The organism is Dickeya sp. MK7 (assembly GCF_000406305.1).
Lineage (GTDB): Bacteria > Pseudomonadota > Gammaproteobacteria > Enterobacterales > Enterobacteriaceae > Dickeya > Dickeya fangzhongdai.
Genome location: NZ_CM001984.1, coordinates 4,502,705 through 4,560,375, shown reverse-complemented (window position 1 = coordinate 4,560,375; position 57,671 = coordinate 4,502,705). Strand labels below are relative to the sequence as shown.

The following is a 57,671-nucleotide window of genomic DNA, read 5'->3' as shown; positions in this document are numbered from 1 at the left end:
ACGCCATGAGCTGGCGTGCGGAGTGGATCGCGTTGCCGGAAATCAACATCTATCTGTCGGCGCAGTTGCAGAACGCGCTTGGCATCCTGCGCGGTATGTCGGTGAACGAAAAGCAGATGCGCGCCAATCTTGATTTGCAAAACGGCCTGTTGCTGTCGGAAAAGGTGATGTTTGAAATCGGCAAGCTGCTCGGCAAGCAGACGGCCCATCACCTGGTGTACGAGTGCTCAATGGCGGCATTTGAGCAGAACCGCGAGTTCAAAGCGCTGCTGCTGGAGCATCCGGTTCTGTCGCAGCACCTGACGGCGGATGCGCTGGATGCCTGGCTGGATCCGGCGAACTATGTCGGCAGCGCGCCGCAGAAAGTCGATGAGGTTATCCGGTACGCGGATGGCACCGGCCTGCTGGCCGAGTGACGGGAGACGCCATGAGTACCGTATTTCGTCAGGCTACGTCTGCGGACGATGAAGCGTTTCTGGCGCTGGCGCTGGCCGCTTATGCGCCGGTGCGCGAGCTGGGCATCAAGTTTGACGCCGCCTACGCCGACATCGACATGGTGCGCCGTCATCTGCGCAGCAACGGCGTGTATGTGATGGAGAAAGACGGGCGTCTGGCCGCGTCGGTCACCATTCGTTATCCGTGGGGGCCGAATCCCGGTCCGTACGGGTTGCCGCACATCGGCTGGTTCGCCACTCATCCGGACTTCAAACAGCAGGGACTGGGCAAACAGATGCTGGACTGGCTGGAGCAGGCGGTGCTGCAAGAGCAGTTAAAAGTGCCCGCCGTGACGCTGGGCACCGCCAAACAGCATCCCTGGTTGCTGGATATGTACCGAAAATATGGCTTTCAGGAAGTCGGCCAGGCGGATTTAGGGAAAGGACACCTCACGATTTACATGCGAAAAGTCCTGGATCAGGACCTTTATCATCACTGGGAAAAGAAACACCCCTAAGAGGCGTTATTCGATGACTATGAAAAAAATTATCCTCCCTGTATTAGCTTTGTCTGCGGTCATTCTGGCGGCAGGTTGCGATTCTCAGAACAGCGGTGAGAAGGTGCTGCGCATCGGCGCCACCGGGCAGAGCTACCCGAGTTCGTTCAAACAGGACAACAAGCTGGTCGGGTTTGATGTGGAAGTAGCGGAAACCATCGCCAAGGATCTGAATTATAAGGTTGAATGGGTGACGGCGGATTTCAGCGGCCTGATGGGGCAACTGGAAGCCAGCAAGCTGGACACCATCGCCAACGTGGTGGCGATTACCCCGGCGCGCCAGGAGAAGTACAGCTTCTCCCAGCCATACAGCTACTACGGCAGCCAGATCGTCACGCATAAAGACAACGCCAACATCAATACGCTGGATGACCTGAAAGGCAAAACCGTGGCGGGCGTGTTGGGTTCCAACCACGTCAACAACCTGAAAAAAGCCTTTGCCGACGGCAGCGTCAACATTCGTACCTATGAAACCCGCGATGGCGCCATGAGCGATGCGCTGGCCAAACGCGTTGAAGGCTACATCAACTCCCGCCCGATCCTGCTGGCGGAAATCAACAAGCGCAACCTGCCGTTCAAGCTGGTGGGTGAGCCGCTGGTGGTGGAGCAGGTTGGGTTCCCGTTCCATAAAGATCAGAAAGGCGACGAACTGCGTAAGAAGTTTGATGACGAACTGAACAAAATGCGCAGTGATGGCCGACTGAAAGCCCTGTCCGTCAAATATTTCGGCGAGGACATTACGGCGGGTAAATAACCCTGCCTGCTCGCTCAACTCCTGTGACGCCAGCCTGATTTGCGGCTGGCGTCAGTGTTAATGGTATGGCCCATGAATATCGATCTTTCCTACCTGCTGAAAGTTTTTCCCCAGGTGTTGATGTACTTGCCCACCACGCTGTTGCTGGCGGTGGTGTCGATGCTGTTTGCCATCGTGCTGGGACTGGTGCTGGCGCTGGTTCGCGAGAGCCGGTTCGTTGTGGTGACGAAACTGGTGGAACTGTATATCTCGCTGTTTCGCGGTATTCCATCGCTGGTTCAGTTGTTCATCATCTATTTCGGGTTGCCGCAGCTGTTTCCATCGCTTAACGGCCTGTCCGCCATGACGGCGGCGATTATCGGCTTTAGCCTGAAAAACTCGGCTTATATGGCGGAGATCTTCCGGGCGGCGCTGGCGTCGGTGGATTTCGGGCAAACGGAAGCCGGCCTGTCGGTAGGGATGAACAAGGCACAGATTTACCGCCGCATCGTGTTGCCGCAGGCGATGCTCAATGCGCTGCCTGCTACCGGCAACACCTTTATTTCGCTGATCAAAGACACCTCGGTGGCCTTTGCGCTCGGTGTCTCGGAACTGTTTGCCGAAGGCAAGATGATCGCCGCCGAATCGCTGCGCTTCTTCGAAACCTTCCTGGTGGTGGGGCTGATTTACTGGCTGCTCATCATGGTTTACTCCTGGTTGCAGTCGCAACTGGAGAAGAAACTGAGCCATTCACGGCAGCGTTAAGGAGCCGACATGATTAGCGTAAAAAATCTGACTAAACGTTTTGGCGACCAGGTGGTGCTGAACAACATCAGTCTGGATATCGCCCAGGGCGAGGTGGTGGCAATCATCGGGCCGTCCGGCTCAGGCAAGTCCACCCTGCTGCGTTGCCTGAATCTGCTGGAAAAGCCAGAGTCCGGCACCATTACCATCGGCGATCAGTCGCTGGATACCAGCCGTTATACCGGCAAGGAAGAGTATGCGCTTAGACGTCAGACGGCGATGGTGTTCCAGAATTACAACCTGTTCAAGAACAAGACCGCGCTGGAAAACATCACCGAAGCCCTGATTGTGGTGAAGAAGATGCCGAAAAAGCAGGCGGACGAGATTGGGCTGTCGCTGCTGGAGCTGGTGGGGCTGCTGCCGCAGGCGCATCAGTACCCGGTGACGCTGTCCGGCGGCCAACAGCAGCGCGTTAGCATCGCCCGTGCGCTGGCGGTGGATCCGAAGGCGATTCTGTTTGATGAGCCGACCTCGGCGCTTGATCCGGAACGCGTGCATGAAGTGCTGCAGGTTATCCAGAAACTGGCGGGGCAGAACACCACCATGGTGATCGTGACCCATGAGATGCAGTTCGCCAAAGAGGTGGCGGACCGGGTGATCTTCATGGCCGACGGGCACATCGTGGAACAAGGGCCGGCGGAGAAAGTGATCAGTTTCTCCGACAACCCGCAGACCCGCCGCTTCCTGCGACAGCTGACTAACATTCAGGAACCATCAGAGTTCGATATCTGATCGATAACGTATTCACCTGCAGGCTCGACTCGTCGGGCCGCCCTGTCAGACAGGGCTGAAAAAAAGAGGAGTGACCTTACATGAAAGTGCATGCCCAGCATGAGCCGTTGGCACAGTTTATTCAGGCGTTCCGGCACGATCTGCATCAGCATCCGGAGCTGTCTAATCAGGAGTTTGAAACCACGCGGAAAATTCGCGCCGTGCTGGAAAAAGAGGGGATTCGCATCCTTGACCTGCCGTTGAAAACCGGTCTGGTGGCGGAAGTCGGCGGTCTACAGGACGGCCCGCTGGTGGTGGTGCGATCCGACATCGACGCCCTGCCGATTGAAGAAGAGTCCGGCGTCGAATTCAGTTCGAAAAATACCGGTGTGATGCACGCCTGCGGGCATGATTTCCATTCTTCGGCGGCGCTGGGTGCGGCGATTCTGCTCAAACGTATCGAGCCGGAGCTGAAAGGCACCGTGCGTATTCTGTTTCAGGCGGCCGAAGAAACCGGGCTGGGTGCGCCGGAAGTGATCGCAGTCGGCGCGCTGGACGGCGCGACCGCTATTTTTGGCATTCATAACGACCCAACGCTGCCGGTCGGCGTAATTGGCGGTAAAGACGGCGCGCTGACCGCCGGGGTGGACCGTTTTGAAATCAAGATTGCCGCTAAAGGCTGTCACGCCGCCAAACCGCACGAAGGTAATGATCCGATCATTATTCTGGGGCAGCTGATTTCCGCGGTGCAGACCATTATTAGCCGCACCGTGCCGTCCGATAATAATGCGGTGGTGTCGATCACTCAGGTACATAGCGGCAGCACCTGGAACGTCATTCCGGATACCGCCTACGTAGAAGGAACGGTGCGTACCTTCAGTCAGGCGGTACGCGACCTGATTGAACAGCGTTTCCGCCAGATTGTGGCCGGTATCGCCAGCACCTTTGGCGCGGAAATCGAGTTTATCTGGCACGCCGGGCCGCCATCGGTGGTAAACACGCCGCGCTGGGTGGATTTCGCGCTGCAGGTCGCTGATGACGAAGGGTTTGAGGCGCGTCGCGTCGAAGCCAGCCCCATCGGCGAAGATTTTGCGTTCTACCAGCAGAAGCTGCCGGGCACCTTTATGATGGTGGGCTCCGGCGGCCCTTACGCGCTGCATCACCCCAAATTCCGGGTGGATGATAGTGCGCTGTTCCCCACCGCGCACTATCTGTATCAGCTGGCGAAGCAGAGCCTGGAACAGCTGTCGCAGACCGCCTGATTACCCGTCAGCATCCTATCCATGACAACGGCCACGGTTATCCGTGGCCGTTTGGTTTGAGTCGTCAGCGAAAGGCGACTTGTGGCTTTTCGGCGACAGTTCGGGTGTATTCGTGTCGTCAAAGAGAGACATATAAATAATTGAATTTTAAGGAATATAAACGACGGTGTTGGTAGCGTCTCTGATTAGCGACAGTATTGGTGAGGAATGCCTGATTTTTCAGCAGGTTAGTTATGCGGGAATTAAACAGTGATTTGTATTTAATTACTTATTTATCAATGAGTAGTATTTTGTTTTCTGGTTTTCTATGAAGTTGGCATCATTCATGCTTAATTAGGGATGTAGATGCTCATTCCACCTTCTATGCTTGCTTCGGCTTCATAAACCTGGGAATGACGCAGAGCCATTTACGGTGCCTAACGTCCGATTATTGATGAAGTGCTGCTTCATCGCTGTTGGACGTAACGTTGAGTGGGGCACCTTAAAGTTGTCTTTCAGACCTGATTTTTATTGCACGCTTGTCGCTGGTCGGCAAGCGTTTTTTTTCGCCATTATTCTGCTAAATCATAGCGTTATCAGATCGTGTTATCAGGGAGAGAAGACCGGCGCTGGAGCGCGCCGGTTCGGGCCGGTCAGGCGTCGTGGGGCGATTGTAGCGTCAATAACAAACCGTCACGCCGCATGCGGGCCGCGTCTTCAGGGCGCTTCAGGCGATCAAACGCGTCGGCGCACCAGGCGTAGTCATAGGCGTCCGGTCGCAGCGCCAGTGCGGCGGAGAAGGCATCACTGGCCTGTTGCCATTCACCATGCTTCGCCAGTAACTGCCCCAGCGTACTGTGCAGCAGCGCGTCATCGCTGTGCTGTTTCAGACGCTGACGCAACAGTTTTTCCAGCGGTTCCGGCTGGCCGGCATTGAGCCGGGGGATCAACTGCACCAGCCGGTAGTCAAACTGCTGCTTCAGCCCGTCGACAATGATGTCCTGTGCGGTGACGTGGTCATCGCACACAATCAGCCGTTCGGCCATTGCCACCTGCATTGGCAGCGCCTGACGCACTTTACGCGGCTGATTTTTCCACCATTGTTTCAACCCTTCGCTGCCGCCTTCCGCCATGGCCTGATCCATCAGGCCGATGGTGGCGCGCTGTTGCAATTCATCCAGATGGGATTCGTCATGCAGGCGGGTTTTACGCATGGCGGGCAGGATATCCAGCAACGCATTGTAGGCGTGGGTACGCAGGAATGCCTGTTCCGCCAGGCGCAGGACTTCCGGGTGGCGCGGCGCCACTTCCAGCAAACGGTCTACGCCGTGGCGGGCGGCGTGGTCTTCGTTACGGGCCAGTTGAATGCGCACGCGGGTGATATCCACCGGTAGCTGATGAGTGTCGGCGATTTCCGCCGCCCGCTCCAGATATTGCCGGGTACGGAACTCGTCGCCGCGCTGCTGGGCTGCTTCCGCCGCCAGCAGGTAGTTCACCACCGGCTGCTCCGCGTGGTCGGCATTGCGGGTCAGCAGTTTTTCCACCTGCAGATAGTCGCCTTCGGTCAGTTTCAACAGCGCGGCTTTGGTCTGCTGACGCGCCCGGGTGCGTTTACGGCCGATGAACCAGCCGCGGGTACGGGCGCCGGTGCGGAATACTCGCCGCAGCAGCCATTCCACCGCCAAAAACGCCAGCAGAAACAACACCAGCATGATCACCAGCCCGGTGACGCTGGTTTCAATGTTGTAATTGTCGGTCTGAATCAGCACGTAACCCTGATGGCCGGCCAGCATCGGCCCCACCACAATGCCGGCGATCAGCACCACAAACAGCAGAAATACCTTCAGCATGTTCAGCCCTCCTGTGGTTTGGCGGATGGCTGCGCCAGCAGGTTACGGACTCGGGTTTGCATCAGTTTGTCCAGCAGCGGCTGGCTTTGCAGTTCATTCGGCACATCCATTGCTACCGACTGCTGACTCAGTGCGTCCAACTGGTCCAGAAACGCTTTGGTGGTCGGATCGCTTTCGTCAAAGTAGGCGCGTATCCAGGTCGCCGCCGTTTCCAGCGACTGCCGGTAGGTTTCGTTCTGGTGACGCGGCACCGCCTGTGCGGCGACCAGCAGGCGCGAGCGGATGTTTTCGCGCAGATACACATCCTGATTCGGCGCCAACAGCGGCTCGGCGCTGTCGTCGCGGCGACGAATGGTGATGAAGTCCGACAGGAAGTTGTGCCAGCTCTTGCTCAGGTTCTGCCGCCATTCGCTCAGTGAGGCCGACAACGTCGAGTCGCTTTCTTCCATCGGCGCTTCGTCGGTGTCGGTATCGGCCAACCGCAGGTTGTCCACCTGATCCGCCAACTGGTTCACTTTAAGGATGATGCCGTCGAAATCGATCTGACTGACGCCGGCCAGCATGCCGATATCGTGAGTGATGGCCCGGCGCACGTCGATCAGGCTGGGGTCGTTCATGTCCGCCAGACTGGCGTCGGCGCTTTTGAGCAAGGCGCCGGCGGTGGTGACGTCTTTATCGCTCCACAGCTTGCGCCCGGCCTGTTTTACCAGAAAATCAGCCTGCGCCAGCAGCCAGGTTTTGGAGTCGCTGTTGGCGAGCGTAGCCAGTTTTTCCTGCATTTCGCCAGCCTGCCGGGTCAGGGTCGTCAGCCGTTGCTCATCGGCGCTCAGGGCTTTGGCCTGTTGGTCCAGCGTCTGTTGCCACTGCTGCTGCGCCTGTGATTGCTGTTTTTGCAGCGCAGCGAGTTGCTCCTGCAATTGGGTCAGGGCGGTACTCTGACGCGTCATCTGCTGGTGGGCGTAATAATAGACGCCGCCGCTCAGCGCCAGCGAAACCACGATGGCGATGGCGCCCAGCACAAGACCGTGGCGCGACGCACCGGAGGAGGGCGGCGATTTTTGCGGAGATGTGGGTTCAGCCCGTTCGACCACCTCTTCGGAGGGCGTTGAGGAGGTAATGTGTTCCGTCATATGAGTACATCCTATGATCAGGGTAATGGTAATTGTCCGGGTTACTATCTGGTTAGTTTACTATCTGGTTAGTTGTGTAACGGTATCAGTTGCATAACGACATCCGCTGCGTTATTGCAGCGCCCGCATCAGCGCATCGTTATCCGCGTTATCGGCGATCCGAATGTCACGCCAGCCCAGTTCGCGGGCCATTACGGCCAGACGCTCGCTGACGACGACGACCCGGCAACCCGGTAGCCAGGTAGTTCGATAATAATCAGGCACTAAAGTATAGAACTGTTGCAGCATTTCTCCGCTGGTGATCACCAGCGTATCGATACCGAGATGTTGCCAGCGCTGGCATTGTTCCGCGCCGTCGTAAACCACCGGATTGCGTTGATAGCACTCGCAGTAACGCACCTGCGCGCCGCGCTGCTGCAAGGTATCGCCCAGCAGTTCCCGGCCGCCGTTGCCGCGCAGCAGCAACGCCTGTTTGCCCGCTACCTGCTGTAGCGCCGGCGACTGCAATAATGTTTCGCTGGTCGCGCGCTCCGGCGGGTAGAGCACTGGCAAACCGCTGACGGTATGCAGCGCCAGCCCGGTGGAGCGCCCCACCGCAAAATAGGTGAGCGTTTTGGGCCAGCCGGTTCCGGCGCGTGATAGCGCCGGGTCAGCGTATTCCACAACCTGCTGCGACAGGGCGAAGACCAGATCGCCGGGGCGTAGCGCTTGCAGCATGGCGGGCAGTTGCGGCAATTCGCTGCCCGGAGAAAATTCGATTAATGGACTGTGGTAGGCCTGCAGGCCTGCCATTCTGAGACGGGCTACCAACTGCTCACCCGCAGGAGAGGGACGGGTAACCAGAATCGTCATGACGAGGCTTCTCCATAAACGGATTGCAGGATGTCGCGTGCGCCGCGTTCAAGCAGTTCGTCCGCCAGGGCGATGCCAAGCTGTTCGGCATCCTGACGCAGCCCACGACGTTCCGCGTAAATAATGCGACTGCCGTCCGGCGCGCCCACCAGCGCACGCAGCCACAGCGTGTCGCCGTCCTGCAGTTCGGCGTAGCTGCCGATCGGAACCTGACAACCGCCTTCCAGCCGGGTATTCATGGCGCGCTCGGCCAGTACGCGCGTTGCGGTATCGTCGTGGTTCAGCGGCGCCAGCAGCGCGCGGGTTCGGGCATCGTCCAGCCGGCACTCCACGCCGACCGCGCCCTGACCGACCGCCGGCAGCGATTGCTCCGGACTAAGCGCGGTACGGATACGATCTTCCAGACCAAGGCGTTTTAGCCCCGCGACCGCCAGAATGATGGCGTCGTAGTCGCCGTTATCCAGTTTGGACAGGCGGGTGCCGACGTTGCCGCGCAGATCGCGGACCACCAGATCCGGGCGATGGGCGCGCAATTGGCACTGGCGGCGCAGGCTGGAGGTGCCGACGCAGGTGCCGACAGGCAGATCATCCAGCGTGGCGTAATGGTTGGAGACAAAGGCATCGCGCGGGTCGTCGCGCTCGCAGATGGTGACCAGCCCCAGACCCTCGGGGAATTCGACCGGCACATCCTTCATTGAGTGCACCGCGATATCGGCACGGTTTTCCAGCAGCGCCAGTTCCAGTTCTTTGACAAACAATCCTTTGCCGCCCACTTTGGCCAGCGGCGTATCCAGCAGCACATCGCCGCGGGTGACCATCGGTACCAGTTCTACCCGCAAGCCGGGGTGGCAGGCTTCGAGTCGTTGCTGAACAAAATGGGCCTGCCACAGCGCAAGCGGGCTCTGTCGGGTGGCGATTCTTAGAATAGTGTCTACCATGCTTGATACCGTTCTGATCCTTTCTTTCCATCGTACCATTGAAGGCGAGCCGGTGTCAGTTGCCCGGCCGTCGTGATGAGGGAAGGGAACGACAAAACCCCGTCGGGGGATAGCCGGGCGCGGCAAAAACGGCGATAATATGTTCAACGCTGAAGCATCAATAAACAAATCTGACTTTCTTTAGTTTCTTTACGCCCTTTCAGCAAGGTGTTAAATTGATCACGTTTCCAGCAATAATCTGCCCGCCATTCTTCTAATATCTATTCTGGACAGGTTGGGGAAACAACGGCTTCTTTATAGGCACTGGGATAAGCAGGCGAAACGTCTTGTACTTCTACATCGAGACACTGAAGCAAAGACTGGATGCGATCAACCAACTGCGTGTGGATCGTGCTCTGGAAGCAATGAAACCCGCTTTTCAGCAGGTTTACAGTCTTTTGCCAGTTTTATTACATCATCATCACCCGTTGATGCCTGGCTATCTGGAAGGCAAGGTTCCGCACGGCATTTGTCTTTTCTCCCCCGATGAAAAACAACAGCACTACCTCGACGGCGTGGAATTGCGCTGGGGCGAGCTGTCTGTGCCGGATCGCAAGGGCGAACTGCCGATCACCGGCGTCTACTCCATGGGCAGCACCTCGTCCATCGGGCAGAGCTGTACTTCTGATCTCGATATCTGGGTCTGCCATCAATCCTGGCTGGACAGCGAAGAGCGCCAGCGGCTGCAGCAGAAATGCTCGCTGTTGGAAAAATGGGCGGCCGGGCAAGGTGTCGACGTCAGTTTCTTCCTTATGGATGAAAACCGCTTCCGCCATAACGAGAGCGGCAGTCTCGGCGGCGAGGATTGCGGTTCCACTCAGCATATCCTGCTGCTGGACGAATTTTACCGCACCGCGGTGCGCATGGCGGGCAAGCGCATTCTGTGGAACATGGTGCCGGTGGAAGAGGAAGCCAATTATGATGAATTCGTGCTTTCCCTGTATGCCCGCGGCGCGCTGGCGCCGAACGAATGGCTGGATTTGGGCGGGCTGAGCGCGCTGTCGGCGGAAGAGTACTTTGGCGCCAGCCTGTGGCAGTTGTATAAAAGCATCGACTCGCCCTACAAGGCGGTGCTGAAAACCCTGTTGCTGGAAGCCTACTCCTGGGAATATCCCAATACCCGTCTGCTGTCGAGCGAGATCAAAGCGCGTCTGCATAAAGGCGAGATCGTGTCTTTCGGGTTGGACCCTTATTGCATGATGCTGGAGCGCGTCACCCAGTATTTGAACGCAATCAATGACCAGACCCGGCTGGATCTGGTGCGTCGCTGCTTCTACCTCAAAGTGTGTGAAAAACTCTCCCGCGAGCGCGCCTGTACCGCCTGGCGCCGCCAAATCCTGACGCAACTGGTGCAGGCATGGGGATGGAGCGACGAACGGCTGGTGATGCTGGACAATCGCGCCAACTGGAAAATTGGGCAGGTGCGCGAAGCGCATAACGAGCTGCTGGATGCGATGATGCAGAGCTATCGCAACCTGATCCGTTTCGCCCGCCGCAATAATCTGAGCGTCAGCGCCAGCCCGCAGGATATCGGGGTGCTGACCCGCAAATTGTATGCCGCTTTCGAGGCGTTGCCGGGCAAGGTTACGTTGGTTAACCCGCAGATTTCGCCCGACCTGTCAGAAACTAATCTGACCTTTATTTATGTTCCGGCGGGACGCGCTAATCGCTCCGGCTGGTATCTGTACAATCAGGCGCCGTCGATGGACGCCATCATCAGCCATCAGCCGCTGGAATATAACCGCTATCTCAACAAGCTGGTGGCCTGGGCCTATTTCAACGGCCTGCTGACGTCGTCCACCCGCCTGCACATCAAAGGGCATGAGTTGTGCGATATCGCCCGGCTGCAGGAACTGGTGTCGGATGTGTCCAGCCACTTCCCGCTGCGGGTGGCGGCTCCCACGCCGAAAGCGCTGTATAGCCCGTGCGAGATTCGTCATTTGGCGATTATCGTCAATCTGGAGCATGACCCGACGGCGACGTTCCGCAATCAGGTGGTGCACTTCGATTTCCGCCAGTTGGACGTCTTTAGCTTCGGCCAGCAGCAGCAGTGTCTGGTCGGCAGTATCGATTTGTTGTACCGCAATTCCTGGAATGAAGTGCGTACTTTGCATTTCAGCGGCGAACAGGCGATGCTGGAAGCGCTGAAAACCATTCTTGGCAAAATGCATCAGGACGCGGCGCTGCCGGAGTCGCTGGAAGTGTTCTGCTACAGCCAGCATCTGCGCGGGTTGATCCGGACCCGGGTGCAGCAACTGGTGTCCGAATGTATTGAACTGCGTCTGTCCAGCACCCGTCAGGAGCCAGGCCGTTTCAAAGCGGTGAAAGTCGCGGGCGAGACCTGGGGATTATTCTTCGAACGCCTGAGCGTATCGGCCCAGAAACTGGAAAACGCGGTGGAGTTCTACGGCGCGATTTCCAACAACAAGCTGCAGGGGCTGCCGGTTCAGGTGGAAACCAACCATATCCATTTGCCGCCGGTAGTGGACGGCGTCGCCAGCGAGGGAATTATCCAGTTCTTCTTTGAGGATCAACAGGATAATCAGGGATTCAATATCTATATTCTGGACGAGTCGAACCGGGTGGAAGTCTATCACCATTGCGAAGGCAGCAAGGAAGAACTGGTGCGCGACGTCAGCCGTTTCTATTCCTCGTCGCACGACCGCTTTACCTACGGCTCCAGCTTCATCAATTTCAATCTGCCGCAGTTCTATCAGATTGTTCAGTTGGACGGCCGCACGCAGGTAATCCCGTTCCGCAGCAGCGCGCTGTCTCATCTGTGCGTCACGCCATCGTCTGAAGACAAGAAGAATCTGGTGCTGAGCCAGCGCTTGCAGATGCTCTGATTCCAGAGCGGGAAATCCAGGATGAATGACAGTTGGGGCTAACCGCCCCAATCTGCTTTAGTCGAAATGGCAGTCTTTTTTAATCGAAATAAACGTCTTCGCCGCTCTGTTCCGAGCAGGCCTGCGCCAGCAGCGCCATGAAATCGCTGCCGCTACGGTCGCAAATCCAGCGGCCATTCTGATAGTCGAAGTGATAGCCGCCGCCTTTGGTCGCCAGCCACACCTGATGCATCGGCTCCTGCCGGTTAATCACGATCTTGCTGCCGTTCTCAAAACTCAGCGTCATCACGCCGCCATTAGTTTCGTAATCGATATCCGCATCGCCATCAAATCGATCCAGCGTTTCTTCCACCTTCAGCATCAGCGCGTCGGCCAATTGATGAAACTCGCTATCGTTCATATTCGATTCCTATTGATTTTCATGATCCACCTGCGATTATAGAGAGCATAGGTATCTGAATGACAGGTTTTAACGAAATGAAAACACTTTTTCGTCAGGGCGCGCTGGCATTGCTGGTGATGTCACTGGCTGGTTGTGGTTTGAAAGGCCCGCTTTATTTTCCGCCAGAGCAACCGGCTCCGGTTAAAAAAACGCAGCAGCAAAACACCCAGGCTCCGCAAGCATCGTCCGCCCGGCAGTAGCCGCCGCGGTACGCAGGGTGATTGAGGGTAATCTCGCGGGTCGCGACAGGGTCTCTGCCGCACCCGTTTAACGCAGCGGGGTCAGGAAATGCAGTTCTCCAAAATGCACGGTCTGGGCAATGATTTCATGGTTGTCGATGCCGTGACGCAAAATGTCTACTTTTCACCGGAGCTGATCCGTCGACTGTCGGACCGGCATTGCGGGGTGGGATTCGATCAGTTATTGATCGTTGAACCGCCCTACGATCCCGAACTGGATTTTCATTACCGAATTTTCAATGCGGACGGCAGCGAAGTGGCGCAGTGTGGTAATGGCGCTCGCTGCTTTGCCCGTTTCGTACGCCTGAAAGGGTTGACCAACAAGCGTGAGATCAACGTCAGCACCCATAACGGTCGTATGGTGTTGTCGGTGACGGAAGACGAGCTGGTGCAGGTGAATATGGGGGAACCCAACTTCGAACCGCAGCAGGTGCCGTTCCGCGCCGCTAAGCCGGAAAAAACCTATATTCTTCGTGCCGACGAGCACACGGTGCTGTGCGGCGTGGTGTCGATGGGCAACCCGCATTGCGTGATTCAGGTGGACAATGTGGATACTGCGCCGGTAGAGACGCTCGGGCCGCTGCTGGAAAGTCACGAACGTTTTCCGGACCGTGCCAACGTCGGTTTTATGCAGGTGGTTAACTCCGGCCTGATCCGGTTGCGGGTGTTCGAGCGCGGCGCGGGTGAAACCCAGGCCTGCGGCAGCGGCGCCTGCGGCGCAGTGGCGGTGGGGATTCAGCAGGGGCTGCTGGCGGCGGATGTCAAAGTGCAACTGCCGGGCGGCGAACTTGAGATTCACTGGGACGGTCCCGGCCACCCGCTGTTTATGACCGGCCCGGCTACGCATGTTTATGATGGGTTTATGCATCTATGAAGAACGTGGAAGAGCAGGCTGAACGTCAGGCGCTGACTGACGATCTGGTGTTGCAGTACCTGCGCCAGCACCCTGACTTTTTCATTCGCCATTCCCACCAGACTGAAACCATGCGCATTCCGCATCCGGTGCGTGGCAGCGTGTCGCTGGTGGAGTGGCAACTCGCCCGCCAGCGCCAGCGCATTCAGTATCTGGAAGAAGAGATCGCCTTGCTGACGGAACAGGCTACCCGCAACGAGGAACTGTTCAGCCAGCTATTGCAATTGCAGATGGCGCTCTCTACCGCCGCGTCGTTGCAGGAATTGCTCGACAGGCTGCACCGCTGGGCGCGCAAACTGGGGCTGTCGGGTGCGGCTATCCGTTTGTTTACCGATCGCTGGCGTATCGGCGCGCCTTCCGATTTTACCCATCTGGCGCTTAACCGTACGGTGTTTGAGCCGCTGCGTATCCAGCGGCTGGGCGAACGGCATCATTATCTTGGGACGCTGAACGGCCCCGAACTGCTGCTGTTGTTGCCGCAGGCGCGCCATGTCGGCTCGGTGGCGCTGTCGCTGATGGGAAAAAACGGCGATCTGGGATTGCTGATTTTCAGCAGCCGCGACAGCCACCACTATCAGGACGGCATGGGCACCGATCTGTTGCAACATCTGGCGACGATTATCCCGGTATTGCTGGAGCGATGGATTGAACGCCTATGAACCCCGATTCCCCCCTGTCGGCGCCGGCCGAAGCCTTTCTGCGTTACCTGCGGGTTGAGCGGCAACTGAGTCCGCTGACGCAAAGCAGCTATGCCCATCAGTTACAGGTGATTATCGACATGTTGTCGGCGTCCGGCGTTGCCGATTGGCAGGCGCTGGATGCTGCCGGCGTGCGAGCGGTGGTGGCGCGCAGCAAGCGCGACGGGCTGAACGCCGCCAGTCTGGCGCAGCGTCTGTCGGCGTTACGCAGCTTTCTTGACTGGCTGGTTGGCCGCGGCGAACTCAAGGCCAACCCGGCCCGCGGCGTGCCGGCGCCGAAAGCGGGTCGGCATCTGCCCAAAAACATGGATGTGGATGAAATGAGCCGCCTGCTGGATATCGACCTCAGCGATCCGCTGGCGGTGCGCGATCGCGCCATGCTGGAAGTGATGTACGGCGCCGGGCTGCGTCTGGCGGAACTGGTCGGGCTGGACTGCGGTCACGTTGATCTGGACAGCGGCGAGGTATGGGTGATGGGGAAAGGCAGTAAAGAACGCAAGCTGCCGATCGGTGCGACCGCCGTTACCTGGCTACGGAATTGGCTGGCGGTGCGGGATATTTACGCGCCGGAAGACGACGCGATATTCATCTCCAGCCTCGGTAAGCGCATTTCAATGCGCAACGTACAGAAGCGCTTTGCCGAATGGGGCGTCAAACAGGGCGTGAACAGCCATGTTCACCCGCACAAGTTGCGGCATTCGTTTGCCACCCACATGCTGGAGTCCAGCGGCGACCTGCGCGCGGTGCAGGAACTGCTGGGCCATGCTAACCTCTCCACCACCCAGATCTATACCCACCTGGACTTTCAACATCTGGCATCGGTGTACGATGCCGCGCACCCACGCGCCAGACGAGGTAAATCCTGATGTATTTTTATCGCCCGCTTGGTCGGATTGAGGCCATCACGTTCGATTTGGACGATACCCTGTACGACAACTATGAGGTTATCCGGCGAACGGAGCTGGAGTCGTTGCGGTTTTTGCAGAACTATCACCCTGGGTTGCGGGCGTTTACCAGCGAAGGTTTGCGTCAGCTACGGCAGGAACTGCTGGCGCAGGAGCCGGAGATTTATCACGACGTCACGCACTGGCGTTGGCGTTCCGTACATCTGGCGATGACCCGGGTGGGGATGTCGCCGGAAGAGGCGGCCGCCGGCGCGGACGCAGTGATGGCGGAATTCGCCCGCTGGCGCAGCCGTATCGCCGTGCCGCAGGAAACCCACGATACATTGCGCGCGCTGGGGCAACGCTGGCCGCTGGTGGCGATCACCAACGGCAATGCCGATCCGCACGCCTGCGGCCTCGGCGATTATTTCCGGTTTATTTTGCGCGCCGGTCCGGATGGCCGCTCAAAGCCCTGGCATGATATGTATCAACTGGCCGCCGAACGGCTGAATTTACCGTTGCATAACCTGCTGCATGTGGGGGATGATCTGACCACCGACGTGGCCGGCGCCATTCGCAGCGGCGTACAATCCTGCTGGATTAATCTGCGTGACGGCAACCTGATGCAGATTCACGATTCCCGGCTGCTGCCGCATGTGGAAATTTTCAGCTTGGCATCGCTCACCACGTTGCTATAATTCTGCTATTTTTACTGTATAGATAACCAGTGGAATTTGTCTCCGATCCGGAGGCCGGGTTCCCCTTTGACGGATAACCGACGCCTATGGACGTATCTGACCTGCTCGACAGTCTGAATGATAAACAGCGTGACGCCGTGGCGGCGGCGCGCAGCAACATGCTGGTACTGGCTGGCGCAGGCAGTGGCAAAACCCGCGTGCTGGTTCATCGCATCGCCTGGTTGCTGACGGTGGAAAACTGTTCGCCTTATTCGATCATGGCGGTGACCTTCACCAACAAGGCGGCGGCGGAAATGCGCCACCGTATCGATCAACTGCTCGGCACCAGTCAGGGCGGGATGTGGATCGGCACGTTCCACGGACTGGCGCATCGTCTGCTGCGCGCGCACCATCTGGATGCCGGCTTGCCGCAGGATTTCCAGATTCTGGACAGCGAAGATCAACTGCGGCTGCTCAAACGTCTGATCAAGGCGCTGAATCTGGATGAGAAGCAGTGGCCGCCCCGTCAGGCGATGTGGTACATCAACGGCAAGAAAGACGAAGGGCTGCGGCCGCAGCACATCGACAGCTACGGCAACCCGGTGGAGCAGACCTGGCTGCGCATCTATCAGGCTTATCAGGAAGCGTGCGATCGCGCCGGGCTGGTGGATTTCGCCGAATTGCTGCTGCGCGCCCACGAATTGTGGCTCAACAAACCGCATATCCTGCAGCATTACCGCGACCGTTTTAACAACATTCTGGTGGACGAGTTTCAGGATACCAACCGTATCCAGTACGCCTGGATTCGCCTGCTGGCCGGCGACAGCGCCAAAGTGATGATCGTCGGCGACGATGACCAGTCGATCTACGGCTGGCGCGGAGCGCAGGTGGAGAACATCCAGCACTTCCTGCGCGATTTCAGCGACGTAGCCACCATCCGTCTGGAGCAGAATTACCGTTCCACCGCCAACATCCTCAATGCCGCCAACGCGCTGATTGCCCACAACGGCGACCGGCTGGGCAAGAACCTGTGGACCGATGGCATCGAGGGCGAACCGATTTCGCTGTATTGCGCCTTTAACGAACTGGACGAAGCGCGGTTTGTGGTCAGCCGCATCAAGGTGTGGCAGGAAGCGGGCGGCGCGCTCAGCGAATGCGCCATTCTTTATCGCAGCAACGCCCAGTCGCGTGTACTGGAAGAAGCGTTGTTGCAGCAAAGCCTGCCGTACCGGATTTATGGCGGCATGCGCTTCTTCGAACGACAGGAAATCAAGGATGCGCTGTCTTATCTGCGGTTGATGACCAACCGCAACGATGACGCCGCCTTTGAGCGTGTGGTCAATACGCCGACGCGCGGCATCGGCGATCGCACGCTGGACGTGGTGCGCCAGACGGCGCGCGACCGCCAGTTGACGCTGTGGCAGGCCACGCGCGCGTTGTTGCAGGAAAAAGTGCTGGCCGGGCGCGCCGCCGCCGCGTTGCAACGTTTTCTGGAGCTGGTGGATGCGCTCGCCAGCGATACCGCCGATTTACCGCTGCATGTGCAGACCGACCGGGTGATCCGCGATTCCGGATTGTGGAGCATGTACGAGCAGGAAAAAGGCGAGAAGGGTCAGGCGCGGGTGGAAAACCTGGAAGAACTGGTGACGGCGACCCGCCAGTTCAGCTATCAGGACGAAGATCAGGACTTGCTGCCGCTGCAGGCGTTTTTGTCTCATGCCGCGCTGGAAGCCGGCGAAGGGCAGGCGGACGCCTATCAGGACGCGGTGCAATTGATGACGCTGCACTCCGCCAAAGGGCTGGAGTTCCCGCAGGTATTCGTCGTCGGCATGGAAGAGGGGATGTTCCCCAGTCAGATGTCGCTGGATGAAGGCGGTCGTCTGGAAGAAGAGCGCCGGCTGGCCTACGTTGGCGTGACGCGCGCCATGCAGAAACTGACGCTGACCTACGCCGAAAGCCGCCGTCTGTACGGCAAGGAAACCTATCACCGTCCGTCGCGTTTTATCGGCGAACTGCCGGCGGAGTGCGTGGAGGAGGTACGGCTGCGCGCCAGCGTCTCTCGTCCGGTCAATCATCAGCGGCTGGGGACGCCAATAAGCCAGAGCGATAGCGGTTATAAGCTGGGGCAACGGGTGCGCCACGCCAAATTCGGCGAAGGCACCATTGTTAATGTGGAAGGCAGCGGCGATCACTGCCGGATCCAGGTGGCGTTTGCCGGTCAGGGCATCAAATGGCTGGTGGCCGCGTATGCCCGTTTGGATACGGTATAACGCGTTCATGCCGTGATGGGAGCGGTGTTCAGTCTGAGTTCACTGGATGTTACGGTTGGACACAGACTAATCATCTGTTTGTATGTTGACAGCCTTTTTCATCTCGGCGTAACATGCGCCCATCATTATTCCCGGAGGACCCACGCCTTGGACACACCCAGTCGATACTGGCTCAATAACCTACTGATTAGGTACCACTTCTAAGGCTATCTTCCCCGAGCTGATAGCCTTAGCGGTTGTCAGCGATATTGTTTGTCGCATCGAGTCAGCACCGTCTCACGGCCTGAAACCTGATGGTGACTTTTCCACCCTGTTTCTGTGTTTCAATCGCGTTTTGTCCCTCTTTGTTACATTTTGGGAGCATGGCTTATGCTGAGCGCATTCAAACTCGATAACTGCCGTTTAACTCGCCTGGAACTGGATGAAAGCAACGACCTGACCACCTCGCTATGGGTGGATTTGGTCGAGCCGGACGTCGAAGAGCGAGATTTGGTGCAGAATCAGCTGGGGCAAAGCCTGGCGACCCGACCGGAACTGGAAGACATTGAGGCATCGGCCCGTTTTTTCGAAGATGAAGACGGCCTGCACATTCACTCCTTTTTCTTTTATGAAGACGCAGACGACCACGCCGGCAACTCCACGGTGGCGTTCACCATTCGCGATGGCCGTTTGTATACGCTGCGCGAACGCGAACTGCCGGCTTTCCGTCTTTACCGCATGCGCGCCCGCGCTCAGACGCTGGTCGACGGCAACGCCTACGAACTGCTGCTCGATCTGTTTGAAACCAAAATCGAGCAGCTGGCGGACGAAATCGAAAACATCTACAGCGATTTGGAATCCTTAAGCCGGGTGATCATGGACGGCCGTCAGGGCGACGAATATGACGACGCGCTATCGACGCTGGCGGAGCAGGAAGATATCGGCTGGAAAGTGCGGCTGTGTCTGATGGATACCCAGCGCGCGCTCAACTTCCTGGTGCGCCGCGCCCGGTTGCCGAGCAGTCAGTTGGAACAGGCGCGCGAGATCCTGCGCGACATCGAATCCCTGTTGCCGCACAACGAATCGCTGTTCCAGAAGGTCAACTTCCTGATGCAGGCGGCGATGGGTTTCATCAACATCGAGCAGAACCGCATTATCAAAATCTTCTCGGTGGTATCAGTGGTGTTCCTGCCGCCGACGCTGGTGGCGTCCAGCTATGGCATGAACTTCGAATTCATGCCGGAACTGAAATGGGCCTATGGCTATCCGGGCGCGATGCTGTTGATGCTGCTGGCCGGTCTGGCCCCGTACCTGTATTTCAAACGCCGCAACTGGCTGTAACGCCAACGCCCTTTTCTCCGACAGGCGACTCGTTGCCCGCAAGGCGACGAGTCCCTGGCCCGATTTCCTCCGACAATTGTTGATAACGAACAGATTTCGCACGGATAGATGCCCGTCTGACGGGCTTCCGGGGTAGAATCGCCTCTCTGCTTTGATGTTGTAACAGGTGCTGTGCATGGAGAGGTTTCCCGCGTCGACACAATGGTTCATGCTGCTGGCGGTTTCGTTGGTGTTGGGTTTTGGTCTGCAGATTTACCATGTTCCGGCGGCGCTGCTGCTGGGGCCGATGTTGGTAGGGGTGGTGATGGGTCTGAACGGCGCCACTATCCGTATTCCCCGTCCGCTGTTTTTCGCCAGTAATGCCGTGCTGGGCTGTCTGGTGGCGCAAAGTCTCTCCCTGTCCATTCTGACGCCGCTGGTAAAAGAGTGGCCGCTGGTACTGTTTATCCTGTTGTCGACGCTGGTTGCCAGCGGGCTGTCGGGCTGGTTGCTGATGCGCTACAGCGAGCTGCCGGGCACGACCGGCACCTGGGGCGCGTCTCCGGGCGGCGCGTCGGCGATGGTGGCGATGGCGGGGGATTTCGGCGCCGATGTGCGGCTGGTGGCGTTTATGCAGTACCTGCGGGTGCTGATGGTGACCGCGGCGGCGGCGTTTGTGGCGCGCGCCAGTCTTGGACAAGGCGCACAAGCCAATAGCGCGCTGCTGGTCTGGTTCCCCTCGCTGGACTGGCGTTTCCCGGCCACGCTGGCGGTGGCGTTTAGCGGCGCCTGGATTGGGCGGCGGCTGCGCATTCCTTCCGGCCAATTGCTGGGGCCGATGATCATCGGTTCCATGCTGCATTCCACCGGTACGCTGGCGTTACAGACGCCGGAATGGCTGCTGGCGCTAGCCTATGCCCTGATTGGCTGGAGCGTCGGCCTGTCGTTTACCCGCCCCGTTTTTCTGCTGGCGCTGCGCACCCTGCCGAAAATGATGATGTCGATTGTCACGCTGATGCTGCTGTGCGGCGGGATGGCGCTGATGATAACGCATTTGTTGTCGGTGGATATCCTGACCGCCTATCTGGCGACCAGCCCCGGCGGGCTGGACTCCATTGCCATTATCGCCGCTGGTAGTCGGGTGGATATCGCGTTCGTTATCGCCATGCAGACGCTACGCCTGTTCTCCACCCTGATTTTCAGCCCGATTTTGTCACGTTACATCTCGCGCCACGCTGTGGCTGGCGCGGCGTAACCGTCGCTGGGTATAGAGCGCGTCGAGCGTGAACACCGCCAGCGCCAGCCAGATGAAGGCGAAGGTGACTAATCGGTCCGACGTGATGGTTTCGCCGTACACCAGCACCGCCAGCAGGAAGGTCAGCGTCGGCGCCAGATACTGAAAAAAGCCCAGCGTAGACAACCGCAGCCGCATGGCGGCCGAGGTAAACAACAGCAGCGGCACCGTGGTGACGATGCCTGCCGCCATCAGCAGCACATTCAGCGACATCGCGTTTTGGCTGAGGTGGCTGGTGGGCGAATCGGCCAGCCATTCCAGATAGACCAGCGCGGCGGGCAGCAGCCACAGGGTTTCGAACAGCATGCCGGTCTGGCCGTCGATAGCGATCTTTTTACGCAGCAGACCGTAAAATCCGAAACTGAAGGCCAGCGTGAGCGCGATGACCGGCAGCGAGCCGAGCGTCCACAACTGCACCAGTACGCCGCACACCGCCAGCATCATCGCCAGCCATTGCGTCGGGCGGAACCGCTCCCCGAGAAACAGCATCCCCAGCAGCACACTGACCAGCGGGTTGATGAAGTAACCCAGGCTGGCTTCCAGCATATGGTTATGGTTGACCGCCCAGATGTAAATCAGCCAGTTACAGGCCACCAGCGTGGCGGTGATCGCCAGCAGCAATAGCTGGCGCGGCCGGCGGCAGGCGTTGCGCACCACGCCCCATTTACGGCTGAGGCTCAGCAGCAACAGCATGAAAAAGAACGACCAGATAATACGGTGGCTGAGAATTTCATCAGCCGGCACTTGCCCGAGCTGTTTGAAATAAACCGGGGCAATCCCCCAGATGATATAAGCGCCGAGGGCGAACAGTACCCCCTGGCGGTGTTGTGGCATACTCATTGATTAGAAACCAGATAAACCGCAGATGAGCATCCAGTGTACCGGACCACGGCGCGGGTGTCTTGACGCTGCGTGTCGATAAATCCCTGTTCGGTGTTCCCTTTAGCCAACGATGTAGGTGGCGATGGCGCTGGCGATATGCGACTGTTTTTCGTTATGCAATTCGGCCCGCGCCACGGCGATTTTATTGCCGCCGCGCAACAGCTGGCTGGTCAGGATAAAACGTTCGCCGCGGCCGGGGCGCAGATAATCCACCCGCAGGTCGATGGTGCCCATACGCGACAGCCGCTGGTGAAGCTCCTGCTCGCTCAATGTGTCATGGCGCAGCAGCGCGCTGCCCACGCACACCAGCCCGGCAGCCACGTCCAGACCGGCGGCAATCACGCCGCCGTGCAGGATCTGCTGCAACGCGTTGCCCACCAGTTTGTTCTGATGGTGGAAACTCAGCGTGACCGCATCCGGCGAGAACGCCTCCAGCGTGAGTCCCAACTCCTGATTGAACGGCATCTGATAAATGAAAATATCGCTGACGCGCTGACGCAGCGTGTCTTGAGTGAGCGGTGTAGTAAGCATGTGTGAGCCTCTTTTCGCGCCTGTAGGGGGAGGTGGTTAATTTTTATGTATTTATAGGTTAATGAGTTGTTATTTTAGGCGCCGTTATGCTTTCTTGCTACCGCTGGTCGATATAACAACAGGAAAACTGCGCGAAGCGGGTGACCTGTGTACACTATCCGCCGTCATTTCAGTTCGTTATCCAATTCACATAACTATCTTGACCCTTTGGGAGAATACGCGCATGTATAAATCAGGTGGGATGGCTGTTGCGCTGATGCTGGCGGCGACCGCCCATGCTCAGGAAGCCCGCGTTCAGGAAATCCATGACGCTCCGGCCGTACCGGGCAGTATTATCGCCGGGCTGCTGCAGAAACATGACACGCCGTTCATACTCTACCCTTATGAAAGCAACTACCTGCTTTACACCTACACCAGCAACATCAATAAACAGGCGATTCAGAGCTATAGCTGGGCCGACGATGCCCGTAAAGATGAAGTGAACTTTCAGCTAAGCCTCGGTTTTCCACTGTGGCGCGGCATTGCCGGGGAAAATTCGCTGTTGGGCGCGTCTTATACCCAGCGCTCCTGGTGGCAGATGTCCAACAAGAGCGAGTCTACGCCGTTTCGTGAAACCAACTACGAACCGCAGCTCTTTCTTGGCTGGGCGACGGATTACCGTTTTGCCGGCTGGACGCTGCGCGACGTGGAGATGGGGTTCAATCACCAGTCCAACGGGCGCGCCGATCCGACCTCGCGCAGCTGGAACCGGGTCTATGCCCGCCTGATGGCGCAGAACGGCAACTGGCAGGTAGAAGTGAAACCCTGGGTTCGCCTGAGCGACAGCGATGACGACAATCCGGATATTACCCGCTATATGGGGCACTATCGGGTACGGGTCGGCTACCACTGGGGAGACAGCATTTTCAGCGCCGAAGGACGTTATAACTGGAATTCCGGTTACGGCGGCGGCGAACTGGGATGGAGTTACCCGATCAGCGATCATGTCCGTTTTTACACCAAGGTATTCAGCGGTTACGGCGAGTCGCTGATTGACTACAATCACCGCCAGACCCGCTACGGCATTGGCGTGACGCTCAACGACATGTTCTAGCTCTGGTCGGCAGGACTGCGGGCCGTCGCAGAAAACCCGGCGACAGACGTTGCAGTTTTGGCGGGCGGCGCTGAAAATAGCGCCTGTTTGCTTTTTTCAAAAGCGGTGAATAACTTTTTCAGGGCAGTGAATAACGTGAAAGCGGTGAAGGCGTGTCTACGGCAGAAGTATTGAATAAAGAAACGCTGGCGATGCAGGTGCTGCGTGAAACCTTCGGTTACCAGCAATTCCGGCCGGGTCAGCAGGCAATTATCAATGCCGTCATCAGCGGGCGTGACTGCCTGGTGATCATGCCGACCGGCGGGGGCAAATCCCTGTGTTATCAGATTCCGGCGCTGGTGCTGGAAGGGCTGACGCTGGTGGTGTCGCCGCTGATTTCCCTGATGAAGGATCAGGTCGATCAGTTGCAGGCTTATGGCGTGGCGGCGGCTTGCCTCAATTCCACCCAGACCCGTGAGCAGCAGCAGGAGGTGTTCAGCGCCTGTCGCCGCGGCGAACTGAAGCTGCTGTACATCGCGCCGGAACGTCTCACCACCGACGGGTTTCTGGAGCAACTGACGCACTGGAACACGACGCTCATCGCCATTGACGAAGCGCACTGCATTTCCCAGTGGGGGCATGATTTTCGCCCGGAATACCGCGCGCTGGGGCAGATCAAACAACAGTTTCCCGCCCTGCCGATTGTGGCGCTGACCGCTACCGCCGATGAAACCACCCGTCAGGATATCGCCCGTCTGCTGGATTTGCGCGACCCGCTGATCAATATCAGCAGCTTTGACCGCCCCAACATCCGCTACACGCTGGTGGAAAAATTCAAACCGCTCGATCAACTGTGGCTGTTTGTGCAAGGGCAGCGCGGCAAGAGCGGCATCGTGTATTGCAACAGCCGGGCCAAGGTGGAAGACCTGTGCGCCCGGTTGCAGAACCGCGGGCTGAGCGTCGGCGCTTATCACGCCGGGCTGGAAAACGACCGTCGCGCTCAGGTGCAGGAGGCGTTTCTGCGCGATGACCTGCAGGTGGTGGTCGCCACGGTGGCGTTCGGCATGGGCATCAACAAACCGAACGTACGCTTCGTGGTGCACTTCGACATCCCGCGTAATATCGAATCCTACTATCAGGAAACCGGTCGCGCCGGGCGCGACGGCCTGCCCGCCGAAGCGGCGCTGTTCTACGACCCGGCGGACATGGCCTGGCTGCGCCGCTGTCTGGAAGAAAAACCGGCCGGCATGCAGCTGGATATCGAGCGGCACAAACTGAATGCGATGGGGGCGTTTGCCGAAGCGCAGACCTGCCGCCGTCTGGTGCTGCTCAACTACTTTGGCGAAAACCGTCAGCAAGCGTGCGGCAACTGCGATGTTTGCCTCGATCCGCCCCGACGCTACGACGGGCTGGTGGACGCGCAGAAAGCGCTGTCCTGCGTCTACCGCGTCGGGCAGCGGTTCGGCATCGGTTACATCGCCGAAGTGCTGCGCGGCGCCAATAACCAGCGCATTCGCGAATTCGGTCACGACAAACTGCCGGTGTACGGTCTGGGTAAGGATAAAACGCAGGAGCAGTGGGTCAGCATCCTGCGTCAGTTGATCCACCTGGGGTTGCTGGCGCAGAACATCGCCCACCATTCCGCGTTGCAACTGACCGAGTCGGCTCGGCCGGTACTGCGCGGCGAAGTGCCGCTGCAACTGGCGGTGCCGCGCGTCATCAGCCTGAGCAAGCCGCGCGCCAGCCAGAAAACCTACGGCGGCAATTACGACCGCAAACTGTTCGCCAAACTGCGCAAACTGCGTAAATCCATCGCTGACGAAGACAATATTCCGCCGTACGTGGTGTTCAGCGACGCCACGCTGCTGGAAATGGCCGAACTGTTGCCGGTCACCGCCAGCGAGCTGCTGGCGGTCAATGGCGTCGGCCAGCGGAAACTGGAGCGATTTGGCGCCCCTTTTATGACGTTGATCCGCGATCATTTGGATAACGGCGACGACTGAGACGTGCTCAGTCTGCTGGCCGGGTCTTCGCCTGTTCTGGCATGTAAAAAAAGGAATGAATATGTTGATGTTGTTTCTCACGGTAGCGCTGGTGCACCTGATTGCGTTGATGAGTCCGGGGCCGGATTTCTTTTTCGTCTCCCAGACGGCGGTCAGCCGTTCCCGTCGTGAAGCGCTGATGGGCGTCCTGGGGATTACGCTGGGCGTGCTGGTATGGGCCGCTATCGCGCTGATGGGGCTGCATCTGCTGCTGGAGCGTATGGCGTGGCTGCACCGTCTGGTCATGATCGGCGGCGGCCTGTATCTGTGCTGGATGGGCTGGCAGATGCTGCGTTCGGCTTTGCGTAAGCGTGAACAGCAGGAAGGCGACGTGATGGTGGCATTGCCGCAGCGGGGCAAAACCTTCATGCGTGGTTTTCTGACTAACCTGTCCAACCCCAAGGCGTTGATCTATTTCGGCAGCGTGTTCTCGCTGTTTGTCGGTGACGATGTGGGCGCGGCGGCGCGCTGGGGACTGTTTGCCCTGATTTCGCTGGAAACGTTGCTGTGGTTCAGCCTGGTGGCGCTGGTGTTCGCGTTGCCGGTGATGCGCCGCGGTTATCAGCGGCTGGCGAAATGGGTGGACGGCCTGGCTGGCGTGTTGTTCACCGGGTTCGGCATCCACCTGATTATCTCGCGTTAAATTCCACCTGCCTTTTTACCACTGGCAGGCGTTCGCGGTGCTGACTCCCGGCCGGGTCGCCGGGAGTGTTGCGCTCCGGCAGCCGCTGGAGTCGGCAAGGTCAGCAAGCAAGATAGTGCGTCAACCGCGCCTGTCAGGTCGCCGTCGTTAACCCGTGTTCCGCCAGTGGAATGCATTTTTCAGCGGCATCAGGGTCCTGACCGACAAAAGCCGCCACGATAGCCCCTTCTTTCAGTAAACACAGCAGGTCAATAAAGGCTTCGCTCGCCGTGGGTAAATGCTGTTGCAGCAACCGGCGCACTTTCTGCTTGTGCTCACGGCAATATTGCGCAATCGGACTGGAAGGATCGCGGATTTCCGCCGCCGTATTGATGAAAAAGCACCCATGAAATGCGCTCAGTTCCTTAACCCCTCCCCTGAACCAGTCGGTCAGCGCATGAAACAGACGTTGCACAACGTCATTCGGCGTCGCGGCCTGCGCCAGCGCCGAAGATAACCAGCTCATGAAGATCTGATCCCGGTACGCAAGCGTCGCGAGTACCAGCTCGTTTTTGCCGGGGAAATGGTGATAAAGGGTCTTTTTAGCGATCCCTGAAACCTCAAGCACTTCGTTGATACCGACCGAATTAATGCCTTTCTGATTGAACAATGCCAGGGCTGTAGTGATCAGTTGCTGTCGTTTGTCGTTCATAGCTGGCCTCCTGACGATATATTGACAAAGGTAGACCAATCTGTCTACTCTAAAAGTAGACCAAGTTGTCTACTTTTAGAGTTCAGGAGTAAGTCATGATAAAAAAACTGATTTTCCCGGTGGTATCGGGTGCCGGCGCAGCGCTGACCATTGGTCTGCTGTCGTATGTGGATACGCTGCAGTCAGGCTGGGTATTGCTGATGGCGCCTTTCGGCGCGACGGCGGTGCTGGTATTCGGGTTGCCGGCCAGTCCGCTGGCGAAGCCCAAAAATGTGATTATGGGGCATTTTATTACGGCGTTGATTGGCGTCTGCTTTGCGCAATGGACGGGCGTCAGCCCGCTGACGCTGGCACTGGCGACCGGGTTGGCGGTTAGCGCTATGCTGCTGACGGGAACGACGCATCCGCCCGCGGGCGCGAATCCGCTGCTGATTATGCTGACAGGACAGAGCTGGTCGTTCTTGCTGGCGCCGGTGTTGATGGGCGCCGTCATCATCGTTCTGGCCGGCAAGGTGCTGAATGTTCTGCGCGCACATCCGTTCTGGCAACGGTCAGTAGCCGGCGGGGAGTCACTGCGGTGAGCTATTCCGGCGGGGAGGTAGGTGGTAAGACTGCTGTCGAAAAAATCCATCTGTACCGCTCGCCGTGTCTGCCGCGAGCGGTAACATCCTCAGATTCAGGCTTTGCGGGCCGTCGCCAGCAGCGCGCCGACCAGCATGAACAGCGAGCCGAAGGTCCGGTTCAGCTGTTTGAGCTGGCGCGGACCTTTCAGCCACAGCGCGATGCGCCGCGCCAGCGTGGCGTAGCCAATCATCACGATGATGTCGACCACGACGGTGGTGACGCCCAGCACCAGATACTGCATCGCCTGGGGCTGATGCGGGATAATAAACTGCGGGAACAGCGCGGCCAGAAACACGATGCTTTTCGGGTTGGTCAGATTGACCAGAATCGCCCGTTTGAACAAACGACGACGCGGCATACTGTTAGCCAGCGTTTGCAGGTCCAGCGAACCGGCGCTGCGCCATTGCTGGATGCCAAGCCAGATCAGGTAAGCGGCGCCGAACCATTTCAGCAAATCAAACGCCAGCACCGACTGAGATAACAACGCCCCCAGACCGATCCCCACCAGTACAATATGAATAGCCAGGCCCAGTTGCAGCCCGGCGATGGACGCTATCGCGCCGCGGTAACCGTGGCTGATGCTGGTGCTCATGGTATTGATGGCGCCGGAACCGGGCGACAGGCTTAGAATCAATGTGGTGACGAGGTAGGTTAACCACCAGTCCTGGGTCATGGCTGAATGCTCCCTGATTGCGGTTTTTTATGCCACAATACGCCAATGCCCGTCTTTGTGCCATAGCTCACAAAAATCAATCCGTTCGGCATGATTTACCTCGGGAGAGCCTGATGAATCCTTATCCGGAGTGCCTGCTGACCAGGGAATGGCAGTACGCCGCATTCGCTACCGGGCCGTTGCTGGATTTCTGGCGACAGCGTCAGGAAGGGATGTTCATCGGCGTGGATGACGTGCCGATTCGTTTCGTGCGTTTTAGCTCACCGTCGCACTCGCATCTGGTGGTGGTGTTGCCCGGCCGCACTGACAGCTACGTAAAATATGCCGAGGCGGCCTACGACCTGTTTCAGTGCGGTTACGATGTGTTGATGATGGACCACCGTGGACAGGGGCGCTCCGGCCGGTTGCTGAAAGACAGCCATCGGGGGCATGTGCGCCGCTTTTGCGATTATGTGGACGACGTGGCGACGCTATGGCAACAACAGGTGGCGCCGGGACATTATACCAAACGGTTCGCGCTGGCCCATTCGATGGGCGGTGCGATTCTGGCGCAGTTTCTGGCGCGCCAGCCGCAGACGTTCGATGCGGTCGCGCTCTGTGCGCCGATGTGCGGCATTCTGTTGCCGATGCCGCGCTGGCTGGCCTGGCGTATTCTGGACTGGGCCGAGCGTTACCCGGCGATACGGGACTATTACGCCATCGGCACCAGCCAGTGGCGTCCGTTGCCGTTTATGGTCAATGTGCTGACCCACAGCCATGCGCGTTATCGTCGCCACGTGCGTTTTTATGCCGACGACCCGGATTTGCGCATCGGCGGCCCGACCTATCACTGGGTGCGGGAGGCGCTGCAGGTGGAAACACAACTGCTGCAACAGGCGCCGGCGATCACGACGCCGCTGCTGCTGCTGCAGGCGGAAGAGGAGCGGGTGGTGGACAATGGTTGTCAGGACGCTTTTTGTCAGGCGCTGGCGACAGCCGGTCACCCGTGTGCGGATGGTCATCCTTATGTCATTCGCGGCGCCCGCCACGACATTCTGTCGGAAAAGGATGCGATGCGGGCCGAGGCCTTCGGGCGGATTTTGCGACACTTCAACGATTATCATTAATACGTCTGTGCGGCCAGGCCGCCCGGCACCAGCGGAGGTTGGATTTCAACGTATGTACCCGATTGTTGCTTCCGATTTGGATGGCACCCTGCTGTCACCCGATCACACCCTGTCACCCTATGCCAAAGAAACCCTGCGTCTGATGACGGAACAGGGCGTCCATTTTGTGTTCGCCACCGGGCGTCACCATATGGATGTGGCGCAGATCCGCGATAATCTGGCGATCAGCGCCTACATGATTACGTCTAACGGCGCGCGGGTGCATAACACCGACGGCGAGCTGATTTTCAGTCACAATCTGGACCGCGACATCGCCCACGATCTGTTCGGCATGGTGTATCACCATCCGGAAATTCTGACCCACGTTTATCGCGGCGATGAGTGGTTCCTGTGCCGCTCCCGCCCTGAAGAAGAGCGCTTTTTTACCGAGACGGTGTTCCGCTACAAACTGTTCGACCCGGAAACGCTGGGTACGGACGGCGTCGGCAAAGTATTTTTCACCTGTGAAGATCACGACAAGCTGCTGCCGCTGGAAGAAGCGCTCAACGCGCGCTGGGGCGACCGGGTGAACGTCAGCTTCTCCACCCTGAGCTGTCTGGAAGTGATGGCGGGCGGCGTATCCAAAGGCCACGCGCTGGAGCAGGTCGCCAAAATCCTCGGTCATACCATCAAAGATTGCATCGCCTTCGGCGACGGCATGAACGACTATGAAATGCTGTCGATGGCGGGCAAAGGCTGCATCATGAGCAATGCCCACCAGCGACTGAAGGATATGCTGCCGAACAACGAGGTGATTGGCACCAACATCGATCAGGCGGTGCCAAAATACCTGCGTCGTCTTTATCTCTGAGACGGCCGGGAATCCTGCGGTGAATGCAGGAACGACACGGCTTTGTCGGGGAAATCGGTGAACAGGCCGTCGACATCGGCCTGACGGTAGAGCAGCGCATAGAGCGCGTTCACGTCGGCGACGTACTTCGGCAACCGGTCAGCCCGCACCGTGTAGGGGTGCACCACCATGCCGCTGGCGTGCGCCTCTTTCACCAGCGGACTGACGGCGACCTTGCCCGCATTGCCGCTGAGCAGCATGTGATAGTCGGGGCCGACGCCGTCGGCGTAGCGGGCGATTTTCTGCATCGCGCCCGGTTTGAGCATCCAGTCGTAGTCATAGTTGACCCAGCGGCCGTCGGGTTGTTGCTGCTGGGTTTCCTGCCAGCGGGTTTCGGCGATCAGTTGCACCAGTTTCAGGTCCATCCCCAGCGCCGGTTCCAGTTCGGTTTTGATGCGTTGCAGCTCGCTGGCGTCAAAGCATTGCAGGTAAACCCGGTCGCTTTTTTGGCTGTAACCGTACTGTTTGAGCACCTCCAGCACCGCGCGGGATATATCTTTGCCCTCCTGACGGTGGAACCACGGCGCTTTGATTTCCGGGTAGATGCCGATGTTTTTGCCGGTCGAGTGGTTCAGCCCCTGAATGAATTCGATTTCATCCTGAAAGGTGTGAATGCGAAAGTCCGATTTGCCCATCGGGAAGCGATTCGGGTAGCTCTGCACCGGCTTGCCGTCTTTCAGGTCAAACCCTTCGGTGAATTTAAGCGAACGGATTTCCGCCAGCGTAAAATCGATGGCGTAGTAACGGCCGTCAGCCCGCTCCCGGCCGGGGAAACGCTCGGCGACGTCGGTGACGCGGTCAAGGTAGTGATCGTGCAGCACCACCAGCGCGTTGTCCCTGGTCATGACCAGATCCTGCTCCAGATAGTCCGCGCCCTGCTCGTACGCCATCGCCTTGGCGGGCAGGGTATGTTCCGGCAGGTAGCCGCTGGCGCCCCGGTGGGCAATCACGATTTTATCGCCGGTCTGCGCCAGCACGGAGAGGGACATCGCCAGCGTCATGCCGGCCAGTAAAGGCTTGAACAGAGGATTCATGTCAGCGTCCTTTTTCAGTGGGAGAAAGAAAAGCTGTGTGAGTCGATGTGTTGAAAATGGCGTTGATAACTCCCCGCCGGCCCGGCATGGTCCGGCGGGGATAAAGCGCATGGTTACCGTCGTCAGTAAACCACGGCTGGATGACAGAATCAGGCGCGTTGCGCCAGTTCTTGCTTGTGTTTCTTCTCGTTGATCATGGTCAGGATCAACAACAGTACCGCCAGTACGCTGCCGCCGATCATCACCAGGAAGCCGCCGTTCCAGCCGAAGAAGTCTACGGTGTAGCCGACGATGGCGCTGGCTGCCACCGAACCGCCCAGGTAACCGAACAGGCCGGTGAAGCCGGCGGCGGTGCCGGCGGCTTTCTTCGGCGCCAGTTCCAGCGCATGCAGGCCGATCAACATCACCGGGCCGTAGATCAGGAAGCCGATGACGATCATGCAGAGCATGTCCACGCCGGGGTTGCCCGCCGGATTCAGCCAGTACACGATAGTGGCGATGGTCACCAGACTCATGAAGAACACGCCGGTGGCGCCGCGGTTGCCCTTGAACACCTTGTCGGACATCCAGCCGCACAGCAGCGTGCCTGGAATACCGGCGTATTCATACAGGAAATAGGCCAGCGAAGACTTATCCAGCGCAAAGTGCTTCACCTCTTTGAGATAGGTCGGCGACCAGTCGAGAATGCCGTAACGCAGCAGGTAGACGAACACGTTGGCAAAGGCGATGTACCACAACAGTTTGTTGGGGAACACGTACTGCATGAAGATTTCTTTGGCGGTCAGCTCCTGTTCGTCTTTCTCGCTGTAATCCACCGGATAATCGTTTTTGTATTCTTCGATCGGCGGCAGACCGCAGGACTGCGGCGTGTCGCGCATCATGGCGAAGGCGAACAGCGCCACCAGAATGGCGGCGAACGCCGGCATATAGAGCGCGGCTTTCCAGTCATTGAACCAGGCCATCCCCAGCAGGAACAGCAGCGGCGGGATGCCGCCGCCCACGTTGTGGGCGCAGTTCCAGACGGAAACGATGCCGCCGCGTTCTTTCTGCGACCACCAATGCACCATGGTACGGCCGCACGGCGGCCAGCCCATGCCCTGAAACCAGCCGCAGACGAACAGCAACACGAACATCACCATGATGCTGGAAGTCGCCCACGGTACGAAGCCCATAAACAGCATCACCGCCGCCGCCAGAATCAGGCCGGCGGGCAGGAAGACGCGCGGGTTGGAGCGGTCGGATACCGAACCCATGATGAATTTGGAAAACCCGTAGGCGATGGAAATGCCGGACAGCGCGAAACCCAGATCACCCTTTGAGAACCCCTGCTCGACCAGATAAGGCATCGCCAGCGCGAAGTTCTTTCTGACCAGATAGTAGGCGGCGTAGCCGAAAAAGATCCCCAGAAAAATTTGCCAGCGCAGACGACGGTAGAGCGGATCCATCCGATGTTCCTCTACGCGCGGACGATGTGCCGCAGGCTTGAAAATACTCAGCATAAATAAACGATCCCCGATAGTTATGTTCTATAACGCTCGCCAGCGTAGCGAATACGCGTGATGTTCAGTGTGAGTAAACGCGCAATTGTTACACTTTTATGACGAGGTGGGTCATTTTGAGCTGTGAGTAACACAAATGAAATAACCATTTTTCATTTCTGAGTGATTTGAATCACATATTTGTCGTCTCATCATCGTTTAATTTTCGTTTTTTGAGTGTTTTTGTTCTTTATCAATCATTGTGGCGGCGGTTTGTGTCCCACTACATACAGACATGATCCGGATTGAGGTGGGACGGTAATGGCGAACAACGGTTTGCGACGTGAAACGGATGTGGTGATTATCGGCGGCGGCGCCACCGGCGCGGGGACCGCCCGCGACTGCGCGTTGCGCGGTTTGCGGTGCCTGCTGCTGGAACGGCACGACATCGCCACCGGCGCCACCGGTCGTAATCATGGGTTGTTGCACAGCGGGGCGCGCTATGCGGTCACCGATGCGGAGTCCGCTCGCGAATGCATTGAAGAAAACCAGATTCTGCGGCGCATCGCCCGCCACTGTATTGAGCCGACCGACGGCCTGTTTCTGACGCTACCGCAGGATGACCTCGACTATCAGGCGCGGTTTGTCGCCGCCTGCCGACAGGCGGGGATCCCGGCGCAGGCGATCGATCCACAGGAGGCGCTGCGACTGGAACCGGCCGCCAATCCAGCCTTGATCGGCGCAGTGAGGGTGCCGGACGGTACCGTGGATCCGTTCCGGCTGACCGCCGCCAATATGATCGACGCCTGCGAACATGGCGCGGAAGTGCTGACCTACCACGAAGTGATCGGGTTGATTCGCCAGGGCGATCGTGTCACCGGCGTGCGCGTTTTCGACCACAAACGCCATGTCGCCAGTGAAATTTATGCGCAGGTGGTGGTGAACGCGGGCGGCATCTGGGGGCAGCGCATCGCTGAGTACGCCGATCTGACTGTGCGCATGTTTCCAGCCAAGGGCGCGCTGCTGATTCTGGGGCACCGCATCAACAACCGGGTGATCAACCGCTGCCGTAAACCGGCGGACGCCGACATTCTGGTGCCGGGCGACACTATTTCGCTGATTGGCACCACCTCGACCCGCATCGACTATGACCAAATCGACCACATGACCGTTACCCCGGCGGAAGTCGATACCCTGATCCGCGAAGGCAGTCTGCTGGCGCCGCAACTGGCGCAAACCCGCATTCTGCGTGCTTACGCCGGGGTGCGGCCGCTGGTGGCGAGCGACAACGACCCGTCCGGGCGCAGCGTCAGCCGCGGCATTGTGCTGCTGGACCACGCCAGCCGGGACGGGCTGGAAGGGTTTGTCACCATCACCGGCGGCAAGCTGATGACCTACCGGCTGATGGCGGAATGGGTGACGGACAAAGTATGCGAAAAGCTCGGCCACAGGGCCGAATGCGCCACCGCGTCACGGCCGTTGCCGGGATCGGAAACGCCGAATCCGGACACGCCGCAGGCCGCATCGGCGCTGTCGGCGCCGTTGCGCGGTTCTGCGATTTATCGCCACGGGCATCGCGCCGCGCCGCTGGTGTCCGGCCAGCGGGTGGACAGCAGTCTGGTGTGCGAATGCGAAGCGGTGACGGCGGGCGAAGTGCGTTATGCGGTGGAGTCGCTGCAGGTCAATAACCTGACTGACCTGCGCCGCCGTACCCGCGTCGGCATGGGCACCTGTCAGGGGGAACTGTGCGCCTGTCGCGCGGCCGGGTTGTTGTGCCGTCTGGGACAGTCCACGCCGCATCAGGCGGTGTCGCAACTGAGCCAGTTTCTCAACGAGCGCTGGAAAGGCATGCGCCCCATCGCGTGGGGGCACACGCTGCGGGAAAGCGAATTTACCAGCTGGATTTATCAGGGGCTGTGCGGGCTGACCGAAAGCCGGGAGCAGGAGAACAGCGATGCGTTATGACGTGGTGATAATTGGCGGCGGGCTGGCCGGGTTAGCCTGCGGCATTCGCCTGCAGGAGCAGGGTAAACGCTGCGCCGTGGTCAGCGTCGGGCAAAGCGCGCTGACCTTTGCGTCCGGCGCGCTGGATCTGCTGGCGACGCTGCCGGACGGCACGGCGGTCGACCAGCCGTTGGCGGCGCTGGATGCGCTGGCGGCGCAGGCGCCGCATCATCCTTATACCCTGATGGGTAAGGCGCGCGTAAACCAACTGGCGTCGGACGCCGAAGCGTTGCTGGCGCGCTGCGGGTTGTGGCTGCGAGGGGAAAGCGGGGGCAATCATCAGCGTCTTACGCCGTTGGGCAAGTGGCATCCGTGCTGGCTGAGCCCGTCGGATAGCGTAACGCGCGGCCTGCCGGGGTCGCCGGCGTGGCGTCAGCCGCTGGTCGCCGGTATCGACGGCTTTATGGATTTTCAATCCCGGCTGGTGGCCGGGGAACTGCAAGCGCAGGGGATTGCCGCCCGCGCCGACGATCTGCACTTGCCGTTGCTGGATGCGTTGCGGCAAAACCCCAGCGAGTTTCGTTCGCTGAATCTTGCCCGGGTGCTGGATACCCCGGCGGGCGTGGCGGCGCTGGCGGAAGAGCTGCTGACGCGATCGAACGGTAATGACGCGGTGATACTACCCGCTTGTATCGGGCCGGACGCGCAGGCGCGGCTAAATGCCGCGCTGGGTAAACCGGTGGGACTGCTGGCGACGCTGCCGCCGTCGTTGCCGGGCATGCAGTTGCATCAGGCGCTGCTGGGCCGCTTTCGTCAGATTGGCGGCACCGTGATGCCGGGGGACCGGGTGTTGTCGGCGCAGCCGCAAGAAGACGGCGTGGCGCTGTATACCCGCAGCCACGGCGAAATACCGCTGCGAGCCGGTCATGTGGTGCTGGCGAGCGGCAGTTTTTTCAGTAACGGTCTGGTGGCCGAGCGCGATCGGGTGGTGGAGCCGGTGTTCGGGCTGGACGTGGATTTCCTGCCCACGCATGAAGACTGGAGTCGGCCGAATTTGTTCGCCGCTCAGCCGTACCTGCAATTCGGCGTAATGGTGGATGAATGCCTGCACCCGGCTATCAGCGGCCGTGTCCAGCCCCGTTTGTACGCGATTGGTTCGGTATTACGCGGGTATGACCCGTTGCGTCAGGGGTGCGGCGGCGGGGTGTCGCTGTTGACCGCGTTGTACGCCGCTGAAATGATCGTAAGGGAGAGCCTGTGATGAGCCGGTCTGACACCAGTTTCGAAAACTGCATCAAATGCACCGTCTGCACCACCGCCTGCCCGGTGGCGCGCGTCAATCCGCTCTATCCGGGGCCGAAGCAGGCTGGGCCGGATGGCGAACGGCTACGGCGTAAAGACCCGGCGTTGTTTGATGAAGCGCTGAAATATTGCACCAACTGCAAGCGGTGCGAGGTAGCCTGCCCGTCGGATGTGCACATCGGCGACATCATCCAGCGCGCCAAAGCCAGCCATAGCCAGCATCGCCCGACGCTGCGCGACGCCATTCTCAGCCACACGGATCTGATGGGCACCGTCGCCACGCCGTTTGCGCCGCTGGTGAACACCCTCACCGGGTTAAAACCGATGCGCCAACTGCTGGATAAGGCGTTGAAAATCGACCATCGCCGCCAGTTGCCGCGCTATTCCCACGGCACCTTCCGCAGCTGGTATCGCCAGCAGGCGGCGCATCAGTTGCAATTTGCCGAACAGGTCGCCTATTTTCACGGCTGCTACGTCAACTACAACCACCCGCAGCTGGGGCGCGATCTGATTCGTGTGTTTAACGCGATGGGGGTCGGGGTGCAGCTGCTGACCAAAGAGAAGTGCTGCGGCGTGGCGCTGATCGCCAACCGTTTTCTCGACAAGGCGCGCAAGCAGGCGCGTTTCAACCTGGCTTCGCTGGATGACGCCATCAACAGCCGGGGGCTGCCGGTCATCGCCACCTCGTCCAGCTGCACTTTTACGCTGCGCGATGAATATCCCCATCTGCTGGGGCTGGACAACCAGCATGTGCGCGACGGTATCGAACTGGCGACGCGTCACCTTTATCGCTTGCTGGAGCAAGGCCGGACGCTGCCGTTGCAGCCTTTGCCGCTGCGGGTGGTGTATCACACCCCTTGCCATCTGGAGCGTATGGGATGGACCGCGTATACCCTCGAACTGCTGCGGCGGATTCCAGGGCTGGAGTTGCAGGTGCTGGATTCCCAGTGTTGCGGCATCGCCGGGACCTATGGTTTCAAGAAGGAAAACTACGATACCGCGCAGGGGATTGGCGCGCCGTTGTTCCGGCAGATTGACGCGAGCGGCGCCGATCTGGTGATCACGGATTGCGAAACCTGCAAATGGCAGATTGAAATGTCCACCGGCAAACCCTGCGAACATCCCTTCAGCCTACTGGCTAAAGCGCTGCCGGCGTAAATGGTTTTAGTGGGGTTGCCCTCGCTGTTTTTCCAGGAGAGGGCGGCCGTTTTTCTATTCCCGTGCATTACACATGGTTAAATGTTAACCATTTGATTCTGAAAAAATAATCTTGTATGCCTGTAGCGAAATGACTGGAATGTCAGGCGGGCTGGCCTTCTCAGGCATGATTTTTCTTTTAGTTGAACAAAAAAACGCTTTACAGATGCAAATGATAATGATTATTATTGCCATGCGTTCCGGGAAAGCCTAATGAATCCATCCTTGTGACTCATCGCGGTTTTGCTGTGAAGGCACGACATTGCTCACATTGCTTCCAGTATTACTTAGCCAGCTCGGGTGCTGGCTTTTTTTTATCCTGAATTTTTAGGAATCTGATTTCCAATTTGTTTGTCGCTGCGCGACGTTAAAAATTTCTCCCGGAAATTTTTTGAATAGAGCGGTGAGTTTTTTCGGCTTTCTTATTCTCCGGCGGCCGCTAGACTGAAAAAAAACGTTGGAGGAACGTCACATGATTTATTTACGCAAAGCACAAGATCGCGGTCATGCCAATCACGGCTGGCTCGACAGCTGGCATACTTTTTCATTCGCTGATTACTACGACCCTGATTTCATGGGCTTTTCCGCGCTGCGGGTGATCAATGAAGACCGTATCGAGGGCGGCCAGGGTTTTGGAACCCACCCGCACCGGGATATGGAAATTCTCACCTATGTGCTGGAAGGCACGGTGGAACATCAGGACAGCATGGGCAACAAAGAGCAGATCCCGGCGGGCGAGTTTCAGATCATGAGCGCCGGCACCGGGATCCGTCACTCGGAGTACAACGCCAGTCAGGACAAATTGCTGCACCTGTACCAGATCTGGGTGATCCCGGAAAAAACCGGCCTGACGCCGCGTTACGAGCAGCGCCGTTTTGATGCGCCGCAGGGCCGCCAACTGGTGCTGTCGCCGGATGCCCGCGACGGGTCGCTGAAGGTGTTTCAGGACATGACGCTGTGGCGCTGGGCGCTGAAATCGCAGGAAGCGTCGAGCTATCAGGCCCAGCAGGGGCGTCAGCTGTGGATTCAGGTGGTGCGCGGCGCTATTGAGATCAACGGTCAGCAGGCCAACGCCAGCGACGCGCTGGCTATCTGGGATGAGGATTCCATCACCGTGCGCGCCAGCGAAGACAGCGAAATCCTGCTGTTTGACCTGCCGCCGGTAAAATGACGGCGGCAGCGTTTACCAAGGCGATCCCATGCCGGATCGCCTCGTTTGCCCCCAGTTCACGGTAGTACAGCGGAGGCCCAGCCTCCGCGACCAAACCGCCTGGGGTTGAGGCTGCCCGGCCTTATACTGCTGATAGTTAATTAATCGGTACTCCCTTACGCGCCAACTGTTGCCGCCAGTTGTTGTCCCAGTTTTTCTGATGGACATCATTCGCCGAGCCGTCACGAGGGGCGTAGCGGGCACGATTTCTGGTCAGGAGTTCTGTTCCGATATCAATGGTTTGGGCGTAGTTGTCCCGGTTAAAGGAGATAATGGCGTTAGGACTTTCAGCCTCGAAGAGCGCGATTTGGGCATCGGCCAGTTTATTCGCCTGATCCACCAGCTCACGGGATGAATTCAGCGCCTGTTCCAGCCGCTGAATCTGTTCCTGGTTCAGCCCTTGTGCTCCGGTCACTACGAGCCTGTTGTACTTACTCACGCTGAAACCGAAAGTCGCTCCCTTTAAATCCGGGTTATCTTTGCCGAGTTGTTCCAGAAAAGACATATAAGTCGGCTCAATCTGAGCAGATGCCGAACGCAGGTTGAGTGTCGCCTGGTCCACGGTTTTCATCCGCTCGGCCCAGGTATCAGTCGGCGTCATCAATTTGGCATACTCTTCTTCGCTGAGCGCATCGGGAACCTGAAGCGCGATGCCTTCCGAGATAGTCACCTGATTAGAGGTAGCGTCACCCGATTTTCGCGCTTCAATATATGCCTGATATTTACTGAGGGCTTCTGCGCTGATATTGACATCCTGACGTTCAATTTTTACTTCGTCCGCGACAGCCCCGCTATTATCGACTTGTTGTTCCGCCGTGCTGTGCGTTACCCGCCAACTCTGTCCTGACTGTGGGTCTGCCACCGTGTACGATCCAAATGTAGGAATACTATTCATATTCTTTGCTCCTGTTCGCCAGGCGTTTGCGCTGTGCAACAACGTCTGCCTGCAACTCGAATTATTTAGGGTATATATTCATAAATGAAATAATACGGTAGACCTTTTATCGCAGAAGGCGAGTGTAGCACTCTGTTTCAGTCCGTCATTCCGAAGGCGCGGCGCTGAAATAGCCTGTCTCTGCATGAAATTATGGAACATTTCCACCGGCTTGTTTTTGTGACGTAAGCTGGAATGTAACATTAATGCGCGATGCTATTTATAATAAAAAATCATTTATTGTCGGATTTTTATTAATATAAAAATCGTCATTTATTGGTGATATATACTCATTCGTTGTTGGTTATAATTAATAACCAGCAAACAATAAAAATCAAAATAATATAATGGGTATTATTTGCGCGACTTCACCATGCCTGATTTTATGTCCTGTGTTCAAGTACATATTCTGCTAACCATTTCTCTAGTACAATCGGCGTTTTCAGCTACGGGGATGTCAACGGATGATAAAGAAAAAAAGGCCGGGACTTCAGGATGTCGCCGACCGGGTCGGGGTGACCAAAATGACGGTCAGCCGCTATTTGCGCAACCCCGAGCAGGTGTCCGCGGCGCTGAGAGGCAAAATCGCCGCCGTACTGGATGAACTGGGGTACATTCCCAACCGAACGCCGCACATTCTCGCCAATTCCACCAGCCGGGCGATCGGCGTGCTGTTGCCGTCGCTTACCAACCAGGTGTTCGCCGAGGTGTTGCGCGGCATCGAAAAAGTGGCGGAAGCGCAGGGATATCAAACCATGCTGGCGCATTACGGTTATCAGCCGGAAATGGAAGAGCGACGTTTGATGTCATTGCTGGCCTACAACATTGACGGACTGATCCTCGCCGAGCGCAATCACACCGCCCGTACCCGTCAGATGATCGCCGTGGCCGGGATCCCGGTGGTGGAGTTGATGGATTCCGTGTCGCCCTGTCTCGATATGGCGGTGGGGTTCGATAATGTGGACGCCGCGCGCCAGATGACGCGTTACATGATCGCGCGCGGTCGCCGCCATGTGGTGTATCTCGGCGCGCGTCAGGACGAACGCACGCTGATGAAACAGCAAGGTTACGCGCAGGCGATGGCCGAAGCCGGCCTTGCCAGCTACAGCGTGATGAGCGAAAGCCCGTCGTCCTATACGCTGGGCGGAGAGCTATTGCGCCGGGCGCAGGCGGAATACCCGCAGGTGGACAGCCTGTTCTGCACCAACGATGACCTGGCTATCGGCGCCATGTTCGAGTGCCAGCGGCAGGGGGTGAGCGTTCCCGAACAGATGGGCATCGCCGGTTTCCACGGTCACGATATCGGCCAGACCACAGTGCCGCGGCTGACCAGCGTATTGACGCCGCGTAAGCGCATTGGCGAAGTCGGCGCCGCGCAGCTGCTGGCGCGTCTGCATGGGGAAACGTTGCCGACGGCCAGCGTGGACGTCGGCTTTACTCTGCAGGTGGGAGAGAGCGTCTAGGCTGGCGCTTTCAGCGTGATGGGTGCGCGCGTAACGCCGCGGCGCACCGCTCCACCACCTGATCCATCGGGCCGTTGATATCGACGGTGATGACATCGGTTTCCGTTTCACCCGGTTCTTCCAGCGCATCAAACTGGCTTTGCAGCAATCCGGTCGGCATAAAATGCCCGGCGCGCGCCTGATGGCGCTGCAGAATCACCTCGAAGCTGCCTTTCAGGTACAGGAACACCATGCCGTCGTTGCCTTCGCGCAGCCGGTCACGGTAGCGCTTTTTCAGCGCGGAACAGACGATAATGCCGGTTTCATTTTTATGCAGCAGGCTGTAGGCGGCGTCGTTCAGGCGCTCCAGCCAGGGGGCGCGGTCGTCGTCGTTGAGCGGCTGACCGCTGGCCATTTTCTGGATGTTGGCTCTGGGATGCAGATCGTCGCCGTCGATGAATTTGGCGTTGATTTCCCGTGCCAGCCGGGCGCCCACGCTGGATTTCCCGCTGCCGGAAACCCCCATCAGAATAATACTTTGTCCTGACATAATTTGATCTCTATCCCAAACTGTAAATTAAATGCTTCGTACCGGTTTCAGACTTTAACATGTTACCGGTATCATGATACCGGTAACATCGTGCGTTGTGATGTATATCACACGGGTTAAGCGCTACCCGAACGCCTGACTCTACTGTAGCGAAGGCACGCCCGAAACACCGGGAGAATTCGCAAAACACAAGAAAATCCCCCCTGTCGTTGCCCGACTCGCGCAGGCAGGGGTTGCCGGAGATCGTTATGCCACTCGTGATTGTCGCTGTGGGTGTCGCACTGCTGCTGGTGCTGATGATCCGCTTTAAACTGAACGGCTTTATTGCACTGATTCTGGTTGCCCTGGCCGTGGGCATCATGCAGGGAATGCCGGTGCAGAAGGTGATGACGTCCATCAAGAACGGGGTGGGCGGCACGCTGGGCACGCTGGCCTTGATCATGGGCTTTGGCGCCATGTTGGGGAAACTGCTGGCGGACTGCGGCGGCGCGCAGCGTATCGCCACCACGCTGATTAATCGCTTCGGTCGCAAACATATTCAGTGGGCGATTGTGCTGACCGGTTTTACCGTCGGCTTCGCGCTGTTCTACGAAGTGGGTTTCGTGCTGTTGTTGCCGCTGGTGTTTAGCATTGTGGCGTCGGCGCGTATTCCGCTGCTGTATGCCGGCGTGCCGATGGCGGCGGCGTTGTCCGTCACCCACGGCTTCCTGCCGCCGCATCCGGGGCCGACCGCCATTGCCTCGTTGTTCCACGCCGACATGGGCAAAACGCTGCTGTACGGTACGCTGTTGGGGATCCCGACGGTGATTCTGGCCGGCCCGGTTTACGCCCGCTTCCTGAAGAAAATCGACAAGCCGATTCCGGAAGGGCTGTATAACCCGAAGCAGTTCACCGAGCAGGAGATGCCGAGCTTTGTCGTCAGCGTGATGACCGCGCTGGTGCCGGTGATTCTGATGGCGCTGCGCGCCGTGGCGGAAATGGTATTGCCGAAGGGACACGCGTTGTTACCGTATGCCGAGTTCTTCGGCGACCCGGTGATGGCGACCCTGATTGCGGTGCTGATCGCTATTTTCACCTTCGGCCTGAACCGTGGCCGCAGCATGGATGAGGTGATGGGCACCATTACCGACTCGATTAAAATCATCGCCATGATGCTGCTGATCCTCGGCGGCGGCGGTGCGTTTAAACAGGTGCTGGTCGACAGCGGCGTAGACAAATACATCGCCGGGATGATGAACGGTAGCAGCGTGTCGCCGTTGCTGTTGGGTTGGCTTATCGCCGCCGTGCTGCGTCTGGCGCTGGGGTCCGCCACGGTGGCCGCGCTGACCGCAGGCGGGATTGTGGCGCCGATTATTGCCACCAGCGGCGTCAGCCCGGAGCTGATGGTGATCGCGGTCGGCTCCGGCAGCGTGATTTTCTCCCACGTTAACGACCCCGGCTTCTGGCTGTTCAAAGAGTATTTCAACCTGAGCATTCCGGAAACGCTGAAGTCGTGGTCGGCGCTGGAAACCATCATCGCGGTGTGCGGTTTGGTCGGCACCCTGCTGCTGAGTTACGTGGTGTGATGAACGTAGGTTGGATGTAGCGGTTTGCTCTCAGTCTTCGCTTCGGCAGGGAGACTGAGAGCGTCTGCGGTTACAGTTTCAGATAGGCCCGAATGCCATCAAGGAACATTTGGGTGGAAAGCATGACCAGCACCAATCCCATCAACCGTTCCAGCGCGTTGACGCCCTTGTCGCCCAACAGGCGCAGGAACAGATTCGACAGCAGCAGCACGACAACCGTGATACCCCAGGCGATGAATAGCGCCAGCGTCAGGTGCGGCATTTGATTCGGGTACTGGTGCGAGAGTAGCATCAGCGCGGCCAGAATCGACGGCCCGGCCACCATCGGGATAGCCAGCGGCACCAGAAACGGCTCGTCGCCGGCGGGCAGACCGCTGGTAAAGCCTTCCTGCGTCGGGAAAATCATGCGGATGGCGATCAAAAACAGCACGATACCGCCGGAAATGGAGACGGTTTCCGTGCGCAGGTTCAATATCGCCAGAATCTTCTCGCCGGCGAACAGGAATACCAGCATCACCCCCAGCGCGATGATCATTTCCCTAATCAGCACCACGCGCCGCCGTTTGGGATCCAGGTGCTTCAATACGGACATGAACACCGGCAGATTGCCGAGCGGATCCATAATTAACAACAACAGTACGGTTGCCGAGATCATTTCAGTCATGGTGGCGGTAAGCTCCTCTCATCCCCAGCCTTTTGCCAGACACATTAGGCGTGTTGCTGAAAACGCCTGAGTCATCGAATAAATTCACTTGCGACTTCTGATACATTTTGTAAGGTTGACAGTCATCACTTTAAACTTATGCTCCCTGCCTGAAACGGCAGTCGGATTGCTTTTTGTCACCCCCAGGCAGGACGGTTACCATGAAAAATGTTGGTTTTATTGGCTGGCGCGGTATGGTCGGTTCGGTACTCATGCAGCGCATGGTGGAAGAACGCGACTTTGATTTAATCCGCCCGGTATTCTTCTCTACCTCTCAGCACGGCCAACCGGCGCCGGCGCTGGGCGGCCAGCAGGGTGTCCTGCAGGATGCCTACAATCTGGAAGCGCTGCGCGCGCTGGATATCATCATCACCTGTCAGGGCGGCGATTATACCAACGAAATCTATCCAAAGCTGCGTGAAAGTGGCTGGCAAGGATACTGGATCGACGCAGCATCGTCTCTGCGAATGAAAGATGACGCGATTATTATCCTGGACCCGGTCAACCACGGCGTGATCAAGTCCGGTCTGGATAAAGGCATCAAAACCTTCGTCGGCGGCAACTGTACCGTCAGCCTGATGCTGATGTCGCTGGGCGGCCTGTTCGCCAACGATCTGGTGGAGTGGGCGTCTGTCGCCACTTATCAGGCGGCATCCGGCGCGGGCGCGCGCAACATGCGCGAACTGCTGGTGCAGATGGGCCAACTGAATGCCGAAGTGGCTGCTGAACTGCGCGACCCGGCCTCCGCCATTCTGGATATCGAGCGCAAAGTGACGGCGCTGTCGCGCGGCGGTCTGGATGTGGAAAACTTCGGCGTGCCGCTGGCCGGCAGCCTGATTCCGTGGATCGACAAACAGCTGGAAAACGGCCAAAGCCGCGAAGAGTGGAAAGGTCAGGCGGAAACCAACAAGATTCTGAACACCGCCAGCACTATTCCGGTGGACGGTCTGTGCGTGCGTATCGGCGCGTTGCGCTGCCACAGCCAGGCTTTCACGCTGAAACTGAAGAAAGATGTGTCGATTCCGGAAATCGAGCAGATGCTGGCAACCCATAATGACTGGGTGAAAGTGGTGCCGAACGACCGCGAGATCACCATGCGCGAACTGACCCCGGCCGCCGTGACCGGTACGCTGTCCACGCCGGTGGGCCGTCTGCGCAAACTGAACATGGGCCCGCAGTACCTGTCCGCCTTCACCGTCGGCGACCAACTGCTGTGGGGCGCTGCCGAACCGCTGCGCCGCATGCTGCGCATCCTGCTGTAATCATTGCCATACGAGGCGCGCCATCACGGCGTGCCTCGCCTTGGTTTCTGCTTTTCCCCCAAATCTCGCCCGTTGCGTCCTACTGATTCACACGCCATATTGCGCTGCGTCACGATAGCCGTTGCGGCGCGCGGCATAATGGGGCGGCCCGAGCGGCGACGTCGCCGGGGATTCTTTTCGCTTTTCTGTGAGGCCGACATGCAACGACTGACGATTTCTCTGGATGACCCGCTGGCCGAGGCGCTGGACGCGTTGATGCTGCGTAAAGGCTATGCCAACCGGTCGGAAGCGTTTCGCGATATGCTGCGGCGTGAGCTGGGCGAAATGACGGTGGCGCAGGATAAAAACGCGGAATGCGTGGCGGTGCTGAGCTATGTGTACGACCATCACGAACGCCAACTGTCGAGCCGGCTGGCCGGCATGCAGCATGAGCATCATCACCTCACCGTGTCCACCATGCATACCCATCTGAGCCATGATGAGTGCGTGGAAACCGTGATTCTGCGCGGGCCGACCGAGCGGGTGGAACAGTTCGCCGCGTCGGTCATCGCCCAGACCGGCGTGCGTCACGGCCGATTGAACCTGATCCCGATGGATCATGCCGCCAATGGGGCGGAACCGGAAAAGCACAAATAATCAGCGGTCTGGTGGGGGGAGCCGCAGGTTGTGGCGTGGCGTTGGCAAAATATCCTGCGCTTCGGCCTCTGCCTTGAAACCGGTGGTGTCGAAGAAATAACCTATCGGGATTCATTAACTTCATGAATTATAATAAATATAAAATATTTACATCTCGCGATAATACATAACGCTTGCATTCGTTCCGGATGAATGCGTTAATGGTGTCACGGTTTGTTAGTCAGACCTATTTATGCAAAGCATTTTACTAAAGCAGTCCTCAGTCCAAGCGTTATCCTCGATATCACTTCCCCTGAATCTCTTTTTTTCTTGCTCATAAGTATTTCCTGCAATGCAGACCTATATTGCCCTCTAACGGGCTGGAAAAAATTACGAGGTAATATAATGTCTAATAAAATGACTGGTTCAGTAAAATGGTTTAACGAAACTAAAGGTTTTGGCTTCATCACTCCGGCTGACGGCAGCAAAGACGTGTTCGTTCACTTCTCCGCCATTCAGAGCGATAGCTTCAAAACTCTGTACGAAGGCCAGAAAGTTGAATTCGTTATCGGCAACGGCCCGAAAGGTCCTTCCGCTGAAAACGTTGTAGGGCTGTAATTCCCCGGGTAATCATCGCTTACGATAGCGAAGATGGCGTTAGCCGGAGCAGTTAAGTTGATGTGATACCCAGGTCTGCCTGAGAACGGCTTCCCCCACAAGGGAAGCCGTTTTTTATTGGCATACTGAAACGCCTGAACAGGTGTAGTAAACAATGATCGGTTTCGGCCGCGAATTTATCCCACCCGCAGCGGCACTCGTACCCGCACGCGGGTAAAGTGTTCCGGCTCGCTGGTGACGGTGATGCCGTAGTGATGGCCGTAACGCGCCTTGATGCGCCGGTCCACCAGATTCATGCCCAGCCCGTCGCCTCCGTTGCGCGGGTGATAAGTCCCGGCGTTGTCCTCCACCGTCAGCTCCAGCATGTTGGCGTGGGTGCGGGCGTCAATGCGCAAATGGCCGTTGTCCAGCATTTGGGAGATGCCGTGCTTGATGGCGTTTTCCACCAGCGGCTGCAGGGAAAAGGCCGGTAGCCTGGCGGCCCTGAGCGACGGCGGAATGGCAATGTCCACCGTCAGCAGATTGGCGAAACGCGCCTTTTCGATTTCAAGGTAGGCGTCGACATGCTCCAGCTCATCGCTGAGAGCCACTTCGTCACTGCTGCGCTTGAGGTTTTTGCGAAAGAAGGTGGATAGCGACAGCACCAACTGACGCGCCTGATCCGGGTTGCGGCGAATAATCGCCGACAGGGTATTGAGGGCGTTGAACAGGAAGTGCGGGTTGACCTGAGCGTGCAACAGCTTGATTTCGGACTGCGCCAGCAATTGTTTCTGTTGCTCAAAACGGCCGGCGAAAATCTGGGCCGACAGCAGGTGACCGATGCCTTCCCCCAGCGTCCGGTTGATGCTGGAGAACAGCTTGTTTTTCGGTTCATACAGCTTGATGGTGCCGATCACCCGCTGTTCTTCGCCGCGCAGCGGGATCACCAGCGTGGACCCAAGCTTACAGTGCGGCGAGATGGAACAGTTGAAGGGCGCTTCGTTGCCGTCGGCGTACACCACCTGATTGTGGTCGATGGCCTGATGGGTGAACGGCGAGGTGATCAGCGAGCCGGCCGTGTGGTGATCGTCGCCGGTACCGACGAACGCCAGCAATTTTTCCCGATCGGTGATGGCGACCGCGCCGACGCCCAACTCTTCATACAGGATGCGCGCCACCCGCATACTGGTTCTCGGATTAAATCCTTCCCGCAGCGCCCCTTCGGCGCGGGCGGCAATCTGCAACGCCCGGGCGGAAAACGCCGACGTGTATTTCTCGAACATCGCCCGCCGGTCCAGCAGGATGCGCATGAACATCGCCGCCCCGACGCTGTTGGTAATGATCATCGGCAGCGCGATGCTTTTGACCAGCGTCAGCGCGTCGCCGAATGGCCGCGACAACAGCAGGATGATGCTCATCTGCAACACTTCCACCAGCAGGGTGGCGGCGGCGATGACCAGCGGCTGGAACAGCAGATCGACGCGATGGCGGCGGGTCAGGTAGCGGTGCAGCAGGCCGCCGGCCAGCCCTTCCGCGATGGTGGAAACCATACAGGCCAGCGCGGTCATGCCGCCGAGGGAATAGCGATGCAAGCCGCCGGTCAGCCCGACCAGCACCCCCACCGACGGCCCGCCCAGTACGCCGCCCAGCAGCGCGCCGATGGCGCGGGTATTGGCGATGGAATCGTCGATATGCAGGCCAAAATAGGTGCCGAGGATGCAGAACATCGAGAAGGTCAGGTAGCAGATCAGTTTATGCGGCAGGCGGATGGTGACCTGCGTCAGCGGAATAAACAGCGGAGTTTTGCTCAATAGATAGGCAATGACCAGATAGACGCATGTTTGTTGCAGCAATGACAGAATCAGATCGATTTGGCTTATCATAAGCAGTACACCTCCCTGTTGATGCATCCGATTTTACCCGTCGCGGTCGAACAATCTCCGGACAGGATCAACATTCGCTAACACTATGATTAATTATTTTTTCTTATAAGTCTTTGGCGCAAAAATTTATCCATAATCTCAAATGTTTTCTCTTTTCTTGACTAAGCTGAATCTTAGGTTTGTCTGAAAAATGCTTCGCAGGCTCAGCGAGTGCTGTGAGGTGTTTTCTGTTCGGGTGCGTTTTCTTTTTTTATGGGGTCAGGCTGGTTCCTTTTCTGTTATTGACGCAGGGCATTTCCCTATCCACAAGAATGCCGAAGAAATGATCTGTCTCTTTAACATGCTTAACTTATTCAGATGGTTAATTCAGAGGATGGATGCCATGTCAGGGTTTTCTGATCAGAACATTATTAATCTCCTTTTTTCCGGCCATTACGCCGATCCTTTTGCGGTACTGGGTATGCATGACACCGCCTCGGGGCTGGAAGTGCGCGCGCTGCTTCCCGATGCCAGCGACGTGTACGTGGTGGACGCACACAGCGGACGTAAAGTGGCGGACCTGCAATGCCGGGACCCGCGCGGTTTTTTCTCGTCGGTGCTGCCCCGCCGCAAAAAACCGTTCAGCTATCGGCTGGCGGTGACCTGGCAGCAGGATACGCATGTTATCGATGACCCTTATCGTTTTGGCACGCTGTTGCAGGAGCTGGATATCTGGCTGTTGGCGGAAGGGCGCCATTTGCGGCCGTTTGAAACGCTGGGCGCGCATCCGGCTACGTTGGATGGCGTCGATGGCACCTGTTTTGCCGTCTGGGCGCCGAATGCCCAGCGGGTGTCGGTGGTGGGCGATTTCAATTTCTGGGACGGTCGCCGCCATCCGATGCGTCTGCGGCGCGAAAACGGCGTGTGGGAGCTGTTTGTGCCGGGCGTCGGGCCGGGTCAGCTGTACAAGTTCGAGATTATCGACTGTTACGGCAATGTGCTGGTGAAATCCGACCCCTATGCGTTCGAGTCGCAGATGCGCCCGGATACCGCATCGGTGGTCGGCCGTCTGCCGCCCGCGTTGCCGGTGGATGAAGCACGGCAACACGCCAACGATCTGCAATCGCCGATTTCCATTTACGAGGTGCATTTAGGGTCGTGGCGGCGGCACACCGACAATAATTTCTGGCTCAGCTACCGCGAACTGGCGGATCAACTGGTGCCGTACGTGAAAGAAATGGGATTTACCCATGTTGAACTGATGCCGGTGCATGAGCACCCGTTTGACGGCAGCTGGGGCTATCAGCCGCTGGGGTTATACGCGCCCACCCGTCGTTTCGGTTCGCCGGACGATTTCCGCTATCTGGTGTCGGCCTTTCATGAGGCGGGCATCAATGTGCTGCTGGACTGGGTATCCGGCCATTTCCCGGCGGACAGCTACGGGCTGGCGCGTTTTGACGGTACCGCGCTGTACGAATACGCCGACCCGAAAGAAGGCTACCACCAGGACTGGAACACGCTGATTTATAACTTTGATCGCCACGAAGTGCGCAACTATCTGGCGGGCAACGCGTTGTACTGGACGGAGCGCTTTGGCGTCGACGGGCTGCGGGTCGACGCGGTGGCCTCGATGATTTACCGCGATTACAGCCGCCGCGACGGGGAATGGGTGCCGAACTATTTCGGCGGCAAGGAGAATCTGGAGGCGATCGGCTTCCTGCGCTACACCAATCAGATGCTGGGGCAGCATCATGCCGGCGCGGTCACCATCGCCGAAGAATCCACCGATTACGCCGGGGTGACGTTGCCGCCGGAGCATGGCGGGCTGGGTTTCCACTACAAGTGGAACATGGGCTGGATGCATGACTCGCTGGCCTACATGCAACTGGACCCGGTACACCGCAAATACCACCACGACCTGCTGACCTTCGGCATGCTGTACGCCTATAGCGAAAACTTCGTGCTGCCGCTGTCGCATGACGAAGTGGTGCACGGCAAGCGCTCGTTGCTGGATAGGATGCCCGGCGACGCCTGGCAGAAGTTCGCCAACCTGCGCGCCTACTACGGTTTCATGTGGGCGTACCCCGGCAAGAAGCTGCTGTTCATGGGCAGTGAATTTGCGCAGGGGCGGGAGTGGAACCATGACACCAGCCTGGACTGGCATCTGCTGGATGAGGAGGAAGGCTGGCACGCCGGGGTGCAGCAACTGGTGCGCGACCTCAACCACTGTTACCGCCAGCATCCGCCGCTCTATCAGTGCGACTACCTGCATCAGGGCTTCGAATGGGTGGTGGTGGACGACCGGGAAAACTCGGTGTTCGCCTTTATCCGGCGCGATGTCGACGGCAACGAAATGCTGATCATCAGCAATTTTACGCCGGTGCCTCGGGACGGTTATCGCGTCGGCATCAACCAGCCGGGGCAGTGGCGCGAGGTGCTTAATACCGATTCCTGGCATTACCACGGCAGTAACCTTGGCAATCAGGGACTGGTGCGCAGCGAAACGGTGGGTAGCCATTCCCGGCCGCAGTCGCTGGTGCTGACGCTGCCGCCGCTCTCCACCTTATATCTGGTGAAGGAGGCGTAATGGCTGAGCTGCTGGCGGGTCGCCCGCGACCATTAGGCTCTCATTTCGATGGCGAAGGCGTGAACTTCGCCTTGTTCTCATCCGGGGCGTCGCGGGTGGAATTGTGTATTTTTGACGGCCTGCGGGAGCAGCGTTTGCCGCTGACGGCCCGCACCGGTGATATCTGGCACGGTTATCTGCCGGACGCCCAGCCGGGCTTGTGCTACGGCTATCGCGTCGATGGCGCGTTCGAGCCGCGACGTGGGCTGCGTTTCAACGCCAATAAGCTGTTGCTTGACCCTTGCGCCCGGCAGATGGACGGCTGGGTGGTGGATGACGAGCGGCTGCACGGCGGTTACGACCAGCCCGACCTTTCCGACAGCGCCGAAGTGATGCCGCGCAGCGTGGTGGTGGACGAACATTACGACTGGCAGAACGACCGGCTGCCGCGCACCCCCTGGGGGCAGACGGTGCTGTACGAAGCCCACGTGCGCGGGTTGACCCGTCGACACCCCGGTATTCCGGCGGCGATACGCGGCACCTATGCCGCGCTGGCTCACCCGGTGATGCTGGATTATCTGACGCAACTGGGCGTGACCGCGCTGGAGCTGATGCCTATCCACCAGCATGCCGACGAGCCGCGTCTGCAATCAATGGGCCTGCGCAATTACTGGGGCTACAACACGCTGTTGCCGTTTGCGGTGGACAGCAGCCTGGCGGCGAGCGATGACCCGCTCAACGAGTTCCGCGACGCGGTGCGTGCGCTGCATCAGGCCGGTATCGAGGTGATTCTGGATGTGGTGTTTAACCACAGCGCGGAGCTGGATGTAGACGGCCCGACCCTGACGCTGCGCGGTATTGATAACGCCAGCTACTACTGGCTGACGGAGAACGGCGATTACCACAACTGGGCGGGGTGCGGCAACGTGCTGCGGCTTGAGCATCCGGCGGTGCTGCATTGGGTGATCGAGTGTCTGACGTTCTGGCGCGAGGTCTGCCATGTGGATGGTTTTCGTTTTGATCTGGCGACGATTCTGGGACGCCAGCCGGACTTTTCCTCCGCCGCTCCGTTCTTTACGGCCCTGCGCAATCACCGCTCGCTGCGCGACTGCAAATTGATTGCCGAACCCTGGGACATCGGTCCCGGCGGTTACCAACTGGGGCAATTCCCGGCGCCGTTCGCGGAGTGGAACGACCGCTTCCGCGACGACATACGCCGTTTCTGGCTGCATGGCGATCTCCCCGTTGGGGTGCTGGCCCGTCGTTTCGCCGCCTCCAGCGAGGTGTTTGAGCGCGGCAGCCGGCAGCCCTGGGCGTCGGTCAACATGCTGACCTCTCATGACGGTTTTACCCTGCGCGATCTGGTGTGTTTCAACCACAAGCACAACGACGCCAACGGGGAGCAAAACCGGGACGGCACCAACAGCAATTTCAGTTTCAACCACGGGACCGAGGGGCTGGAGGCGGATGAGGCGACGCAGGCGCGGCGGCGCGTCAGTCAGCAGGCGCTGCTGACCACGCTGCTGCTGTCGCAGGGAACGCCGATGCTGCTGGCGGGCGATGAATTCGGCAACAGCCAGCAGGGCAACAATAACGCCTACTGTCAGGACAACGCGCTGGCCTGGTTGCATTGGGATCAGGCGGATGACGCGTTGCTCGCGTTTACGTCCGGGTTGATCCGGCTGCGCCGGTCTATCCCTGCGTTGCAGCGGGGGCGCTGGTGGCGTGACGGCGAGAACGACGTGCGGTGGCTGAATGCGCAGGGAGAGGCATTAACGCCGTACGAATGGGAACAGGGAGCACACCAGTTGCAAATCCAGCTTTCCGAACGCTGGCTACTGTTGATCAATGCCACGCCGCAGGAATGTGATTTCTCCCTGCCGGAAGGGGAATGGCGGGTTGAGCCGCCGTTTAGCGCGGCCGACCATCCACTCGATGGGCGGGTTTGGCGCGGGCAGGCGAATGCGGTGTGCGTACTGGTAAAACAATAATAAGGAGCCTGACATGGTGAGTACTGACAAACACGATCCTCTGATGCTGGCCAGACAATTGCCCCTAAAATCCGTCGCGCTGATTCTGGCGGGCGGGCGAGGTACCCGACTGAAAGATTTGACCGCATACCGCGCTAAGCCGGCCGTACACTTTGGCGGTAAGTACCGAATTATCGATTTTGCTCTTTCCAACTGCCTGAATTCCGGTATCCGCCGGATTGGCGTCATTACCCAGTATCAGTCGCACACGCTGGTGCAGCACATCCAGCGCGGCTGGTCGTTCCTGAATACCGAGATGAACGAATTTGTCGATTTGCTGCCGGCGCAGCAACGACACGATGAAAACGATCACTGGTATCGCGGCACCGCCGACGCCGTGTGCCATAACCTGGATATTATCCGGCGCTATCGGGCGGAATACGTGGTGATTCTGGCCGGCGACCACATCTACAAGATGGATTATTCCCGCATGCTGCTGGACCACGTGGAGAACGGCGCCGAGTGCTCGGTAGCCTGTATCCCGGTGCCGATTAAAGAGGCGCACGCCTTCGGCATCATGAGCGTGGACAAGGATAACCGCATCGTCAGCTTTGAAGAGAAACCCGCCAAACCGACGCCGATGCCGGATAACCCGGACATGGCGCTGGCCAGCATGGGGATCTACGTGTTCAACGCCGACTATCTCTACCGGCGGCTGGAAGAAGACGTGTGCACCTCGGACTCCAGCCACGATTTCGGCAAAGACCTGATCCCGAAAATCGTGGCGCAAGGGCATGCCTGGGCGCACCCCTTCACGCTCTCCTGCGTTACCTCCTCGGACAACGCGCCGCCTTACTGGCGGGACGTGGGAACGCTGGAGGCCTACTGGCGCGCCAACCTCGATCTGGCTTCGGTCATGCCGGAACTGGACATGTACGACCACAACTGGCCGATTCGCTCGGCGATGGCGGCCTTGCCGCCCGCCAAATTCGTGCAGGACCGCTCCGGCAGCCACGGGCTGACCATGAATTCGCTGGTTTCCGGCGGGTGCATCGTCTCCGGCTCGGTGGTAACGCACTCGGTGCTGTTTCCGCGGGTGCGAATCAACTCCTTCTGCAGCATCGATTCGTCGGTGCTGCTGCCGGATGTCAAAGTGGGGCGCTCATGCCGTCTGCATCGCTGCATTGTCGATCGCGCCTGCGAAATTCCGGAAGGCATGGTGATCGGCGAGAACGCCGAGGATGACAACCGTCGCTTTTATCGTTCCGAAGAAGGGATTGTGCTGGTGACGCGCGCCATGCTGGCCAAACTCAAACCTTAGCCGCGATGCCCGGCCGAGGGCGGCCGGGGGATTGATGCCGCCGCGCCAGAGACGAGGCGGCTACGGGAGACAAGATGCGGGTATTACATGTGTGTTCAGAGCTGTTCCCCCTGCTGAAAACCGGGGGACTGGCGGATGTGGTGGGGGCATTGCCCGGCGCGCAGATCGCCGCGGGGATGGATGTGCGGGTGCTGTTGCCGGCGTTCCCCGACCTGAAAAAAGGCATCCCGGATGCGCAGGTGGTGCGGGAACTGGATACGTTTGGCGGTCGTGTCACGCTGCGCTACGGTCATTACAACGGCGTGGGCATCTACCTGATCGATGTTCCCCACCTGTATGAACGGGCGGGCAGCCCGTATCACGACACCTCTTTGTTTGCCTATTCGGATAATTTTCTGCGCTTCGGTCTGCTGGGTTGGATGGGGGCGGAAATGGCCAGCGGCGTCGATCCGTTCTGGCGGCCGGACATCGTGCACGCCCACGACTGGCATGCCGGTCTGGCCTGCGCTTACCTGGCGGCGAAAGGTCGACCGGCAAAATCGGTATTTACCGTCCATAATCTGGCTTATCAGGGATTATTTGATGCCCGTCACATGTCGGAGCTGCGGTTGCCGCCGGAGTACTTCAGCATGTACGGGCTGGAATTCTACGGTCAGATCTCGTACCTCAAAGCCGGGCTGTACTATGCGGATCACATCACCACCGTCAGCCCGACCTATGCGCATGAGATCACTCAGACGGAATACGGCTACGGGCTGGAAGGGTTGCTGCAGTCGCGGGAAGACGCCGGTCGTCTGTCCGGCATCCTCAACGGCGTGGATGACGAGATCTGGAACCCGGCGCACGATTCGCTGCTGACCGCCACCTATAGCCGCGATGAGCTGGCGCGCAAGGCGGACAACAAACGGCATCTGCAAACGGCGATGGGGCTTAAGGTGGATGACCGGGTGCCGGTGTTCGCCATCGTCAGCCGCCTTACCAGTCAGAAGGGGTTGGATATCGCGTTGCAGGCCGTGCCGGGTTTGCTGGAGCAGGGCGGGCAACTGGTGGTGCTGGGGGCGGGCGACGCCACCCTGCAGGAAGGTTTTCTGGCGGCGGCGGCGGAGTATCACGGCCGTGTCGGCGTTCAGATCGGTTATCACGAAGCGTTCTCGCACCGCATTATTGGCGGCGCGGATGTGATTATGGTTCCTAGTCGGTTCGAACCCTGCGGTTTGACTCAGCTGTACGGCCTGAAATACGGCACGTTACCGCTGGTCAGGCGCACCGGCGGGCTGGCGGATACAGTGGCAGATTGCTCGCTGGAAAATCTGGCCGATGGCCTGGCGAGCGGTTTTGTGTTCAGCGATTGCAATACAGCGTCGCTGTCGCGGGCGATTCGTCGGGTCTTTGTGTTGTGGTCACGCCCTTCGCTCTGGCGTTATGTACAGCGTCAGGCAATGGCAATGGATTTTAGTTGGCAGGTTGCTGCCCAGGCCTATCGTGCGCTTTATCAACGTCTGTGGTAGTACGCATCAGTGGGAATGACATATGAACTCTCCATTTATCTACAACTCACCTACGCTTAGCGTAGACGCGCTGAAACACTCCATCGCTTACAAGTTGATGTTTACCGTAGGCAAGGATCCCAGCATCGCCAGTAAACATGACTGGCTGAATGCCGCGGTGTTGGCCGTGCGGGATCGCATGGTAGAGCGCTGGCTGCGTTCCAATCGCGCGCAGTTATCGCAGGATGTCCGGCAGGTTTACTACCTGTCGATGGAATTCCTGCTGGGACGCACGCTGTCCAACGCGCTGCTGGCGATGGGCATGTTTGACGATCTGAGGGACGCGCTGGAAGCGATGGGCCTGGATCTGAACGAACTGCTGGAAGAAGAGGACGATCCGGCGCTGGGCAACGGCGGTCTCGGACGGCTGGCGGCCTGCTTCCTTGACTCGCTCGCCACTATGGCGCTGCCGGGGCGCGGTTATGGCATCCGTTACGAGTACGGTATGTTCCGGCAGAACATCGTCGACGGCAGGCAGGCGGAGTCGCCGGATTACTGGCTGGAATACGGTAACCCGTGGGAATTCGTCCGCCACAGCACCCGTTACAAAGTGCGTTTCGGCGGTCGTATCCAGCAGGAAGGCAGTAAAACCCGCTGGCTGGAAACCGAGGAGATCATCGCCTGCGCTTATGATCAAATCATCCCCGGCTTTGATACCGACGCCACCAACACCCTGCGGCTGTGGGCGGCGCAGGCCAGTAACGAAATCAACCTCGGTAAGTTCAATCAGGGCGACTATTTCGCGGCGGTGGAGGATAAAAACCACTCCGAAAACGTGTCGCGCGTGCTGTATCCCGACGATTCCACCTATTCCGGCCGTGAGCTGCGTTTACGTCAGGAGTACTTTCTGGTCTCCGCCACGGTGCAGGATATCCTCAGTCGCCACTGGATGATGCACAAAACCTACGCCAATCTGGCGGAAAAATTCGCTATCCACCTCAACGACACCCACCCGGTGCTGGCGATTCCGGAACTGATGCGCCTGTTGATCGACGAGCATAAGTTCAAGTGGGACGCCGCCTGGGAAGTGGTCACCAAGGTGTTCTCCTACACCAACCACACCCTGATGGGTGAGGCGCTGGAAACCTGGCCGGTCGACATGATGGGCAAAATTTTGCCGCGCCATCTGCAACTGATTTTCGAAATCAACGACCGTTTTCTGGACGACGTGCAGGAACGTTTCCCGAACGACAACGATTTGCTGACGCGGGTGTCGATCGTGGATGAAACCCACGGGCGCAAAGTGCGCATGGCATGGCTGGCGGTGATCTGCAGCCATCAGGTGAACGGGGTGTCCCAGCTGCATACCGACCTGATGGTGCAGTCGCTGTTCGCCGACTTCGCCCGGCTCTATCCGGACCGTTTCTGTAATAAAACCAACGGCGTTACTCCGCGGCGCTGGCTGGCGCTGGCGAACCCGTCGCTATCGAAAGTGCTGGATGACACCATCGGCAAAACCTGGCGCACCGATCTGAGCCAACTGGCGGACCTGAAGCCGCATATTGATTTCCCGGCCTTCCTGCAGAAAGTGCGTAAGGCCAAACAGGAAAACAAAAAGCGGCTGGCGATCTACATCGCCCAGCATCTGGATGTGGTGGTGGATCCCAGCGCGTTGTTTGATGTGCAGATCAAGCGTATTCATGAGTACAAACGTCAGCTGCTCAACGTATTGCACCTGATTACGCTTTATAACCGCATCAAGGATGACCCGAATCTGGATCGCGTACCGCGCGTCGCCATCTTTGCCGGCAAGGCGGCATCCGCCTACTACATGGCCAAGCACATCATTCACCTGATCAACGATGTGGCCAGCGTGGTGAACAATGACCCGGAGGTGAAAGACAAACTGAAGATCGTTTTCATCCCCAACTACGGCGTCAGCCTGGCGCAAATCATCATTCCGGCGGCCGACCTGTCGGAACAGATTTCGCTGGCGGGCACCGAGGCTTCCGGCACCAGCAACATGAAGTTTGCCCTGAACGGCGCGCTGACCATCGGCACGCTGGACGGCGCCAACGTCGAAATGCGTGAACGGGTGGGTGAAGAGAATATCTTCATTTTCGGCAACACCACGGAACAGGTGGAAGAACTGCGGCGTAACGGTTACAACCCGCGTGAATTCTACAATCAGGACGAGGAGTTGCACCGGGTACTGACGCAGATCGCCACCGGCGTGTTCAGCCCGGATGAACCGGGCCGCTATGCCGACCTGTTCGATTCGCTGGTCAATTTCGGCGATCACTACCAGTTGCTGGCGGATTACCGCAGTTATGTGGATAGCCACGACAAGGTGGACGATGTCTACCGCGACGAGGATGAATGGACGCGCCGTACCCTGCACAACATCGCCAACATGGGCTATTTCTCCGCCGATCGCACCATTCAGGAATACGCCGACGACATCTGGCATATCAAGCCGATACGGTTGTAGGTCGATTGGATGGTGTAACTGGATGTGCAGTTAGGCTGTAGACAAACAGCGCTGTTGTTTTGTGATTGGCGATTTATGTCGGAGTAGTGTGAGGTTTCGTGCTTGATGACATCGGTTATTCCTTTGCGGCATCATCG

50 protein-coding genes (1 of these 50 cut by a window edge) are annotated in these 57,671 nt (G+C 58.4%); 35 read left to right on the top strand and 15 right to left on the bottom strand.

The genetic code is table 11. The features are described from left to right. The 6 genes from purB to DXXMK7_RS19755 all read left to right on the top strand — a co-directional run. Window positions 1-416: the final stretch of an adenylosuccinate lyase gene (gene purB, locus DXXMK7_RS19780; protein ID WP_038920501.1), read on the top strand. Its footprint begins 949 nt before the window's first position; only the last 416 of its 1,365 coding nucleotides appear in the window; the start codon falls outside the window, past its left edge; it ends in the stop codon at window positions 414-416. Between the two features lie 11 nt (window positions 417-427). Continuing rightward, window positions 428-952: a GNAT family N-acetyltransferase gene (locus tag DXXMK7_RS19775; protein ID WP_038920499.1), complete on the top strand. Its 525-nt coding sequence runs from the start codon at window positions 428-430 to the stop codon at window positions 950-952. 13 nt (window positions 953-965) lie between these two features. Next, window positions 966-1,745 carry an amino acid ABC transporter substrate-binding protein gene (locus tag DXXMK7_RS19770; RefSeq protein ID WP_038920498.1) on the top strand — a complete coding sequence of 260 codons (780 nt, stop codon included), beginning with the start codon at window positions 966-968 and terminating at the stop codon, window positions 1,743-1,745. A gap of 72 nt (window positions 1,746-1,817) precedes the next feature. Beyond that, window positions 1,818-2,489, top strand: a complete 672-nt coding sequence (locus DXXMK7_RS19765) for an amino acid ABC transporter permease (protein ID WP_038664688.1) — start codon at window positions 1,818-1,820, stop codon at window positions 2,487-2,489. Window positions 2,490-2,498: 9 nt separating this feature from the next. Beyond that, window positions 2,499-3,260 (top strand): amino acid ABC transporter ATP-binding protein, encoded by a 762-nt coding sequence (locus DXXMK7_RS19760; protein WP_038920497.1) that lies wholly within the window; start codon window positions 2,499-2,501, stop codon window positions 3,258-3,260. An 80-nt stretch (window positions 3,261-3,340) separates the two neighbouring features. After that, window positions 3,341-4,501, top strand: coding sequence for a M20 peptidase aminoacylase family protein (locus DXXMK7_RS19755; protein ID WP_038920496.1), 1,161 nt, complete (start codon window positions 3,341-3,343; stop codon window positions 4,499-4,501). 632 nt (window positions 4,502-5,133) lie between these two features. Here DXXMK7_RS19755 and hemY read toward each other — a convergent pair. From hemY to hemC, 4 genes are all read right to left on the bottom strand, one after another. Then, the gene (hemY, locus tag DXXMK7_RS19750) at window positions 5,134-6,330 is read right to left on the bottom strand and encodes a protoheme IX biogenesis protein HemY (protein WP_038920494.1); all 1,197 of its coding nucleotides are present in this window, start codon (window positions 6,328-6,330) and stop codon (window positions 5,134-5,136) included. A gap of 2 nt (window positions 6,331-6,332) precedes the next feature. Continuing rightward, entirely contained in the window at window positions 6,333-7,460 is a 1,128-nt protein-coding gene (gene hemX, locus DXXMK7_RS19745) for a uroporphyrinogen-III C-methyltransferase (protein WP_038920493.1), read from the bottom strand. Between the two features lie 111 nt (window positions 7,461-7,571). Continuing rightward, a complete protein-coding gene (gene hemD / locus DXXMK7_RS19740; protein WP_038920492.1) occupies window positions 7,572-8,312 on the bottom strand; it encodes a uroporphyrinogen-III synthase in 741 nt (246 codons plus the stop codon). After that, window positions 8,309-9,250: a hydroxymethylbilane synthase gene (gene hemC, locus DXXMK7_RS19735; RefSeq protein WP_038920491.1), complete on the bottom strand. Its 942-nt coding sequence runs from the start codon at window positions 9,248-9,250 to the stop codon at window positions 8,309-8,311. The genes hemD and hemC overlap by 4 nt, the downstream gene beginning before the upstream one ends. 326 nt (window positions 9,251-9,576) lie before the next feature. Here hemC and DXXMK7_RS19730 point away from each other — a divergent pair, with 326 nt between their 5' ends. Further along, a complete protein-coding gene (locus tag DXXMK7_RS19730; protein WP_038920490.1) occupies window positions 9,577-12,135 on the top strand; it encodes a class I adenylate cyclase in 2,559 nt (852 codons plus the stop codon). Window positions 12,136-12,214: 79 nt separating this feature from the next. Here the strand turns inward: DXXMK7_RS19730 and cyaY are convergent, their stop codons facing one another. Next, window positions 12,215-12,535, bottom strand: coding sequence for an iron donor protein CyaY (gene cyaY / locus DXXMK7_RS19725; protein ID WP_038664732.1), 321 nt, complete (start codon window positions 12,533-12,535; stop codon window positions 12,215-12,217). Window positions 12,536-12,612: 77 nt separating this feature from the next. Here cyaY and DXXMK7_RS22165 point away from each other — a divergent pair, with 77 nt between their 5' ends. The 8 genes from DXXMK7_RS22165 to DXXMK7_RS19690 all read left to right on the top strand — a co-directional run bounded on the left by DXXMK7_RS22165 (window position 12,613) and on the right by DXXMK7_RS19690 (window position 20,812). Further along, window positions 12,613-12,777, top strand: coding sequence for a lipoprotein (locus tag DXXMK7_RS22165; protein ID WP_303313299.1), 165 nt, complete (start codon window positions 12,613-12,615; stop codon window positions 12,775-12,777). An 88-nt stretch (window positions 12,778-12,865) separates the two neighbouring features. Further along, complete coding sequence (dapF, locus tag DXXMK7_RS19720) at window positions 12,866-13,690, top strand: diaminopimelate epimerase (RefSeq protein ID WP_038920489.1); 825 nt, start codon at window positions 12,866-12,868, stop codon at window positions 13,688-13,690. Then, window positions 13,687-14,388 carry a DUF484 domain-containing protein gene (locus DXXMK7_RS19715; protein WP_038920488.1) on the top strand — a complete coding sequence of 234 codons (702 nt, stop codon included), beginning with the start codon at window positions 13,687-13,689 and terminating at the stop codon, window positions 14,386-14,388. Before dapF ends, DXXMK7_RS19715 begins: the two co-directional genes overlap by 4 nt. Next, a complete protein-coding gene (gene xerC / locus DXXMK7_RS19710) occupies window positions 14,385-15,293 on the top strand; it encodes a tyrosine recombinase XerC (RefSeq protein WP_038920487.1) in 909 nt (302 codons plus the stop codon). The genes DXXMK7_RS19715 and xerC overlap by 4 nt, the downstream gene beginning before the upstream one ends. Continuing rightward, window positions 15,293-16,009 (top strand): 5-amino-6-(5-phospho-D-ribitylamino)uracil phosphatase YigB, encoded by a 717-nt coding sequence (gene yigB, locus DXXMK7_RS19705; RefSeq protein WP_038920486.1) that lies wholly within the window; start codon window positions 15,293-15,295, stop codon window positions 16,007-16,009. The genes xerC and yigB overlap by 1 nt, the downstream gene beginning before the upstream one ends. An 86-nt stretch (window positions 16,010-16,095) precedes the next feature. Next, complete coding sequence (gene uvrD / locus DXXMK7_RS19700; RefSeq protein WP_038920485.1) at window positions 16,096-18,258, top strand: DNA helicase II; 2,163 nt, start codon at window positions 16,096-16,098, stop codon at window positions 18,256-18,258. A gap of 369 nt (window positions 18,259-18,627) precedes the next feature. Next, window positions 18,628-19,578, top strand: coding sequence for a magnesium/cobalt transporter CorA (corA, locus tag DXXMK7_RS19695; RefSeq protein WP_022635229.1), 951 nt, complete (start codon window positions 18,628-18,630; stop codon window positions 19,576-19,578). 175 nt (window positions 19,579-19,753) lie between these two features. Then, complete coding sequence (locus DXXMK7_RS19690) at window positions 19,754-20,812, top strand: AbrB family transcriptional regulator (protein WP_038920483.1); 1,059 nt, start codon at window positions 19,754-19,756, stop codon at window positions 20,810-20,812. Here DXXMK7_RS19690 and rarD read toward each other — a convergent pair. Further along, window positions 20,771-21,691: an EamA family transporter RarD gene (rarD, locus tag DXXMK7_RS19685; protein ID WP_038920482.1), complete on the bottom strand. Its 921-nt coding sequence runs from the start codon at window positions 21,689-21,691 to the stop codon at window positions 20,771-20,773. The genes DXXMK7_RS19690 and rarD overlap by 42 nt on opposite strands. A gap of 102 nt (window positions 21,692-21,793) precedes the next feature. Next, on the bottom strand, window positions 21,794-22,264 hold the full coding sequence (locus DXXMK7_RS19680; protein ID WP_038920481.1) for a thioesterase family protein: 471 nt from the start codon (window positions 22,262-22,264) through the stop codon (window positions 21,794-21,796). Between the two features lie 223 nt (window positions 22,265-22,487). On the opposite strand from DXXMK7_RS19680, the gene pldA reads away from it, so the two are divergent. The 3 genes from pldA (at window position 22,488) to rhtC (ending at window position 26,021) form a co-directional block, all read left to right on the top strand. After that, window positions 22,488-23,357 (top strand): phospholipase A, encoded by an 870-nt coding sequence (pldA, locus tag DXXMK7_RS19675; RefSeq protein ID WP_038920480.1) that lies wholly within the window; start codon window positions 22,488-22,490, stop codon window positions 23,355-23,357. 152 nt (window positions 23,358-23,509) lie between these two features. Beyond that, window positions 23,510-25,339, top strand: a complete 1,830-nt coding sequence (gene recQ / locus DXXMK7_RS19670; protein WP_038664763.1) for an ATP-dependent DNA helicase RecQ — start codon at window positions 23,510-23,512, stop codon at window positions 25,337-25,339. Window positions 25,340-25,400: 61 nt separating this feature from the next. Continuing rightward, window positions 25,401-26,021, top strand: coding sequence for a threonine export protein RhtC (gene rhtC / locus DXXMK7_RS19665; RefSeq protein ID WP_038664766.1), 621 nt, complete (start codon window positions 25,401-25,403; stop codon window positions 26,019-26,021). Window positions 26,022-26,154: 133 nt separating this feature from the next. Here the strand turns inward: rhtC and DXXMK7_RS19660 are convergent, their stop codons facing one another. Continuing rightward, window positions 26,155-26,712 carry a TetR/AcrR family transcriptional regulator gene (locus DXXMK7_RS19660; protein WP_038920479.1) on the bottom strand — a complete coding sequence of 186 codons (558 nt, stop codon included), beginning with the start codon at window positions 26,710-26,712 and terminating at the stop codon, window positions 26,155-26,157. 95 nt (window positions 26,713-26,807) lie between these two features. On the opposite strand from DXXMK7_RS19660, the gene DXXMK7_RS19655 reads away from it, so the two are divergent. Beyond that, a complete protein-coding gene (locus DXXMK7_RS19655; RefSeq protein ID WP_038920478.1) occupies window positions 26,808-27,293 on the top strand; it encodes an HPP family protein in 486 nt (161 codons plus the stop codon). A 95-nt stretch (window positions 27,294-27,388) separates the two neighbouring features. Here DXXMK7_RS19655 and rhtB read toward each other — a convergent pair whose 3' ends face one another. Further along, the gene (gene rhtB, locus DXXMK7_RS19650) at window positions 27,389-28,009 is read right to left on the bottom strand and encodes a homoserine/homoserine lactone efflux protein (protein WP_038664774.1); all 621 of its coding nucleotides are present in this window, start codon (window positions 28,007-28,009) and stop codon (window positions 27,389-27,391) included. Window positions 28,010-28,122: 113 nt separating this feature from the next. Between rhtB and pldB the strand changes: the two genes are divergently transcribed. Continuing rightward, window positions 28,123-29,115, top strand: coding sequence for a lysophospholipase L2 (gene pldB / locus DXXMK7_RS19645; protein ID WP_038920477.1), 993 nt, complete (start codon window positions 28,123-28,125; stop codon window positions 29,113-29,115). A gap of 52 nt (window positions 29,116-29,167) precedes the next feature. After that, window positions 29,168-29,965 carry a sugar/pyridoxal phosphate phosphatase YigL gene (gene yigL, locus DXXMK7_RS19640; protein WP_038920476.1) on the top strand — a complete coding sequence of 266 codons (798 nt, stop codon included), beginning with the start codon at window positions 29,168-29,170 and terminating at the stop codon, window positions 29,963-29,965. Here yigL and glpQ read toward each other — a convergent pair. Continuing rightward, on the bottom strand, window positions 29,956-31,038 hold the full coding sequence (gene glpQ / locus DXXMK7_RS19635) for a glycerophosphodiester phosphodiesterase (protein ID WP_038920475.1): 1,083 nt from the start codon (window positions 31,036-31,038) through the stop codon (window positions 29,956-29,958). The two genes, yigL and glpQ, sit on opposite strands and share 10 nt — an antisense overlap. A 149-nt stretch (window positions 31,039-31,187) precedes the next feature. Continuing rightward, on the bottom strand, window positions 31,188-32,537 hold the full coding sequence (gene glpT, locus DXXMK7_RS19630) for a glycerol-3-phosphate transporter (protein WP_038920474.1): 1,350 nt from the start codon (window positions 32,535-32,537) through the stop codon (window positions 31,188-31,190). A 300-nt stretch (window positions 32,538-32,837) separates the two neighbouring features. Between glpT and glpA the strand changes: the two genes are divergently transcribed. The 4 genes from glpA (at window position 32,838) to DXXMK7_RS19610 (ending at window position 38,130) form a co-directional block, all read left to right on the top strand. Next, entirely contained in the window at window positions 32,838-34,481 is a 1,644-nt protein-coding gene (glpA, locus tag DXXMK7_RS19625; protein WP_038920473.1) for an anaerobic glycerol-3-phosphate dehydrogenase subunit A, read from the top strand. Next, window positions 34,471-35,721, top strand: a complete 1,251-nt coding sequence (glpB, locus tag DXXMK7_RS19620; protein ID WP_038920472.1) for a glycerol-3-phosphate dehydrogenase subunit GlpB — start codon at window positions 34,471-34,473, stop codon at window positions 35,719-35,721. The genes glpA and glpB overlap by 11 nt, the downstream gene beginning before the upstream one ends. Continuing rightward, on the top strand, window positions 35,721-36,920 hold the full coding sequence (glpC, locus tag DXXMK7_RS19615; RefSeq protein ID WP_038920471.1) for an anaerobic glycerol-3-phosphate dehydrogenase subunit GlpC: 1,200 nt from the start codon (window positions 35,721-35,723) through the stop codon (window positions 36,918-36,920). Before glpB ends, glpC begins: the two co-directional genes overlap by 1 nt. A 511-nt stretch (window positions 36,921-37,431) precedes the next feature. Next, window positions 37,432-38,130, top strand: a complete 699-nt coding sequence (locus tag DXXMK7_RS19610; RefSeq protein ID WP_038920470.1) for a pirin family protein — start codon at window positions 37,432-37,434, stop codon at window positions 38,128-38,130. A 136-nt stretch (window positions 38,131-38,266) separates the two neighbouring features. Here DXXMK7_RS19610 and DXXMK7_RS19605 read toward each other — a convergent pair whose 3' ends face one another. Continuing rightward, entirely contained in the window at window positions 38,267-39,064 is a 798-nt protein-coding gene (locus DXXMK7_RS19605; protein WP_038920469.1) for a hypothetical protein, read from the bottom strand. Between the two features lie 506 nt (window positions 39,065-39,570). Here DXXMK7_RS19605 and gntR point away from each other — a divergent pair. After that, window positions 39,571-40,566 carry a gluconate operon transcriptional repressor GntR gene (gene gntR / locus DXXMK7_RS19600; RefSeq protein WP_038921150.1) on the top strand — a complete coding sequence of 332 codons (996 nt, stop codon included), beginning with the start codon at window positions 39,571-39,573 and terminating at the stop codon, window positions 40,564-40,566. A gap of 10 nt (window positions 40,567-40,576) precedes the next feature. Here gntR and DXXMK7_RS19595 read toward each other — a convergent pair whose 3' ends face one another. Continuing rightward, window positions 40,577-41,095: a gluconokinase gene (locus DXXMK7_RS19595; RefSeq protein WP_033569420.1), complete on the bottom strand. Its 519-nt coding sequence runs from the start codon at window positions 41,093-41,095 to the stop codon at window positions 40,577-40,579. A 248-nt stretch (window positions 41,096-41,343) separates the two neighbouring features. Here DXXMK7_RS19595 and gntT point away from each other — a divergent pair, with 248 nt between their 5' ends. Beyond that, window positions 41,344-42,660 (top strand): gluconate transporter, encoded by a 1,317-nt coding sequence (gene gntT, locus DXXMK7_RS19590; RefSeq protein WP_038664809.1) that lies wholly within the window; start codon window positions 41,344-41,346, stop codon window positions 42,658-42,660. 70 nt (window positions 42,661-42,730) lie between these two features. Here gntT and DXXMK7_RS19585 read toward each other — a convergent pair whose 3' ends face one another. Then, on the bottom strand, window positions 42,731-43,324 hold the full coding sequence (locus tag DXXMK7_RS19585) for a YhgN family NAAT transporter (RefSeq protein WP_012768001.1): 594 nt from the start codon (window positions 43,322-43,324) through the stop codon (window positions 42,731-42,733). 200 nt (window positions 43,325-43,524) lie between these two features. Between DXXMK7_RS19585 and asd the strand changes: the two genes are divergently transcribed. From asd to DXXMK7_RS19570, 3 genes are all read left to right on the top strand, one after another. Then, window positions 43,525-44,625, top strand: a complete 1,101-nt coding sequence (gene asd / locus DXXMK7_RS19580) for an aspartate-semialdehyde dehydrogenase (RefSeq protein ID WP_038664817.1) — start codon at window positions 43,525-43,527, stop codon at window positions 44,623-44,625. A gap of 198 nt (window positions 44,626-44,823) precedes the next feature. Further along, entirely contained in the window at window positions 44,824-45,261 is a 438-nt protein-coding gene (nikR, locus tag DXXMK7_RS19575) for a nickel-responsive transcriptional regulator NikR (RefSeq protein WP_038920468.1), read from the top strand. Window positions 45,262-45,645: 384 nt separating this feature from the next. Then, entirely contained in the window at window positions 45,646-45,858 is a 213-nt protein-coding gene (locus DXXMK7_RS19570) for a cold shock domain-containing protein (RefSeq protein ID WP_013319797.1), read from the top strand. Between the two features lie 176 nt (window positions 45,859-46,034). On the opposite strand, the gene DXXMK7_RS19565 is transcribed toward DXXMK7_RS19570, so the two are convergent. Next, window positions 46,035-47,720 carry a sensor histidine kinase gene (locus tag DXXMK7_RS19565; protein ID WP_038920466.1) on the bottom strand — a complete coding sequence of 562 codons (1,686 nt, stop codon included), beginning with the start codon at window positions 47,718-47,720 and terminating at the stop codon, window positions 46,035-46,037. Between the two features lie 382 nt (window positions 47,721-48,102). Here DXXMK7_RS19565 and glgB point away from each other — a divergent pair, with 382 nt between their 5' ends. The 5 genes from glgB (at window position 48,103) to glgP (ending at window position 57,534) form a co-directional block, all read left to right on the top strand. Continuing rightward, complete coding sequence (gene glgB, locus DXXMK7_RS19560; protein WP_038920465.1) at window positions 48,103-50,286, top strand: 1,4-alpha-glucan branching protein GlgB; 2,184 nt, start codon at window positions 48,103-48,105, stop codon at window positions 50,284-50,286. Beyond that, a complete protein-coding gene (gene glgX, locus DXXMK7_RS19555; protein WP_038920464.1) occupies window positions 50,286-52,256 on the top strand; it encodes a glycogen debranching protein GlgX in 1,971 nt (656 codons plus the stop codon). Before glgB ends, glgX begins: the two co-directional genes overlap by 1 nt. A 13-nt stretch (window positions 52,257-52,269) precedes the next feature. Next, window positions 52,270-53,556, top strand: coding sequence for a glucose-1-phosphate adenylyltransferase (gene glgC, locus DXXMK7_RS19550; protein WP_038920463.1), 1,287 nt, complete (start codon window positions 52,270-52,272; stop codon window positions 53,554-53,556). 74 nt (window positions 53,557-53,630) lie between these two features. Beyond that, a complete protein-coding gene (gene glgA / locus DXXMK7_RS19545; protein WP_038920462.1) occupies window positions 53,631-55,064 on the top strand; it encodes a glycogen synthase GlgA in 1,434 nt (477 codons plus the stop codon). A 22-nt stretch (window positions 55,065-55,086) separates the two neighbouring features. Further along, complete coding sequence (glgP, locus tag DXXMK7_RS19540; RefSeq protein WP_038920461.1) at window positions 55,087-57,534, top strand: glycogen phosphorylase; 2,448 nt, start codon at window positions 55,087-55,089, stop codon at window positions 57,532-57,534. The last annotated feature ends 137 nt before the right edge of the window (window positions 57,535-57,671 follow it).

What these genes read in the sequence shown, in the direction of transcription:
- dapF (WP_038920489.1), top strand. Translation starts at nt 12,866, where the DNA reads ATGCAGTTCTCCAAAATGCACGGTCTGGGCAATGATTTCATGGTTGTC.
- DXXMK7_RS22165 (WP_303313299.1), top strand. Translation starts at nt 12,613, where the DNA reads ATGAAAACACTTTTTCGTCAGGGCGCGCTGGCATTGCTGGTGATGTCA.
- glpB (WP_038920472.1), top strand. Translation starts at nt 34,471, where the DNA reads ATGCGTTATGACGTGGTGATAATTGGCGGCGGGCTGGCCGGGTTAGCC.
- xerC (WP_038920487.1), top strand. Translation starts at nt 14,385, where the DNA reads ATGAACCCCGATTCCCCCCTGTCGGCGCCGGCCGAAGCCTTTCTGCGT.
- rhtC (WP_038664766.1), top strand. Translation starts at nt 25,401, where the DNA reads ATGTTGATGTTGTTTCTCACGGTAGCGCTGGTGCACCTGATTGCGTTG.
- DXXMK7_RS19660 (WP_038920479.1), bottom strand. Translation starts at nt 26,712, where the DNA reads ATGAACGACAAACGACAGCAACTGATCACTACAGCCCTGGCATTGTTC.
- hemY (WP_038920494.1), bottom strand. Translation starts at nt 6,330, where the DNA reads ATGCTGAAGGTATTTCTGCTGTTTGTGGTGCTGATCGCCGGCATTGTG.
- glgB (WP_038920465.1), top strand. Translation starts at nt 48,103, where the DNA reads ATGTCAGGGTTTTCTGATCAGAACATTATTAATCTCCTTTTTTCCGGC.
- corA (WP_022635229.1), top strand. Translation starts at nt 18,628, where the DNA reads ATGCTGAGCGCATTCAAACTCGATAACTGCCGTTTAACTCGCCTGGAA.
- gntT (WP_038664809.1), top strand. Translation starts at nt 41,344, where the DNA reads ATGCCACTCGTGATTGTCGCTGTGGGTGTCGCACTGCTGCTGGTGCTG.
- DXXMK7_RS19595 (WP_033569420.1), bottom strand. Translation starts at nt 41,095, where the DNA reads ATGTCAGGACAAAGTATTATTCTGATGGGGGTTTCCGGCAGCGGGAAA.
- glgX (WP_038920464.1), top strand. Translation starts at nt 50,286, where the DNA reads ATGGCTGAGCTGCTGGCGGGTCGCCCGCGACCATTAGGCTCTCATTTC.
- glgA (WP_038920462.1), top strand. Translation starts at nt 53,631, where the DNA reads ATGCGGGTATTACATGTGTGTTCAGAGCTGTTCCCCCTGCTGAAAACC.
- DXXMK7_RS19755 (WP_038920496.1), top strand. Translation starts at nt 3,341, where the DNA reads ATGAAAGTGCATGCCCAGCATGAGCCGTTGGCACAGTTTATTCAGGCG.
- glpT (WP_038920474.1), bottom strand. Translation starts at nt 32,537, where the DNA reads ATGCTGAGTATTTTCAAGCCTGCGGCACATCGTCCGCGCGTAGAGGAA.
- glpC (WP_038920471.1), top strand. Translation starts at nt 35,721, where the DNA reads ATGAGCCGGTCTGACACCAGTTTCGAAAACTGCATCAAATGCACCGTC.
- DXXMK7_RS19690 (WP_038920483.1), top strand. Translation starts at nt 19,754, where the DNA reads ATGGAGAGGTTTCCCGCGTCGACACAATGGTTCATGCTGCTGGCGGTT.
- glpA (WP_038920473.1), top strand. Translation starts at nt 32,838, where the DNA reads ATGGCGAACAACGGTTTGCGACGTGAAACGGATGTGGTGATTATCGGC.
- glgC (WP_038920463.1), top strand. Translation starts at nt 52,270, where the DNA reads ATGGTGAGTACTGACAAACACGATCCTCTGATGCTGGCCAGACAATTG.
- DXXMK7_RS19655 (WP_038920478.1), top strand. Translation starts at nt 26,808, where the DNA reads ATGATAAAAAAACTGATTTTCCCGGTGGTATCGGGTGCCGGCGCAGCG.
- nikR (WP_038920468.1), top strand. Translation starts at nt 44,824, where the DNA reads ATGCAACGACTGACGATTTCTCTGGATGACCCGCTGGCCGAGGCGCTG.
- DXXMK7_RS19765 (WP_038664688.1), top strand. Translation starts at nt 1,818, where the DNA reads ATGAATATCGATCTTTCCTACCTGCTGAAAGTTTTTCCCCAGGTGTTG.
- uvrD (WP_038920485.1), top strand. Translation starts at nt 16,096, where the DNA reads ATGGACGTATCTGACCTGCTCGACAGTCTGAATGATAAACAGCGTGAC.
- asd (WP_038664817.1), top strand. Translation starts at nt 43,525, where the DNA reads ATGAAAAATGTTGGTTTTATTGGCTGGCGCGGTATGGTCGGTTCGGTA.
- pldB (WP_038920477.1), top strand. Translation starts at nt 28,123, where the DNA reads ATGAATCCTTATCCGGAGTGCCTGCTGACCAGGGAATGGCAGTACGCC.
- DXXMK7_RS19760 (WP_038920497.1), top strand. Translation starts at nt 2,499, where the DNA reads ATGATTAGCGTAAAAAATCTGACTAAACGTTTTGGCGACCAGGTGGTG.
- rarD (WP_038920482.1), bottom strand. Translation starts at nt 21,691, where the DNA reads ATGAGTATGCCACAACACCGCCAGGGGGTACTGTTCGCCCTCGGCGCT.
- DXXMK7_RS19570 (WP_013319797.1), top strand. Translation starts at nt 45,646, where the DNA reads ATGTCTAATAAAATGACTGGTTCAGTAAAATGGTTTAACGAAACTAAA.
- DXXMK7_RS19585 (WP_012768001.1), bottom strand. Translation starts at nt 43,324, where the DNA reads ATGACTGAAATGATCTCGGCAACCGTACTGTTGTTGTTAATTATGGAT.
- DXXMK7_RS19610 (WP_038920470.1), top strand. Translation starts at nt 37,432, where the DNA reads ATGATTTATTTACGCAAAGCACAAGATCGCGGTCATGCCAATCACGGC.
- glgP (WP_038920461.1), top strand. Translation starts at nt 55,087, where the DNA reads ATGAACTCTCCATTTATCTACAACTCACCTACGCTTAGCGTAGACGCG.
- DXXMK7_RS19605 (WP_038920469.1), bottom strand. Translation starts at nt 39,064, where the DNA reads ATGAATAGTATTCCTACATTTGGATCGTACACGGTGGCAGACCCACAG.
- yigL (WP_038920476.1), top strand. Translation starts at nt 29,168, where the DNA reads ATGTACCCGATTGTTGCTTCCGATTTGGATGGCACCCTGCTGTCACCC.
- rhtB (WP_038664774.1), bottom strand. Translation starts at nt 28,009, where the DNA reads ATGACCCAGGACTGGTGGTTAACCTACCTCGTCACCACATTGATTCTA.
- hemC (WP_038920491.1), bottom strand. Translation starts at nt 9,250, where the DNA reads ATGGTAGACACTATTCTAAGAATCGCCACCCGACAGAGCCCGCTTGCG.
- pldA (WP_038920480.1), top strand. Translation starts at nt 22,488, where the DNA reads ATGTATAAATCAGGTGGGATGGCTGTTGCGCTGATGCTGGCGGCGACC.
- cyaY (WP_038664732.1), bottom strand. Translation starts at nt 12,535, where the DNA reads ATGAACGATAGCGAGTTTCATCAATTGGCCGACGCGCTGATGCTGAAG.
- DXXMK7_RS19770 (WP_038920498.1), top strand. Translation starts at nt 966, where the DNA reads ATGACTATGAAAAAAATTATCCTCCCTGTATTAGCTTTGTCTGCGGTC.
- glpQ (WP_038920475.1), bottom strand. Translation starts at nt 31,038, where the DNA reads ATGAATCCTCTGTTCAAGCCTTTACTGGCCGGCATGACGCTGGCGATG.
- hemD (WP_038920492.1), bottom strand. Translation starts at nt 8,312, where the DNA reads ATGACGATTCTGGTTACCCGTCCCTCTCCTGCGGGTGAGCAGTTGGTA.
- hemX (WP_038920493.1), bottom strand. Translation starts at nt 7,460, where the DNA reads ATGACGGAACACATTACCTCCTCAACGCCCTCCGAAGAGGTGGTCGAA.
- DXXMK7_RS19775 (WP_038920499.1), top strand. Translation starts at nt 428, where the DNA reads ATGAGTACCGTATTTCGTCAGGCTACGTCTGCGGACGATGAAGCGTTT.
- DXXMK7_RS19565 (WP_038920466.1), bottom strand. Translation starts at nt 47,720, where the DNA reads ATGATAAGCCAAATCGATCTGATTCTGTCATTGCTGCAACAAACATGC.
- yigB (WP_038920486.1), top strand. Translation starts at nt 15,293, where the DNA reads ATGTATTTTTATCGCCCGCTTGGTCGGATTGAGGCCATCACGTTCGAT.
- DXXMK7_RS19680 (WP_038920481.1), bottom strand. Translation starts at nt 22,264, where the DNA reads ATGCTTACTACACCGCTCACTCAAGACACGCTGCGTCAGCGCGTCAGC.
- DXXMK7_RS19715 (WP_038920488.1), top strand. Translation starts at nt 13,687, where the DNA reads ATGAAGAACGTGGAAGAGCAGGCTGAACGTCAGGCGCTGACTGACGAT.